General features: G+C 70.7%; 48 protein-coding genes. 27 read left to right on the top strand and 21 right to left on the bottom strand.

Annotated elements, in window-relative coordinates; all coding sequences use genetic code 11:
* Positions 1–124: 124 nt before the first annotated feature.
* Complete coding sequence (locus tag C1I93_RS01515; RefSeq protein ID WP_111241369.1) at positions 125–1,051, top strand: DUF817 domain-containing protein; 927 nt, start codon at positions 125–127, stop codon at positions 1,049–1,051.
* Between the two features lie 14 nt (positions 1,052–1,065).
* On the opposite strand, the gene C1I93_RS01510 is transcribed toward C1I93_RS01515, so the two are convergent.
* On the bottom strand, positions 1,066–1,788 hold the full coding sequence (locus C1I93_RS01510; protein WP_111241380.1) for an anti-sigma factor: 723 nt from the start codon (positions 1,786–1,788) through the stop codon (positions 1,066–1,068).
* Complete coding sequence (gene sigK / locus C1I93_RS01505) at positions 1,785–2,405, bottom strand: ECF RNA polymerase sigma factor SigK (RefSeq protein WP_111241368.1); 621 nt, start codon at positions 2,403–2,405, stop codon at positions 1,785–1,787. The genes C1I93_RS01510 and sigK overlap by 4 nt, the downstream gene beginning before the upstream one ends.
* Before the next feature lie 63 nt (positions 2,406–2,468).
* Here sigK and C1I93_RS01500 point away from each other — a divergent pair, with 63 nt between their 5' ends.
* The 4 genes from C1I93_RS01500 (at position 2,469) to C1I93_RS01485 (ending at position 11,736) form a co-directional block, all read left to right on the top strand.
* The gene (locus C1I93_RS01500; protein ID WP_111241367.1) at positions 2,469–4,376 is read left to right on the top strand and encodes a serine/threonine-protein kinase; all 1,908 of its coding nucleotides are present in this window, start codon (positions 2,469–2,471) and stop codon (positions 4,374–4,376) included.
* 104 nt (positions 4,377–4,480) lie between these two features.
* Positions 4,481–5,269 (top strand): hypothetical protein, encoded by a 789-nt coding sequence (locus C1I93_RS01495; RefSeq protein WP_111241366.1) that lies wholly within the window; start codon positions 4,481–4,483, stop codon positions 5,267–5,269.
* A 15-nt stretch (positions 5,270–5,284) separates the two neighbouring features.
* A complete protein-coding gene (locus C1I93_RS01490) occupies positions 5,285–6,001 on the top strand; it encodes a class F sortase (protein WP_111241365.1) in 717 nt (238 codons plus the stop codon).
* A 272-nt stretch (positions 6,002–6,273) separates the two neighbouring features.
* Complete coding sequence (locus tag C1I93_RS01485; RefSeq protein ID WP_111241364.1) at positions 6,274–11,736, top strand: ATP-binding protein; 5,463 nt, start codon at positions 6,274–6,276, stop codon at positions 11,734–11,736.
* A 97-nt stretch (positions 11,737–11,833) separates the two neighbouring features.
* Here the strand turns inward: C1I93_RS01485 and C1I93_RS01480 are convergent, their stop codons facing one another.
* From C1I93_RS01480 to C1I93_RS01465, 4 genes are read right to left on the bottom strand one after another with little or no spacing between them, the layout of a single operon-like run.
* Positions 11,834–12,709 carry a hypothetical protein gene (locus C1I93_RS01480; RefSeq protein ID WP_111241363.1) on the bottom strand — a complete coding sequence of 292 codons (876 nt, stop codon included), beginning with the start codon at positions 12,707–12,709 and terminating at the stop codon, positions 11,834–11,836.
* Positions 12,706–13,287, bottom strand: coding sequence for an RNA polymerase sigma factor (locus C1I93_RS01475; protein ID WP_111241362.1), 582 nt, complete (start codon positions 13,285–13,287; stop codon positions 12,706–12,708). The genes C1I93_RS01480 and C1I93_RS01475 overlap by 4 nt, the downstream gene beginning before the upstream one ends.
* A 56-nt stretch (positions 13,288–13,343) precedes the next feature.
* Positions 13,344–14,501: a sensor histidine kinase gene (locus C1I93_RS01470; RefSeq protein WP_111241361.1), complete on the bottom strand. Its 1,158-nt coding sequence runs from the start codon at positions 14,499–14,501 to the stop codon at positions 13,344–13,346.
* The gene (locus C1I93_RS01465; RefSeq protein WP_181444960.1) at positions 14,498–15,154 is read right to left on the bottom strand and encodes a response regulator transcription factor; all 657 of its coding nucleotides are present in this window, start codon (positions 15,152–15,154) and stop codon (positions 14,498–14,500) included. Before C1I93_RS01465 ends, C1I93_RS01470 begins: the two co-directional genes overlap by 4 nt.
* A gap of 209 nt (positions 15,155–15,363) precedes the next feature.
* Here C1I93_RS01465 and C1I93_RS01460 point away from each other — a divergent pair, with 209 nt between their 5' ends.
* Genes C1I93_RS01460 through C1I93_RS01445 form a run of 4 tightly spaced genes read left to right on the top strand, consistent with a single transcriptional unit; the run spans position 15,364 to position 18,869 of the window.
* Positions 15,364–15,870: a hypothetical protein gene (locus C1I93_RS01460; RefSeq protein WP_111241359.1), complete on the top strand. Its 507-nt coding sequence runs from the start codon at positions 15,364–15,366 to the stop codon at positions 15,868–15,870.
* Positions 15,867–16,955, top strand: coding sequence for an efflux RND transporter periplasmic adaptor subunit (locus tag C1I93_RS01455; protein ID WP_111241358.1), 1,089 nt, complete (start codon positions 15,867–15,869; stop codon positions 16,953–16,955). Before C1I93_RS01460 ends, C1I93_RS01455 begins: the two co-directional genes overlap by 4 nt.
* 8 nt (positions 16,956–16,963) lie before the next feature.
* Positions 16,964–17,647 carry an ABC transporter ATP-binding protein gene (locus C1I93_RS01450; protein ID WP_212808755.1) on the top strand — a complete coding sequence of 228 codons (684 nt, stop codon included), beginning with the start codon at positions 16,964–16,966 and terminating at the stop codon, positions 17,645–17,647.
* A 1-nt stretch (position 17,648) separates the two neighbouring features.
* Positions 17,649–18,869 (top strand): ABC transporter permease, encoded by a 1,221-nt coding sequence (locus C1I93_RS01445; protein ID WP_111241356.1) that lies wholly within the window; start codon positions 17,649–17,651, stop codon positions 18,867–18,869.
* A 36-nt stretch (positions 18,870–18,905) separates the two neighbouring features.
* Here the strand turns inward: C1I93_RS01445 and C1I93_RS01440 are convergent, their stop codons facing one another.
* From C1I93_RS01440 to C1I93_RS01430, 3 genes are read right to left on the bottom strand one after another with little or no spacing between them, the layout of a single operon-like run.
* Positions 18,906–19,802 (bottom strand): DMT family protein, encoded by an 897-nt coding sequence (locus C1I93_RS01440; RefSeq protein ID WP_111241355.1) that lies wholly within the window; start codon positions 19,800–19,802, stop codon positions 18,906–18,908.
* Positions 19,799–20,476, bottom strand: a complete 678-nt coding sequence (locus C1I93_RS01435; protein ID WP_111241354.1) for a response regulator — start codon at positions 20,474–20,476, stop codon at positions 19,799–19,801. Before C1I93_RS01435 ends, C1I93_RS01440 begins: the two co-directional genes overlap by 4 nt.
* Positions 20,473–21,684: a sensor histidine kinase gene (locus C1I93_RS01430; protein ID WP_146603398.1), complete on the bottom strand. Its 1,212-nt coding sequence runs from the start codon at positions 21,682–21,684 to the stop codon at positions 20,473–20,475. The genes C1I93_RS01435 and C1I93_RS01430 overlap by 4 nt, the downstream gene beginning before the upstream one ends.
* 141 nt (positions 21,685–21,825) lie before the next feature.
* Here C1I93_RS01430 and C1I93_RS01425 point away from each other — a divergent pair, with 141 nt between their 5' ends.
* The 5 genes from C1I93_RS01425 to C1I93_RS01405 all read left to right on the top strand — a co-directional run bounded on the left by C1I93_RS01425 (position 21,826) and on the right by C1I93_RS01405 (position 27,546).
* On the top strand, positions 21,826–22,764 hold the full coding sequence (locus C1I93_RS01425) for an ABC transporter ATP-binding protein (protein WP_111241352.1): 939 nt from the start codon (positions 21,826–21,828) through the stop codon (positions 22,762–22,764).
* Positions 22,761–23,573 (top strand): ABC transporter permease, encoded by an 813-nt coding sequence (locus C1I93_RS01420; RefSeq protein WP_111241351.1) that lies wholly within the window; start codon positions 22,761–22,763, stop codon positions 23,571–23,573. Before C1I93_RS01425 ends, C1I93_RS01420 begins: the two co-directional genes overlap by 4 nt.
* A 68-nt stretch (positions 23,574–23,641) precedes the next feature.
* Positions 23,642–24,472 (top strand): alpha/beta fold hydrolase, encoded by an 831-nt coding sequence (locus tag C1I93_RS01415; protein WP_111241350.1) that lies wholly within the window; start codon positions 23,642–23,644, stop codon positions 24,470–24,472.
* Positions 24,473–24,644: 172 nt separating this feature from the next.
* Complete coding sequence (locus tag C1I93_RS01410; protein ID WP_111241349.1) at positions 24,645–26,429, top strand: N-acetylglutaminylglutamine amidotransferase; 1,785 nt, start codon at positions 24,645–24,647, stop codon at positions 26,427–26,429.
* Positions 26,416–27,546: a carboxylate-amine ligase gene (locus tag C1I93_RS01405; RefSeq protein ID WP_111241348.1), complete on the top strand. Its 1,131-nt coding sequence runs from the start codon at positions 26,416–26,418 to the stop codon at positions 27,544–27,546. The genes C1I93_RS01410 and C1I93_RS01405 overlap by 14 nt, the downstream gene beginning before the upstream one ends.
* A 19-nt stretch (positions 27,547–27,565) precedes the next feature.
* Here the strand turns inward: C1I93_RS01405 and C1I93_RS01400 are convergent, their stop codons facing one another.
* Entirely contained in the window at positions 27,566–29,173 is a 1,608-nt protein-coding gene (locus C1I93_RS01400; RefSeq protein WP_111241347.1) for a serine/threonine protein kinase, read from the bottom strand.
* An 84-nt stretch (positions 29,174–29,257) separates the two neighbouring features.
* On the bottom strand, positions 29,258–29,590 hold the full coding sequence (locus C1I93_RS32200; RefSeq protein WP_223256642.1) for a hypothetical protein: 333 nt from the start codon (positions 29,588–29,590) through the stop codon (positions 29,258–29,260).
* A 274-nt stretch (positions 29,591–29,864) separates the two neighbouring features.
* On the opposite strand from C1I93_RS32200, the gene C1I93_RS01390 reads away from it, so the two are divergent.
* On the top strand, positions 29,865–30,098 hold the full coding sequence (locus tag C1I93_RS01390; RefSeq protein WP_111241379.1) for a GntR family transcriptional regulator: 234 nt from the start codon (positions 29,865–29,867) through the stop codon (positions 30,096–30,098).
* A 394-nt stretch (positions 30,099–30,492) separates the two neighbouring features.
* On the opposite strand, the gene C1I93_RS01385 is transcribed toward C1I93_RS01390, so the two are convergent.
* Positions 30,493–33,219, bottom strand: a complete 2,727-nt coding sequence (locus tag C1I93_RS01385; protein ID WP_223256643.1) for a helix-turn-helix transcriptional regulator — start codon at positions 33,217–33,219, stop codon at positions 30,493–30,495.
* A 104-nt stretch (positions 33,220–33,323) separates the two neighbouring features.
* On the opposite strand from C1I93_RS01385, the gene C1I93_RS01380 reads away from it, so the two are divergent.
* From C1I93_RS01380 to C1I93_RS01360, 5 genes are read left to right on the top strand one after another with little or no spacing between them, the layout of a single operon-like run.
* Positions 33,324–36,071 carry an AAA family ATPase gene (locus C1I93_RS01380; protein WP_111241345.1) on the top strand — a complete coding sequence of 916 codons (2,748 nt, stop codon included), beginning with the start codon at positions 33,324–33,326 and terminating at the stop codon, positions 36,069–36,071.
* A gap of 35 nt (positions 36,072–36,106) precedes the next feature.
* Positions 36,107–36,883 (top strand): MBL fold metallo-hydrolase, encoded by a 777-nt coding sequence (locus C1I93_RS01375; protein WP_111241344.1) that lies wholly within the window; start codon positions 36,107–36,109, stop codon positions 36,881–36,883.
* Positions 36,884–36,929: 46 nt separating this feature from the next.
* Positions 36,930–37,706: an alpha/beta fold hydrolase gene (locus tag C1I93_RS01370; RefSeq protein ID WP_223256644.1), complete on the top strand. Its 777-nt coding sequence runs from the start codon at positions 36,930–36,932 to the stop codon at positions 37,704–37,706.
* Positions 37,703–38,536 carry an alpha/beta fold hydrolase gene (locus C1I93_RS01365; RefSeq protein ID WP_111241342.1) on the top strand — a complete coding sequence of 278 codons (834 nt, stop codon included), beginning with the start codon at positions 37,703–37,705 and terminating at the stop codon, positions 38,534–38,536. The genes C1I93_RS01370 and C1I93_RS01365 overlap by 4 nt, the downstream gene beginning before the upstream one ends.
* Positions 38,533–39,327 (top strand): alpha/beta hydrolase, encoded by a 795-nt coding sequence (locus C1I93_RS01360; protein ID WP_111241341.1) that lies wholly within the window; start codon positions 38,533–38,535, stop codon positions 39,325–39,327. Before C1I93_RS01365 ends, C1I93_RS01360 begins: the two co-directional genes overlap by 4 nt.
* Positions 39,328–39,380: 53 nt before the next feature.
* Here C1I93_RS01360 and C1I93_RS01355 read toward each other — a convergent pair whose 3' ends face one another.
* Positions 39,381–40,910, bottom strand: a complete 1,530-nt coding sequence (locus tag C1I93_RS01355; RefSeq protein ID WP_111241340.1) for a non-reducing end alpha-L-arabinofuranosidase family hydrolase — start codon at positions 40,908–40,910, stop codon at positions 39,381–39,383.
* Positions 40,911–41,355: 445 nt separating this feature from the next.
* On the opposite strand from C1I93_RS01355, the gene C1I93_RS01350 reads away from it, so the two are divergent.
* Positions 41,356–41,886 (top strand): pyridoxamine 5'-phosphate oxidase family protein, encoded by a 531-nt coding sequence (locus C1I93_RS01350; protein WP_111241339.1) that lies wholly within the window; start codon positions 41,356–41,358, stop codon positions 41,884–41,886.
* Positions 41,887–41,937: 51 nt separating this feature from the next.
* Here the strand turns inward: C1I93_RS01350 and C1I93_RS01345 are convergent, their stop codons facing one another.
* From C1I93_RS01345 to C1I93_RS01335, 3 genes are read right to left on the bottom strand one after another with little or no spacing between them, the layout of a single operon-like run.
* Positions 41,938–42,714 (bottom strand): spermidine synthase, encoded by a 777-nt coding sequence (locus C1I93_RS01345; RefSeq protein WP_111241338.1) that lies wholly within the window; start codon positions 42,712–42,714, stop codon positions 41,938–41,940.
* A gap of 11 nt (positions 42,715–42,725) precedes the next feature.
* On the bottom strand, positions 42,726–44,525 hold the full coding sequence (locus tag C1I93_RS01340) for a sensor histidine kinase (RefSeq protein ID WP_212808701.1): 1,800 nt from the start codon (positions 44,523–44,525) through the stop codon (positions 42,726–42,728).
* Positions 44,522–45,229 (bottom strand): response regulator, encoded by a 708-nt coding sequence (locus C1I93_RS01335; RefSeq protein WP_111241337.1) that lies wholly within the window; start codon positions 45,227–45,229, stop codon positions 44,522–44,524. Before C1I93_RS01335 ends, C1I93_RS01340 begins: the two co-directional genes overlap by 4 nt.
* A 91-nt stretch (positions 45,230–45,320) precedes the next feature.
* On the opposite strand from C1I93_RS01335, the gene C1I93_RS01330 reads away from it, so the two are divergent.
* The 3 genes from C1I93_RS01330 to C1I93_RS01320 are packed head-to-tail and all read left to right on the top strand — an operon-like array spanning position 45,321 to position 48,438.
* Complete coding sequence (locus C1I93_RS01330) at positions 45,321–46,526, top strand: efflux RND transporter periplasmic adaptor subunit (RefSeq protein ID WP_212808700.1); 1,206 nt, start codon at positions 45,321–45,323, stop codon at positions 46,524–46,526.
* 35 nt (positions 46,527–46,561) lie between these two features.
* Positions 46,562–47,230 (top strand): ABC transporter ATP-binding protein, encoded by a 669-nt coding sequence (locus tag C1I93_RS01325; protein ID WP_111241376.1) that lies wholly within the window; start codon positions 46,562–46,564, stop codon positions 47,228–47,230.
* The gene (locus C1I93_RS01320) at positions 47,227–48,438 is read left to right on the top strand and encodes an ABC transporter permease (protein WP_111241336.1); all 1,212 of its coding nucleotides are present in this window, start codon (positions 47,227–47,229) and stop codon (positions 48,436–48,438) included. Before C1I93_RS01325 ends, C1I93_RS01320 begins: the two co-directional genes overlap by 4 nt.
* 87 nt (positions 48,439–48,525) lie before the next feature.
* On the opposite strand, the gene C1I93_RS01315 is transcribed toward C1I93_RS01320, so the two are convergent.
* Complete coding sequence (locus C1I93_RS01315) at positions 48,526–49,101, bottom strand: hypothetical protein (protein ID WP_146603397.1); 576 nt, start codon at positions 49,099–49,101, stop codon at positions 48,526–48,528.
* Between the two features lie 326 nt (positions 49,102–49,427).
* On the opposite strand from C1I93_RS01315, the gene C1I93_RS01310 reads away from it, so the two are divergent.
* Positions 49,428–51,314, top strand: a complete 1,887-nt coding sequence (locus tag C1I93_RS01310) for an alpha/beta hydrolase-fold protein (RefSeq protein WP_111241334.1) — start codon at positions 49,428–49,430, stop codon at positions 51,312–51,314.
* A gap of 83 nt (positions 51,315–51,397) precedes the next feature.
* Here C1I93_RS01310 and C1I93_RS01305 read toward each other — a convergent pair whose 3' ends face one another.
* Positions 51,398–51,991 carry a nucleotidyltransferase family protein gene (locus C1I93_RS01305; protein WP_111241333.1) on the bottom strand — a complete coding sequence of 198 codons (594 nt, stop codon included), beginning with the start codon at positions 51,989–51,991 and terminating at the stop codon, positions 51,398–51,400.
* Positions 51,992–52,184: 193 nt separating this feature from the next.
* On the opposite strand from C1I93_RS01305, the gene C1I93_RS01300 reads away from it, so the two are divergent.
* Positions 52,185–53,024 carry a helix-turn-helix transcriptional regulator gene (locus C1I93_RS01300; RefSeq protein ID WP_111241375.1) on the top strand — a complete coding sequence of 280 codons (840 nt, stop codon included), beginning with the start codon at positions 52,185–52,187 and terminating at the stop codon, positions 53,022–53,024.
* Between the two features lie 101 nt (positions 53,025–53,125).
* On the opposite strand, the gene C1I93_RS01295 is transcribed toward C1I93_RS01300, so the two are convergent.
* Positions 53,126–54,487, bottom strand: a complete 1,362-nt coding sequence (locus C1I93_RS01295; protein ID WP_212808699.1) for an MFS transporter — start codon at positions 54,485–54,487, stop codon at positions 53,126–53,128.
* A 32-nt stretch (positions 54,488–54,519) separates the two neighbouring features.
* Complete coding sequence (locus tag C1I93_RS01290; protein ID WP_111241332.1) at positions 54,520–55,464, bottom strand: SDR family oxidoreductase; 945 nt, start codon at positions 55,462–55,464, stop codon at positions 54,520–54,522.
* Between the two features lie 206 nt (positions 55,465–55,670).
* Between C1I93_RS01290 and C1I93_RS01285 the strand changes: the two genes are divergently transcribed.
* Positions 55,671–56,516 carry a helix-turn-helix transcriptional regulator gene (locus C1I93_RS01285; RefSeq protein WP_111241331.1) on the top strand — a complete coding sequence of 282 codons (846 nt, stop codon included), beginning with the start codon at positions 55,671–55,673 and terminating at the stop codon, positions 56,514–56,516.
* A gap of 31 nt (positions 56,517–56,547) precedes the next feature.
* Here C1I93_RS01285 and C1I93_RS01280 read toward each other — a convergent pair.
* A partial coding sequence (locus tag C1I93_RS01280) for a right-handed parallel beta-helix repeat-containing protein (RefSeq protein ID WP_111241330.1) occupies positions 56,548–57,671 on the bottom strand: 1,124 nt, incomplete at its 5' end.

The following is a 57,671-nucleotide window of genomic DNA, read 5'->3' as shown; positions in this document are numbered from 1 at the left end:
CGAAGTCGAGGTAAAGCGCCGCTCGGGTGTGGCTCATGAGAGGCAACCTACAACGCCCCAGGAGGCCGGCCCGAACCCCACCAGGGGCGAGTTGACCTGCACCGACCCGCTAGCGTCAGGGCCGATGGATACCCCTGACGGAGCAGTCTCCCTGACCACCACCGAACGCGCCATCGACGCCCGGTTCCGCGCGGTCCTGGCCCGGCTGCCTCAGCGCGGGCCGGTCGGCTGGCTGACCGAGTTCCTGGTGTTCGGGCTCAAGCAGGCCTGGGCGTGTGTCTTCGGTGCAGCGATGCTGGCGGTCATCCTCGCGGCGCATCTGTGGTATCCGGCGGATGCGCCGCTGGCCCGCAACGACTTCCTGACCGTCGCCGCGATCGCCATCCAGATCGCCATGCTGCTCGGGCGCCTGGAGTCCCTGCGTGAGCTGCGGGTGGTGGTGCTGTTCCATCTGGTCGGCACGATCATGGAGCTGTTCAAGACACACATCGGCTCCTGGACGTACGAACCCGACGGCGTACTCCGGCTCGGCGCGGTGCCGCTGTTCAGCGGGTTCATGTACGCCGCGGTCGGCTCCTACATGGTGCGCGTGAATCGACTCTTCGACCTGCGATTCAGCCGGTATCCGAGGCGCTGGCTGACCGCCGGCGTGGCCGCCGCGATCTACCTCAACTTCTTCACCAACCACTATGTGCAGGACGTCCGGTGGCTGCTCATCGCCATCGTGGCGTTGGTGTTCGGCCGCTGTGTCATGCGGTTCCGCATCTTCCGGCTGCACTGGCGGATGCCGCTGCTGCTGGCCTTCCTCCTCGTCGCCTTCTTCATCTGGCTCGCCGAGAACATCGCCACCTGGTCGAACGCCTGGCTCTACCCCAGCCAGGTGGACGGTTGGCATCCGGTGTCGCTGACGAAACTGGCCTCCTGGTTCCTCCTCATGATCATTTCGGTGGTGCTGGTCACCTGGATCGCACCGCCCCAACCGCCCGAACCGACCCAGCCGCCCGATGATCGCCAGCGACTGGAGTCGGCGGCCCGGACCGACGCCGCCTAGCGAACAGCACCTCGTCACTCCAGCGGCAGCAGCGCGACGACGTCGGTCGGCGCTGGCGACCCGGCTTCGGGTTCATTGGACACACCGAACGCCTGCACGTCGACCAGCGGCCCGACGACCGTCGTCGCGGTCGTGTCGCCACCGGGCAACAGACCGGCCTGTCGAGCCGCTCCGGTCGTCGGGATCAGCCACAGTTGGTAGGCGCGGCCCGTTCCCGGGCTCGGCAGATCCCGCAGCACCACGACCGCCTGATCGCGTTGCGCGGAGGCGACCAGCGTGGCGCTGCCACCACCGTCGATCGTCCCCTGGAACACCCGCGCGTCGGGGGCACCGATCACCTCGGCGATCCGGCGGGTCTGCTCGGCGACCGTCCGGTCCGGCTGGTTACGGTCGACCAGTGCCCAGGTGACCGCGCTGCTGCCAGCCGCCGCGACCGCTGCCACCACCGCGGCGGCCACCCACTGCCGCCAGCCGCCCAGGCGACGGCCCGTCGGGGAGTCGACGCGCTCCTGCGGGGTCCGCGCCGCGAGGGCCAGGGTCCGTTCCCGCAGCCCGGCCGGCAGCGCCGCGTTGTCGGGCACGTCGTCGGCGAGGCGGGCGGCGGTCTCCCGCAGTTCGGCCACCTCCAGGCGACAGGTTTCGCACGCCGCCAGGTGTCGTTCGAACGCTGTCCGCTCCAGGTCGTCGACCGCGTCGAGGGCGTACGCGCCGGCCAGAGTGTGGATGTCGCCGCTCACGCCCGCTCTCCCATCGTCACGCCGAGGCAGTCGCGCATCCGGATCAGCCCGTCCCGCATACGGCTCTTGATCGTCGGTAACGGTGCGTCCAGCCGCTCGGCGACCTGCCGGTAGGTGTAGCCCTCGTAGTAGGCCAACGTCACCGCCTCCCGTTGCAGGTCGGTCAGTCGACCCAGGCAGCGCCGCACCTGCTCGCGGTCCAGTCGGGCACTGACGGCTTCGGCGACCTGGTCATGCGGCACCTGCGCGTCCATCGCCGCGACGCGCTCGGTCCGATCCGTCAGCGCCTGCTCCGCGCGTACCCGATCGACCGCGCGCCGGTGCGTCAAGGTCAGCACCCAGGCGAGGCCGGACCCGCGCTCGGCGTCGAAGCGGGCCGCGGTACGCCACACCTGCACCATGACCTCCTGGGCGACCTCCTCGGCGAGTTGCGGGTTACGCAGCACCCGACTGGCCAGACCGAGCACCTTGCCGATGACGGCGTCGAACAGGCTGGCGAATGCCGCCTGGTCGCCCCGCCCCACCTGCCGCAGCAACTCCTCCACGCTCGGCGCCTGTGGCGAACTCAGGGCCACCGGTCGCCAGCGACGAACCCGATCCTTGCCGGATTCCCCCATCTGCTGTCACCTTTCCGTCCACGCATACCGCTCGCGTCTGGTTCGAGACGGCCCGGGGATCGGATGGCCCCGCACACCCATCCAGTTCGCTACTCGCTACGAATACCGCGCATGATGGAAGATGCGCAGCATATCGGGCGCTATCGGCTGATTCGATGCATCAGCCAGAGCGCGATGGGTCGGATCTGGTTGGCCCGCGACGATCTGCTCGGCCGCGAGGTCGCCCTGAAGGAAGTGCTGTTCCGCGCCAGCCTGTCCGCCGAGGAGAGCGCCGACCTTCGTCGGCGGACCCTGCGGGAGGCGCGGGCAGCGGCCCAGCTGGATCACCCGAATGTGGTCTGGGTCTACGACGTGGTCTCGGTTGTCGACCGGCCATGGATCGTCATGCAGTACGTGCCCTCGCGCTCGTTGCACCGGGTGCTCACCGATGACGGTCCGCTGCCGGTCAAGTCGGTCGCCCGGATCGGGATCGAGCTGGTGGAGGCGCTGCGCGCGGCGCATCGGGCGGGGGTGCTGCACCGCGACGTCACGCCCCGCAACGTACTGCTGGCCGAGGACGGGCGGGCGATGCTGGCCGGCTTCGGGTCCGCGGCGATCGAGGGCGCGGCGGCGGTCAGCCAGTCCTGGGGGATCGGCACCTCACCGCAGTACGTGGCGCCGGAACGGGTCCGCACCGGCGTGTCGTCGCCGGAGGCGGACCTGTGGGCGCTCGGTGCGACGCTGTACGCCGCGGTCGAGGGGCGTCCACCGTACGGCCGGACCGGACTGGTGGAGACGCTGCTGGCCCTGTCCACCGATCCGCCGGACCAGATGCATCGCGCCGGTCCCCTGAAGCGGGTCATCGAAGGGCTACTGGAACGGGAGGTACGCCGGCGTCCGGACGCCGCCCAGGTGGCCCGGAGGTTACGCAAGATCGCCGGCACCGCGCCCGCTCCGACCCGGTCGTTCCACCTGGGCGTACGACCCGACGCTGCCAGCACAGACGCCGCCGACGCGACCTGGGTGGTGCCGACCAGCCGGCCGGACGACCGCACCGAACGGCTTCCCGACACCGGATCTGGCGCGACCACGCAGGTACTGCCCGGTGCAGCCAGCCCGGCCGATCAGCACGACGACACGGCGCTGCTGCCGGCGACACGGGCCGACGGTCGGACCGGCCTGCGCAGTGCAGCGACCCTGGTGGCCGCACTGGTCGCGCTGGCGGCGGCCGGCGGCCTGACCGTGGTCGGTGCGCAACGCGCCCTCGGCGGTCTGCACGGCACGGTCATCGGCACCAGCACCGACGCCGGCCCCGACGCGGACACCGACACCAGCGCGGGCGCGGATGCGGATGCGGATGCGGATGCGGATCCGGGCTCGGACGCGGGCGCGGCTGCCGATGGAGCTTCGCCCGCCGCCACCGGCAGTCCGGCTCCGCTCAGTGCGGCGACCAGCACGGTTCCGGCCGCTGCGTGCCTGACACCGTCACGAGCTGCGGCGCGCGTGGTCTCGTCGGGACGGCCTACGGGCGGCGACCGCGATGCCCTGCCGCCCGGCTGGTCGTGGCACGTCGACGAGGAGGACTTCCACCTCGCGGTGCCACCGGGTTGGTGGCGTTTCTTCGATGGCGACGTGATCTGCCTGGCGGATCCGCGCGGCGATCGGTTTCTCGCTGTCGACCTGGCGGTCAGCCGGCGCAAGATTCCGAGTGACCACTGGCGGGCCGAGGCCGATCGCCTGACTGCGGCTGGCGCGCTGCCCGGCTACACGAAGATCAGCATCGGGCCGCTGATCCGTCCCGGCGGCGCCGCCGAATGGGAGTACACCTGGGACAGCCCGGCCGGGCAACGGCAGCATGCCCGGCGGCTACTGGTCAACGGCACCGGGCCCGGCAAGGCGTACGCGCTGACCTGGGTCACCCCCGACGCCGGCTGGGCCGACGGCGAGGCCGTCTACCGGGTGTTGTCCGACAGCTTCCGGCGCTCCGGCTGAGACGGTTTCCCGGAATCTCCGACCCATCCGAACAAGCACCAGAGACGAATACCGGGTGACGACACCCCGGCACGGTGGCCGGGGTCAGCGATGGGAGACATACCGTGAGACTGTCCCGTACCCTGCTCGCCCTGCCCGCGGTCGCGCTGGTCTTCGCCTTCCCGGGCGCGGCGCACGCCGATGAGAGTGTCCAGGTCAAGCTCCTGGATCTGAACGAGACCGGTGCCACCGGCACCGCCACGCTCACCGCGACCAACGACGGCGACCTGCGGGTGGAGATCAAGTCGCAGGGCATGACGCCGAACTCGCCGCATGCCCAGCACATCCACGGCTCGGTCGACGGCATGGACTTCCACTGCCCCGACAAGTCCGCTGACGCCGACGGCAACGGGTTCGTCAGCACCGAGGAAGGGTTGAAGATGTACGGGGACATCTTCATCTCCCTGACCACCACCGGGGACATGACCAAGGCCAGTGGGCTGGCGGTGGACCGGATGCCCACCGCTGACGGCGACGGCAACCTCACCTACGCGCGCACCATCCCCGCCGCCGAGCTGCCGGCCGGCACCATCGAGCACCTCAAGGACCTGCACATCGTGCAGCACGGGATCGACGCCAACGACAACGGCAAGTACGACATGGAGGCCCTCGGCGAATCGACCTTCGCCAAGTCCGTCGGCGTGAACGGCATCCCGGCCGAGGCCACCGACCCCGCCACCTGCGGCATGGTCAGCGGCGCCGCCGCGGGTTCCGTTCCCGCTGGTGGAGTCGCCACGGGCGACGGCAGCAGCGCCGACTCGGCGAGCCTCGGCCGGTACGCGGCCGGTGGTGCGGCGCTGCTCGGCATCGCCGTGCTCGTCGGCCTGCGTCGTCGACCGGCCCGACAGAGCTGACCCGGAGCCCGAGCGATGACCATCGGCGAACCCGGTGCGCGAGCCGGCCACTACCGGGGGCGAACGCTCCTGGCGGTGGCCGCCACGCTCGCCCTCACCGCAGCCGTCACCATCAACATTGGACGCCTCGTGGCTGACCGACCGGACGCTTCCCCGTCGACGACCGCCACCGCTGCACCGGACAGCGGCACGGCACCCGACGGCGGCATGGCACCCGACGGCGCTGCGCGGACGGACGGTCAGCGGGGTGAACTGACTTCGGGGCCGCTGATGTCCAGCGCAGCTCCGACCAGGGTGTCCATCCCGTCGCTGAAGGTCAGCGCCGAAACCGTGCCGCTCGGCCTGCAAGCCGACGGGACGATGCAGGTGCCCGACTCCGCCACCGACGTCGGCTGGTACACCAGGGCCCCCACGCCCGGCGCCCTCGGGCCCGCCGTACTCGCCGGCCACGTCGACTGGAAGGGCCACGACGGAAGCTTCCACGATCTCGTCGACCTCGAACCCGGTGCCGGCATCACCATCGACCGCGCCGACGGCAGTCGGGCCATGTTCACCGTCATCAAAGTCGAACGGCACCCGAAGGACGACTTTCCGAGCGAGGCCGTCTACGGGCCCACCGACCACGCCGCGCTACGGCTGATCACCTGCGGCGGCGAGTTCGACGGCGCCCGGAACAGCTACCGCGACAACATCATCGTCTACGCCACGCTCGCCCACGCCCATCCGGCCTAGCCACCGACGCGAGCAGGTGCCCGCTGAGCGCTGGTGCACGAGACGCGGCAACCTGTGGCCTCTGCCGGCCCGGACGGCGTGCCGCAACCAGCGCGGCTCACCGGGCTGGGCTGCGACAGCCAAAAGATTTTGTCGGGTTCCTACAATCGCGGCCACGTAGGGTTCGGTGGTTACGGTATGGCGTGGTCGGCCCGTAGGCACAAAGGTGATTGCTGCCGGGGTTGCCAGCCTGAGGCATCGTTCGAGGTAGGTCTAGCGGAGGGGTCGATCGGGTGTTCAGCCGTATCGCCATCGTCAACCGTGGTGAGGCCGCGATGCGGCTCATCCACGCGGTCCGAGAGCTGGCTGCCGAGACCGGGGCGCGGGTCGAGACTGTCGCCCTTTACACCGACGTCGACCGTACCGCCGCTTTCGTCCGCTCCGCGGACATCGCCTACGACCTCGGGCCCGCGTCCCGACGCCCGTACCTCGATCTGAAGGTGCTGGAGCGGGCGCTGGTGGAGACCGGGGCGGACGCCGCCTGGGTCGGTTGGGGCTTCGTCGCCGAGGATCCGGCGTTCGCGGAGCTGTGCGAGAAGGTCGGCGTCACCTTCATCGGGCCGCACGCGGACGCCATGCGGCAACTCGGCGACAAGATCGGCGCGAAGCTGATCGCCGAGGAGGTCGGCGTACCTGTCGCGCCGTGGAGCCGGGGCGCGGTCGAGAGCCTGGACGCCGCGCGGACCGCCGCGGCCGGGATCGGCTACCCGCTGATGCTGAAGGCGACCGCGGGTGGCGGCGGGCGGGGCATCCGCGTGATCAACAATGAGGCCGAGCTGGTCGACGCGTACGAGCGCACCAGCCAGGAGGCGGCACGGGCGTTCGGCAGCGGCATCGTGTTCCTGGAGCGCCTGGTCACCGGTGCCCGGCACGTCGAGGTGCAGGTGATCGCCGACGGTCAGGGCACCGCGTGGGCGCTCGGCGTCCGGGACTGTTCGGTGCAGCGGCGCAACCAGAAGGTCATCGAGGAGTCGTCGTCGCCGGTGCTCGACGCGGACCAGGCCGCCGAGCTGAAGGCGTCCGCCGAGCGGCTGGCCGTCGCGGTCGGTTACCGGGGCGCGGCCACCGTCGAGTTCCTCTACCACCCCGGCGACCGGCTGTTCGCCTTCCTGGAGGTCAACACCCGGTTGCAGGTCGAGCATCCGATCACCGAGGCCACCACGGGATTCGACCTGGTCAAGGCGCAACTGCACGTGGCGTCGGGGGGCCGGCTGGAGGGCTCGCCGCCGCTGGAGCGGGGGCACGCCATCGAGGCCCGGCTGAACGCCGAGGACCCGGACCGCGACTTCGCGCCCTCACCGGGCCGGATCGCCCGGCTGGACCTGCCCGCCGGGCCGGGCATCCGGGTGGACACCGGGGTCAGCGAGGGTGACACCATCCCCGCCGACTTCGACTCCATGATCGCCAAGATCATCGCGTATGGGCGGGATCGCGACGAGGCGCTCGGCCGGCTGCGGCGGGCCATGGCGAACACCACAGTGATCATCGAGGGCGGTGCCACGAACAAGAGCTTCGTGCTCGACCTGCTGGATCAGCCCGAGGTGATCGACGCCAGCGCGGACACCGGCTGGATCGACCGGGTCCGGGGCGAGGGCCGGCTGGTCGGGCACCGGCACTCCGCCGTCGCGCTGGCGGCCGCCGCCATCGAGGCGTACGAGGAAGAGGAGCGCGTCGAGCGGCAGCGGCTGCTGGCGACGGCGGCCGGTGGTCGGCCGCAGGTGCGGCACGCCAGCGGCCGGCCGTTGGACCTCAAGCTGCGCGGGGTCGGCTACCGCACCCGGGTGGCCCGGATCGGCGCGCACCGGTTCCGGGTCGGCATCGAGGCGGGCAGCGCGGTGCGTACCGCCGATGTCGAACTCGACCGTTTCGACAGGCACACCGGTCAGATCGTGGTCAACGGCACCCGGTACCGGCTGCTCACCGGCACCCACGGGCCGGTCCACCTGATCGAGGTGGACGGGGTCACCCACCGGGTCAGCCGTGACGAGGGCGGCGTGCTCCGCTCGCCGATGCCCGCGCTGGTGGTCGCCACCCCGCTGGAGGTCGGCACCGAGGTCGAGGCGGGCGCACCGGTGCTGGTGCTGGAGGCCATGAAGATGGAGACGGTGCTGCGGGCACCGTTCAAGGCACGGCTGCGGGAATGTTCCGTCTCGGTGGGCAGCCAGGTGGAGGCCGGCGCGGCGCTGCTGCGGCTGGAGCCGCTCAGCGACGAGGCCGACGAGGCGGCCGAGGCACCGACCACCGCCGTCGAACTGGACCTGCCCGCCGCGGCCAGCGCGGCCCCGGCGGCCCAGCAGGTCCGCCGCTGCCAGGAGGATCTGCGCGGGCTGCTGCTCGGCTTCGACGTCGACCCGCACGACGACCGCCGGGTGCTCGACGACTACCTCGCCGCGCGGCAGGCCGCGACCGAGGACGGGCATCGGCCGCTGGCCGAGGAGATCGACCTGGTCAACGCGTTCGCCGACCTCGCCGAGCTGAGCCGCAACCGGCCCAGCGGTGAGGACGGCGGGGCCCACCTGCACAGCGCCCGCGAGTACTTCCACACCTACCTGCAGAGCCTCGACGTCGAGCGGGCCGGGCTGCCGGACGCGTTCCAGGCCCGGCTCTCCCGGGCGCTCGGCCACTACGGCGTCACCGACCTGGAACGCTCCCCCGAGCTGGAAGCCGCCGTCTTCCGGATCTTCCTCGCCCAGCAGCGCGGTGCCACCGACGCCTCGGTCATCGCCACGCTGCTCCGGTCCTGGCTGCGCGAACCGCCGCCGGAGCAGGCGCTCCGGGAGCCGGCCGGGCTCGCGCTGGAGCGGCTGGTGGCCGCGACGCAGGTCCGCTTCCCGGTGGTCGCCGACCTGGCGCGGGGCGTGGTGTTCGCCTGGTTCGCCCAGCCGCTGCTGCGCCGCAACCGGGCCCGGGTCTACGCCGAGGTACGCGGTCACCTGCGGCACCTGGACACGCACCCGGACTCCCCGGACCGCGCCGACCGGATCGCGGCGATGGTACGCAGCACCGAGCCACTGGTCCGGCTGCTCGGCCAGCGGCTCGTCCGGGACCACCTGGACAACGCGGTGATGCTTGAGGTGCTGACCCGGCGGTACTACGGCAACAAGCGGCTGACCGGCGTACGCACCCGCGCCGTCGCCGGCTGCACCTTCGTGGTCGCCGACCGGGCCGACTCCAGCGTCGTCTCCGCCGCGGTGAACTTCGACGCGCTCGGTGGCGCGCTGCGGGGGCTCGCCGAGTTGGCGGGCGACGGCGACGCCATCGACGCCGACATCTACCTGGCCTGGGAGAACCAGCCGGAGGACTTCGACGCGACGGCCGCCACGCTACTCGACGTGATCAACGCGCATCCGCTGCCGCGCCAGGTGCACCGGCTCACCACCACCGTCGCCGGGCGCGGCGGGGCGGTGATGCACCACCACTTCACGTTCCGTCCGGCCAGCACCGGGATGGTCGAGGAGCGGCTGATCCGTGGCCTGCACCCGTACATCGCGCAGCGGATGCAGCTGGAGCGGCTGCACAAGTTCGACCTGACCCGGCTGCCGTCGGCGGACGAGGAGGTCTACCTCTTCCAGTGCGTGGCCCGGGAGAACCCCTCCGACGAGCGTCTCGTCGCGTTCGCGCAGGTGCGTGACCTGACCGAGCTGCGGGAGCAGGATGGCCGGTTGGTCGCCCTGCCGACGACCGAGGACGCCGTCGCCGCCTGCCTCGACTCGATCCGCCGCGCCCAGTCGCGACGGCCGTCGAAGACCCGCTTCCCCACCAACCGGATCGTGATCTACGTCTGGCCGCCGAGCGAACTCACCCGCGCCGAGATGGAGATGATCGCCGGTCGGGTCCGGCCGACGACGATCGGTGCCGGCCTGGAGGAGATCCTCTTCATCGCCCGGCAGCGCAACCGGGCCACCGGAGAGCTGACGAAGGTGGGCGTACGGATCTCCTTCGACGCCACCGGCGAGGCCGAGCTGACCATCGGTGAGCCGCCGGTGGACGCGGTGGAGCCGCTCGACGACTACCGGCTCAAGGTGCTGCGCGCGAGCAGCCGCAACACGGTCTACCCGTACGAGCTGACCCGGCTGCTCGGTGACTTCGTCGAGCACGACCTGGACGAGAACCACGTGCTGGTGCCGGTCGACCGGCCGAAGGGGCGCAACCGGGCGGCGATCGTCGCCGGTGTGGTCACCACAGTGACCTCGCGACACCCGGAGGGCATCAGCCGGGTCGTGCTGCTCGGCGATCCCACGAAGTCGCTGGGTGCCCTCTCCGAACCGGAGTGCCGGCGGGTGATCGCCGCGCTGGACCTGGCCGAGCGGATGCGGGTGCCGCTGGAGTGGTACGCGCTCTCCGCCGGGGCCCGGATCTCGATGACGTCGGGCACCGAGAACATGGACTGGGTGGCGGCGGCGCTCAAGCGGATCGTCGAGTTCACCCAGGACGGCGGTGAGATCAACATCGTGGTGGCGGGCATCAACGTCGGTGCGCAGCCGTACTGGAACGCCGAGGCGACGATGCTCATGCACACCAAGGGCATCCTGGTGATGACGCCGGACTCGGCGATGGTGCTCACCGGCAAGCAGTCGCTCGACTTCTCCGGTGGGGTGTCCGCCGAGGACAACTTCGGCATCGGCGGCTACGACCGGGTGATGGGCCCGAACGGGCAGGCGCAGTACTGGGCGCCGGACCTGCCGGCCGCCCGGGACGTGCTGATGTCGCACTACGACCACACGTACGTCGTACCGGGTGAGGCGGGGCCGCGCCGGACCACCACCATCGACCCTGTCGACCGCGACATCTCCGACTTCCCGCACACCGTGGCCGGCAGCGACTTCGCCACCGTCGGCGAGATCTTCTCCAGCACCGCCAACCCGGAGCGCAAGAAGCCGTTCGACATCCGGACGGTGATGCGGGCGCTCGCCGACCAGGACCACCCGGTGCTGGAACGTTGGGCGGGCATGGCCGACGCGGAGACCGCAGTGGTGCAGGACGTGCATCTCGGCGGCATCCCGGTGTGCCTGCTGGGCATCGAGTCCCGCTCGGTCCCCCGGCGCGGTTTCCCGCCCACCGACGGCCCGGACACCTACACCGCCGGCACGCTCTTCCCGCGCTCGTCGAAGAAGGCCGCGCGGGCGATCAACGCGGCCAGCGGCAACCGCCCGCTGGTGGTGCTGGCGAACCTCTCCGGCTTCGACGGCTCACCCGAGTCGATGCGCAAGCTGCAACTGGAGTACGGCGCGGAGATCGGCCGGGCCATCGTGAACTTCCGCGGGCCCATCGTGTTCTGTGTGATCTCGCGGTACCACGGTGGTGCGTTCGTGGTCTTCTCGAAGGCGCTGAACCCGAACATGACGGTGCTGGCGTTGGAGGGCTCGTTCGCGTCGGTGCTCGGTGGCGCTCCGGCCGCCGCCGTGGTCTTCGCCGGCGAGGTCAAGTCCCGCACCGCGGCCGATTCCCGGGTACGCGACCTGGAGGCCCGGGTCGCCGCCGCCAGCGGTGCCGACCGGGCCACGCTCACCGCCGAACTCGACGAACTGCGCTCGTCGGTGCACGCGGAGAAGCTCGGCGAGGTGGCCGCGGAGTTCGACCGGGTGCACAACATCCAGCGCGCGGTCGAGGTCGGCTCGGTCGACGCCGTCATCCGCGCCGCCGAACTCCGTCCCCGAGTGATCGAGTCCATCCAAGCCCCTCGCACCTCGTCCTGACCCACTGGTTGATCATGAAGTTATTGCCCTGGAAATCGCCTTCCTAGGGCAATAACTTCATGATCAGCGCGGGTGGTGGGGTGTGCGGTCCGGCACCTCAGCGTTGCCAGGGCTCTGCCGGGCGGCAGTCGGCGGCGGGCTTGCCGTAGACCACCTCGCCCGCCGGCGTGGTGTAACAGTGGGCGAGCTGGTCCTCGGCCTGGAACAGCGGACGCCTGTCGATCTCCGTGCCCTCGGCGTCGTAGCTGGCCAGCTCCGGATTGTCTGCTGCGGTGAGTCGGGCGTCGGTCGTCAGCAGACCGAACGCACCGTCGGAGAGCCGCGCGGTGGTGGTCCGGCCGTCGCCGTGGTCGAGCACCAGTCGGGCGACCCGGGCGCTGACCCGGCCGCTGACCGCGACGTCCCCGCCGTCGGCCTCGGTCGTGGTCAACAGCAGCCGCTGCACCGGCCCCGGCAGCCAGCCGCCGCGCGGCCAGCGGTCCTGGGCGACGCTGCCGCCCACCGCCGTGTCGCCGGGCGCCTGCACCCCCAGCACCCGGGAGTCACAGGTCGCGTAGCCGGCGTCGTTCATGAACAACACCAGCGTGCGATCATCCGCATCGATCGACACCGCGAGATCGTCTATGGTCAGCCGGAACCGCTGCCCACCCCGCACCGAGCCGGTGCCGCTTTCCCTGGCGAACCAACTCAGGCACCGCTCGGCCGCGTCGCGCGAAGTCGGTGACGCCTCGGCGACCCCCATGGCCACCAGACGTACCCCCGGTCCCGATTCAGTCGGCCGGTCCGGACGGTCCCACACCCCGGCCACCACGCCAGCGGTCGCGAGCGACAGCGCCAACCCGGCCACGGCGATCCTCCGCCGTCCCGCGCGGGCCGGACGGTGCCCGGTCGCGCGCAACAGTCGGGCCCGCATCGCGTACGCCGCACGCGGCGGCAGGTCCCGCTCCGCCGGCGGTTCAAGCATGTCGTTCATCGTTTCGCCTCCTGAATCTTCTCGGACAGCAGGCCGGCCAGGCGACTGCGGGCACGACTCACCCTCGATCGCACCGCCACCTCGCTGATTCCCCACACCGATGCCGCATCCGCGTACGACACGCCCGACCACAGGCACAACGCCACCGCCTCCCGCTCGGCCGGCGGAAGCTGACGTACGGCCGCGAGCAGAGCGGCCATCTGCCGCTCGTCGTCCAACCGGGCGACGACCTCGTCGGCGAGATCGCCGTCGGCGTGTTCCGCTGCCGGTACCCGTCGCAGCAGCGCCAGCCACCGGCGGGCCGACCGCCACTCCGAGCGCACCGTGTTCGTCGCGACGACAAGCAGCCACGGCAATGCCGAACCCGCCACCAGGTGGGCTTTCCGGCGCCGCCGCCACGCGACGAGGAAGGTCGTCTGGGTGACGTCCTCCGCCGTCGACCAGGAGCCGGTCAACCGGAAGGCGTGGTTGTAGATCGCACGCGAGTAGCGGTCGAAGAGCCGTCCAAAAGCCGTCTCGTCACCGGCGGTGATCGAAGACCACAGCTCCTCGTCGGACGGCCGTACCTGATGCGTCACAACCAACTATGGCCGGCACCGCCATCGGTGTTGCGGCGCCGACCCGCACCGAGACGTCAGGCTGGCGGCAGGGTGACGGTGACGGTCAGGCCGCCGCCGGGGCGCGGGGCGGCCTCGGCGGTGCCGCCGTGGGCCCGCGCCACCGCCCGTACGATCGACAGGCCCAGCCCGAAGCCGCGGGCCCCGGCCAGTCGCTCCCGGCTCAACCGCCGGAACGGCTGGAACATCGTCTCGATGTCGTAGCCCGGCACCACCGGGCCGGTGTTGACCACCACGAGCGTCGGGCGTCCGGCCGCCATCGCGGTCCGCACCTCCACCCAGCCGTCGGCCGGCACGTTGTGCCGTAACGCGTTCTCCACCAGGTTGAACGTCAACCGTTCCAGCAGCACCGGGTCGCCCTGCGTCGGGGCCGGATCCAGCGATCGGCGCACCGCGATGCCGGGTGACGCCGCCCCGGCCTGGTCGATCACGTACGCGGCGATCTCGGCCAGGTCCACCTCGGCGCGTTCGGTCAGCTCGTTCTCCGAGTCGGCGAGCGTGAGCAGGCCGTCGATGAGCCGCTCGTGCCGCTCGTTCACCGACAGCAGCGCCTCGCCGAGGCGGCGCAGCTCGGCCGGGGCGTCCGGCCGGCTCACCGCCAACTCCACAAGCGCCCGGTTGATGGTCAGCGGGGTCCGCAGCTCGTGCGACGCGTTCGCCACGAAGCGCCGTTGCCCGTCGAAGGAACGGTCCAGCCGCTCCAGCATCTGGTCGAAGGTGTCGGCGAGTTCGCGTACCTCGTCGCGGGGGCCGGTCAACGCGATCCGCTCGTGCAGTCCGCGCCCGGCGGAGTCGGCGCTGGCGATCCGGCGGGCCGTTCCGGTGATCTGGTGCAGGGGTTGCAGCGCCCGGCCGGCGATCAACCAACCGATCGCGACGGCCGCCGCCGAAACCACCACAAGCGCGATGCCGCCCTGGGTGAGCAGAGACTCCAGCGCGTCCCGCTTCGCCTCGCTCTGCACGTCCTGGATCAGCGCCCGGAACCGCTCGAAGTCCTGCTCGCTGGGGTACGTGCGGGTGGGTAGCGTGCCCCGGTCCAGGAACTCGGTCCGGAACGGCTGTGGCGTCCGCTGGTCCACCAGCACGTACGTGACGCCGAGCAGGACGATGCCGGCGAGCAGGAAGAGACCGCCGTAGACCAGGGTGAGCCGGCCGCGAAGGCTGAGCCGTTTCATCGGATCCGGTACCCCACTCCCGGCACGGTCTCCACCACCTGCGGGTCACCGAGTTTGCGGCGCAGCTTCATCATGGTGACCCGGACGACGTTGGTGAACGGGTCGATGTGCTCGTCCCAGGCCCGCTCCAGCAGGTCCTCGGCGGAGACCACCGCGCCGTCCGCGCGCAGCAACTCGACGAGCACCGCGAACTCCTTACGGGTCAACGGCACGAGCCGGCCGTCGCGGTGGACCTCACGCCGGGCCGGTTGGACCACGATCCCGGCCCGGCGCAGCGTCGGTGGCGCCACCGGGCCGGCCCGCCGGGTCAGCGCGTGCACCCGGGCAGCCAGTTCCACCAGCGCGAACGGCTTCACCAGGTAGTCGTCGGCGCCCAGCGCGAGACCGGCCACCCGGTCGCGGACCGCCGCCGCCGCGGTGAGCATCAGCACCCGGGTCTCGCCACCCGCGTCGACGATCGCCCGGCACACCTCGTCGCCGTGCACCACCGGCAGGTCCCGGTCGAGAACCACCACCTCGTACGTGTTGACGCCCAGCCGTTCCAGGGCGGCGTCACCGTCGTACGCCACGTCGACCGCGAACGCCTCCCGGCGCAGCCACTCCGCGATGGCGTCCGCCAACACGTCCTCGTCCTCCACCACCAGCACTCGCACCGGCCAATAGTGCCGCGACCGGCGGTAACGCCGCCGTAAACGGATTCGGTTACGCCCGCGATACGCGGTCTCGGCTGAACTGTCCGGGTGTCCGGCGGATGCGCCGGGCACGCGTCCCGGCGCACAGCCGCCGGGCGAACCGTTCGGCGAAGGTCGCCGGACGCTGGGAAGGGACACCGACGATGCGACGGAGAACACTCTTGCTCCCCGTGCTGCTGGCGTTCGCGCTGGCCGGGTGCGCCGGCCAGGACGACAGCGGGACTCAGGTGGCGACAGCCGGTGGGGGCGGGGCCGCAGCCTCCGCCTCGGCGAGCGGCAGCACCGGCGGCAGCGAAGAGGAACAGCGGCTCGAATTCGCCCGCTGCATGCGGGAGAACGGTGTGGACATGCCTGATCCGGGGGGTGACGGCGGGTCGAGGTTCCAGTTCAACGGTGACGTGGACCGCAGCAAGCTCCAAGCGGCGATGGAGAAGTGTCGCGAGTTGATGCCCAACGGCGGCCAGCCGCCGCAGCTCGACGCGCAGCAGCTCGAACAGATGCGGGCGATGGCCAAGTGCATGCGGGAGAACGGCGTAGCCGACTTCCCGGACCCGGCGGCGGACGGCCGGATCCAGATCGATCGGGACGCCTTCCGGTTCGACATGGATGACCCGACGTTCCAGGCGGCGATGGAGAAGTGCCGGCAGTACGCGCCGCAGTTCGGGGGCGGCCGGTGACCCCGCCCCACCGCCGTACCCGTCTGGGAGCCGTCGCCGGCGGCGTGGCGCTGCTGCTCGTCGCCGTCGCCGGCGTGGCCGCCGCGATCGGCTTCGGCGGTGGCGCGGAGGATGACGCGGCCGAGGCCGACAAGGTGTCGTCCGCCAGCGCCACCGTCACCAAGCAGACGCTCGCCGACGCGGAGACCGTCGACGGGGAACTCGGGTACGGCCCCAGCCGGACCGCCGCCAGCCGGCTGTCCGGCACGATCACCGCGCTGCCCGACGCCGGCGCCACGGTCCGGCGCGGGAAGGCGCTCTACACCGTCGACGGTGATCCGGTGGTGCTGCTCTACGGAAAGGTGCCCGCGTACCGGACTCTCCAGCCCGGCGTCGAGGGTGCGGACGTCGCGCAGTTGGAGCGGAACCTGAAGGCGCTCGGCTACACCGGCTTCACCGTGGACGACGAGTACACCTGGGCCACCGCCGACGCGGTCCAGGCCTGGCAGGACGACCTCGGGGTGGCCGAGACCGGCCGGGTCGAGCTGGGCCAGATCGTGTACGCCGACTCCGCGGTCCGGGTCGAGGGGCATCAGCTCGACGTCGGGGCGGCCGTGCAGCCCGGCCAGGCCGTGCTCACGTACACCGGCACCGATCGGTTGGTCACCACCGAACTCGACGTCGACGATCAGCGGCTGGCCAAGCGGGGTGAGTCGGTCGAGATCACGCTGCCCGACAACAAGCGGGTCGAGGGGAAGATCAGCACCGTCGAGACGGTCGTCAAGAGCACGTCGGCGGGTACGTCCGGGGACTCCGGCACCGAGACGAAGATCGAGGTGGTGGTCAGCGTCGAGGACCAGAAGGCCCTGGCCGACTTCGACCGGGCCTCGGCCGAGCTGACCTTCACCGTCAGCGAACGCCCCGACGTGCTGACCGTCCCGGTCGCCGCGCTGCTGGCCCTGGCCGAGGGTGGCTACGGGCTGGAGATCGTCGAGGGCGGTTCCCGCCGGATCGTCGCGGTCACCACCGGGCTGTTCGCCAACGGCCGGGTCGAGGTCACCGGCGACGGCATCACCGAGGGTACGACCGTCGGGATGCCCCGGTGACCGCGGACGTGATCGTGCTCGACCAGGTCGGCAAGCGGTACGCCGGCGGGGTGGTCGCCCTCGCCGACGTGTCGCTGCGCATCGCCTCCGGTGAGCTGGTGGCGATCGTCGGGCCGTCCGGCTCCGGCAAGTCGACGATGCTGAACCTGATCGGCACGCTGGACCGGCCCAGCTCGGGCACCGTCCTGATCGACGGGCACGACGTGGCGCGGCTGACCGACCGGCAACTCTCCGCGCTGCGGGCCAGCCGGATCGGTTTCGTGTTCCAGCAGTTCCACCTGGCACCCGGCGTACCGGTGCTGGACAACGTGGCGGACGGGCTGCTCTACTCCGGCGTACCCCGACGGGAGCGGCGGCGGCGCGCGGAGGCCGCGCTGCACCGCGTCGGTCTCGGGCACCGGCTCGGGCACCGGCCGCACGAACTCTCCGGCGGTGAGCGGCAGCGGGTCGCGGTGGCCCGCGCGGTGGTCGGCGAGCCGGCCGTGCTGCTGGCCGACGAGCCGACCGGAAACCTCGACACCAGCTCCGGTACGGCCGTGCTCGACCTGCTGCACGACCTCAACCGGGCCGGGACCACCGTCGTGGTGATCACGCACGATCGGGAGATCGCCGCCGGCCTGCCCCGCCAGGTGCAGATGCGCGACGGGCGGCTGCGCGCCGACTCCCGGCCGGTGTCGAGCGGGGTGAGCTGAGATGGCGGTGCTCTCCCCGGACCGGTCCCCCCGGCTCGTCCCGGCCCGGATGCCCGCGGCCGACGTGGTCCGCGTCGGCGGGGTGGGGTTGCGGACCCGGCCGCTGCGGGCGTTCCTCTCCGCACTGGGCATCGCCATCGGCATCGCCGCGATGGTCTCCGTGGTCGGGATCTCCTCGTCGTCGCGGGCCGAACTGGACCGCACCCTCGCCGCGCTCGGCACCAACCTGCTCACCGTGTCGCCGGGCCGGACCCTCTTCAACGGCGACGCGCAACTGCCGTCCGAGGCGGTCGCGATGATCAGCCGGATCGGGCCGGTGACCCACGCGACCGCCACCGGCCAGGTCGACGGCAACGTCTACCGGACCGACCGCGTCCCGGCGGCGGAGAGCGGCGGCATCGCCGTCCGGGCGGCACAGCTCGGCCTGCTGGATACGGTCGGGGTCGAGGTGGTGAGCGGCACCTGGCTGAACCCGGCCACCGCCCGGTACCCGGCCGTGGTGCTCGGCGCGACCGCTGCCGAGCGGCTCGGGCTGCCGACCGCCGGCCCGGACGTGCAGGTGTGGCTCGGTGGCCGCTGGTTCACCGTGGTGGGCGTCCTCGCCCCGGCGCCGCTCGCGCCGGAGCTGGACAGCTCGGCGCTGATCGGTTGGGAGGTCGCCGCCAGCCACCTGGGCTTCGACGGCCACCCGACCACCGTCTACACCCGCAGTGAAGCCGACCAGGTCGAGGCGGTCCGCGCGGTGCTCGGCGCGACGGCCAACCCGGAGGCACCGAACGAGGTGGACGTCTCCCGCCCGTCGGACGCCCTGGCCGCCGCCCAGGCCACCGACGAGACGTTCACCGCGCTGCTGCTCGGCCTCGGTGCGGTGGCGCTGCTCGTCGGTGGGGTCGGGGTGGCCAACACGATGGTCATCTCGGTCCTGGAGCGGCGCGCCGAGATCGGTCTGCGCCGCTCGCTCGGCGCCACCCGGGGGCAGATCCGCACCCAGTTCCTCGCCGAGTCGCTGCTGCTGTCGGCGCTCGGCGGGATCGGCGGGGTGCTGCTCGGCATCCTGGTCACCGGCGGGTACGCGCTGTCCCAGGGCTGGCCGACGGTGGTGCCGGCCTGGGCGACCCTCGGCGGTGTCGCCGCGACCCTGGTGATCGGTGGTTTCGCCGGCCTCTATCCGGCGATCCGCGCCTCTCGGCTGGCACCCACTGAGGCACTCGCCACGGTGTGACGGCACGGCACGACACAGCGGACGGCCCCCGGTGCCTCACCTGGCATCCGGGGGCCTTCTGCTGCCCGCACGCGCACGCGATCGCCGCGCCACCAGTGGCACGCGGCGCGGTCCGGGCAGCGTGGGTGCCGGTTCGGCGGCCACCGTCAGCAGGGCGATGCCGCTGCCGGCGAGCACGGCGCAGGCGGCAGCGAGCACGGCCCCGAGCAGCCCGAAGCGGAATCCCTCGCCGAGCAGGATGATGCCGATTCCGGCTGCGGCGGCGGGATTCGTCAACGTGCTGGTGGCCAGGGCGGCACCGAAGCGACGGCGGTAGGACACCTGGGTGAAGAGCACCCCGGCGAGCGCGAGCGCGGCAGTGGCCGTGGCGGCGGTCAGGGCCACCGGGGCGAGGAGGTTGCCGGTGCTCAGTTCGAGGGTGACGGTCTGGGTCAGGGCGGACGCGACGCCGAAGCTGATGCCTGCGGCACCGGCCGCCCACAGGTTCGAAGCGGCGGGCCGGCGGCTGACGACGGTTAGTGTCAACAGCAGCACGGCGGTGCCGACGAGCAGGACGGGAAGTTGGTCCGCGCGCAGTGTGGTGGCGTGGCCGGCATCGATGAGGGCGAGCAGGCCGCCCAGTCCGACACAGGTCAGGCCGAGCCCTCGCCACTGCGGGCCGGTGACCGGCCGGTTGCGCTCGATCGCGACGATGACGACGGCGAGCACCAGGGTGAGCAGCCCGAAGGGCTGCACCAGCAGCAGTGGGCCGTACCGCAGGGCGGCGACGTGCAGCGCCGCGCCAGCCCCGTTGAGCAGCAGGGCGTACCACCAGGACGGGTTCCGGGCGAGGGCGGTGAGCGGGTGGGGTGCCAGCCGACGTTGCAGCAGTGCCGCGACGGCGTACGCGACCGACGACGCCACGCAGAGCCCGATGGCGACTGTGAAGTTCACCGGATCGCTTCACCCGGTCGGACCAGCCGGCTCTGGTAGGCGATGACGACGAGTTGGGCACGGTCGCGGGCGTCGAGCTTGTTCATGGCCCGGTTGACGTGGGTCTTGACCGTGAGTGGCGAGAGGAACAGCCGCTCGGCGATGTCTTCGTTGGACAGCCCGTGCGCGACCAGGATGACGATCTCACGCTCCCGGTCGGTGAGGGAGCCCAGGGCGGCCGGGGCGGGTTGCTCGTCCGCCTCGATGGTGGCGAGGAAGTGGCCGATCAGACCCCGGGTGGCCTGCGGTGACAGCAGCGCGTCGCCGGCGGCTACGACGCGGATGGCCCGCAGCAGTTCGGCCGGTTCGACGCCCTTGCCGAGAAAGCCGCTCGCACCGGCCCGCAACGCCCGTACGACGTTCTCGTCCATCTCGAAGGTGGTGAGTACGAGCACCCGTACGCCGGCGAGGTCCTCCTCGGCCACGATGCGCCGGGTGGCTTCTATGCCGTCCATCCCCGGCATGCGGATGTCCATGAGCACGACGTCGGCGCGGGTGCTGCGGGCGCAGGCCAGCGCCTCCCGCCCGTCGGACGCCTCCCCGACCACCTGCATGCCGGGCTCGGACTCGATGATCATCTTGAAGCCGGCCCGGATGAGGGCCTGGTCATCGGCGAGCACTATCCGGATGGTCATGGACGCCTCTCGGCCGGTTCCTGGTCGTCGGCCGGCAGGGGAAGCACGGCACGGACGACGAACTGGTTGTCGGCTCGGCGGCCCACGCTGATGGCACCGCCGGCCGCGGCGGCCCGTTCGCGCATGCCGATGATCCCGTAACCGCCGATGTCGGCGGACCGGTGCTCGGCGGGGGCCGGGTTCGTGATCTCGATGATGATCTCGTCCGGGGCGTAGGTGATGCTGAGGGTGGCGCCGCCGGTCCCGTGTTTGTGCGCGTTGGTGAGGGCTTCCTGCACGATCCGGTAGGCCGCCAGGTCGGCCACGGCCGGCAGCTCCCGGGCCGTGCCGTGCTGCTGGCGCTGGACCGTCAGGCCGACCGAGGCCAGCATCTCCAGCAGGTCCTCGATTCCCGCCAGGCCACGCGTCGGTTCGGTGGACACGTCGTCGGGCTGGCGCAGCACACCGACCACGGACGCCAGTTCCTTGATGACCGTGTCGGCGGCGCGGCGGATGTGTGCCAGGGCCGGTCCCGCCTTCTCGGGCTGGTCGTTCAGGACGTGGGCGGCGGCACCCGCCTGGACGTTGATCACGGCGATGTGATGGGCGACGACGTCGTGCAACTCGCGGGCGATCCGGATACGTTCCTCGGCCACCCGCCGCCGGGCTTCTTCCTCGCGGGTCTGCTCGGCACGGTGGGCACGTGCCTCGATCTCGGCGACATAGGCCCGGCGGTTACGGGTGGCGTCGCCGAAAGCGATGGCCATGCCGACCCAGGCCACCGTCCCGAGCGCTTCCGGTGCCCACCAACCGTCGCCGAGCGTCATCACCCGCACCAGATAGAGAGCCAACGCGACAGCCGTCCCGACGAGCCAGGCTGACCGACGGTGGGCCCGGGAGGCCATGGTGTAGGTGGCGATGACCAGCGCAACCATCAGGATCGGCTGCTCGTGGCCCAGCACGAGGAAGACGATCGTGCCTGCCGTCACCACCAGCAGAGCCGGCATGGGGCGGCGCCGCCGGCCTGCGATCGCCAGCGCCGCCACCACTGTCGCGGCGAGTGCCACCGAAAGGTGGGGGCGCTCGCCACGCCCGGGGTGGGTGAACCCGGAGAGTATGACCCCGAGGTAGATGGCGGCGAGGCTGGCGGCGAAGGCGCCGTCCACCACCTGCGGGTGTCTCCGGGCAGCCGTGACGGCCCGGTGCCGCACTGTGCTCCCCGATATCACGAGGTCGACGTTACGCTGCCCGCCTACCCGGAAACGTCCTCTCGTGGCAGTAGCCCGGGACCGGCCAGGTACTCCGCACGCGGTATGGGCGCGCTGCGCGCAGACGATGTGGCCACCCTTGCCGGAACGCACGATTGACGCATGATCGAGGTAGAAAATCTGACCAAGCGGTACGGCGACAAAACAGCCGTCGACGCGCTGACGTTCACCGTCAAGCCGGGTATCGTCACCGGCTTTCTCGGCCCCAACGGCGCGGGCAAATCGACGACCATGCGCATGATTCTCGGGCTTGACCGGCCGACCGCAGGCACCGCCACCATCAACGGTCAGAGATACGCCGACCTGACGGCGCCGCTGCGCAAAGTGGGTGCCCTCCTCGATGCCAAGGCCGTGCATCCCGGCCGGTCCGCCTACCATCACCTGACCGCGATGGCCGCCACCACAGGTGTGCCCCGGGCCCGGGTCGACGAGGTGATCGACCTGGTGGGCCTGCATGGCGTCATCCGCAAGCGGGCCGGCGGGTTCTCGCTGGGCATGGGTCAGCGCCTGGGCATCGCCTCCGCGTTGCTGGCAGACCCCGAGGTGCTGATCCTGGATGAGCCGGTGAACGGGCTCGACCCGGAGGGCATCCTGTGGATCCGGACCCTCATGCAGGATCTGGCCACCCAGGGCCGCACCGTGTTCGTGTCGTCACACCTCATGAGCGAAATGGCGCTGACCGCGGAACACCTCATCGTCATCGGGCGCGGCAAGCTGATCGCTGACGTGTCGGTGGGGGAATTCATCGCGCAGGCATCGCCCGACACCATCCGGATTCGCTCCAGCCGGGCCGCGGAACTGCACCGGATGATCGCCGGACCCGAAACGACTATTCGTACCGTCGAACGCGACGTGCTGGAGGTTTCCGGCGTCACGGCCGAGCAGATCGGCGACACGGCCGCCGCGCACGGAATACCGCTGTACGAACTCACCCACAAACGCCCCTCGCTCGAGGAAGCCTTCATGGAACTGACCCGAGACGCGGTCGAATACCAGGCCACCGCCACGATCGCGGAAGCGACAGGAGCCCTAGCGCGATGACCACCGCCGTCAGCATGCCCGACCTGCGCGTCACCCCGCGACGCGTCATCCGTGCAGAGTGGATCAAGTTCTGGTCCCTGCGATCATCGATCATCACGCTCGGCGTCGGCGTCCTCTTCCTCGTCGGCATCGGCCTGCTCGCCACCTCGACCTTCGATAGCGGCGGTCCCACCATCGGTGACGGTCCCGGCGGTCCGGGGGGAGGGCCCGTCGGCCCGGTCGAGATCAGCCTGGCCGGCACCAACTTCGCTCAGCTCGCCTTCGGCACCCTCGGAGTGCTCTTCATGGCCAGCGAGTACGCCACCGGCATGATCCGGTCGTCGCTGGCCGCGGTCCCCAAGCGGCTGCCCGTCCTGTGGGCCAAGATCGCCGTCTTCGCCGCAGTGGTGTTCGTGGTCAGCCTGGCCGCCACCGTCATCGCCTTCACCGCCGGCCAGGCGATCCTCGGCGACAGCGGCGCGTCCTGGTCGGATCCCGGTGTCACCCGCGCGGTCATCGGCTCCGCCGTCACCGTGACCGGCGCAGGGCTGCTGGGCCTCGGCCTCGGCGCGCTGCTGCGGTCCACCCCGGCCGCCATCAGCAGCCTGTTCGGCCTCATGTTCCTGCTCAGCGGGGTCGCCGCCCTGCTCCTGCCGGACTCCTGGGGCGACGTGGTGGAGTTTCTCCCGACCAACGCGGCAAACTCGTTCACCGCGGTCAGTGCCGAATCGGGAGCACTCGCCCCGGCAGCGGGACTCGCGGTGTTCGCCGCGTACCTCCTCGCGATCCTGGTCGCGGCAGCCTGGCGGCTGAAGCGCTCCGACGCGTAGGAGCGGTTGCTTCTGCTGCCGGCAGACGAATCCGGTGCCGTGCGCCCACGCCGATTACCGTCGGCGTCATGCGTGAGGTGAAAACGACCGACGGACGGGTGCTGGCGGTCGAGGAGTGGGGTGTGCCCGCCGGCATCCCGGTCGTGTCGGTCTGCGGCAGCCCGATGAGCCGCCTGGCCCGGTATCCGGATCCGGCACTCTTCGAACGGCTCGACGTCCGGCTGATCACCTACGACCGTCCCGGCTTCGGCAACTCCACCCCGATGCCGGGACGGCGTGTCGTCGACGGCGCCTACGACATCGCGGCCATCGCCGACGAGCTGGGCCTGAACCGCTTCGGGATCATCGGGGTGTCCGGCGGCGGACCGCACGCGCTCGCGTTCGTGGCGCGGTTCCCGGACCGGGTCACCCGGGCGGCGGTGCTTGCCGGTCTCGCGCCACGCGACGCCCCCGGTCTGGACTGGACGGCCGGGATGGGTGACGGCAACCGCCGCAGCGCGGCGGTGGCGTTGGAGGGTCGCGCCGCCATCGCGGCGTACCTCGGCGGGTTGGGGCAGGGTGGTCCGGCGCTGCTGCCCGCCAACGACCAGGCCGTCCTGGCGCGCCCCGAGATCAGCGCCATGGTCGGCGCGGCGTTCGCCGAGGCGATCCGGCCGGGCCTCGATGGTTGGGTCGACGACCTGCACGCCCTCTTCGGCCTGCCGTGGGGGTTCGATCCGGCGGCCATCTCCCGGCCGGTGCGGCTCTGGCACGGCGCGCTCGACCAGGCCGTCCCGGCCGGGCACGGCAGGTGGCTGGCCGAGCGCATCCCGGCCGCCGAGTGGGAGATACAAGACGACGCCGGGCACGCGGGGCACTTCGCCGCGACGCCCGCGATCCTCGACTGGCTGGTGTCATAACGCCTGACCTGCACGGCGATCAGCCAAGGCAATCCTCTTTGTCGATCTAGCCATGGTGTCCCGCCAACCGGCATACGGTCAGGTCAGGTCGGACCCGCCGAGTGGGAACACGTGGGCCCCATCGGTCGTACGGCGAAGGGATGCCCGGTGTCAGGTCAGGTGACGAGCCACGATGTGCGGAATCGGTGGTGAGGCAAGGTTCGACGGCACCACGCCCGACGCCGACGCGGTGACCCGGATGAGCGAGGCGATGCGGTCCCGGGGCCCGGACGGCTCGGGCCTGTGGAGCGACGGCTGGGTGACCCTCGGGCACCGCCGGTTGACCATCATCGACCTCTCCGAAGCCGGCGGCCAGCCGATGGTGCGCGCCGATCTCGGGCTCGCCCTGGTCTTCAACGGCTGCATCTACAACTATCCCGAGCTGCGCGAGCAGTTGCGGGCCGCCGGCCACACCTTTTACTCCACAAGCGACACCGAAGTGATCCTGGTGGCGTACGCGCAGTGGGGGGAGAGCTTCGTCGACCACCTGGTCGGCATGTTCGCCATCGGCCTGGTCGACCGGGCCCGGCGACGGCTCGTGCTGGCCCGCGACCGGCTCGGCATCAAGCCCCTCTATCTCGCCGAGACGGCGGGTCGGCTGCGGTTCGCCTCGACGCTGCCGGCGCTGCTGGCCGCCGGTGAGGTGGACACCGGCGTCGACCCGGTGGCGCTGCACCACTACCTGTCCTGGCACTCGATCGTGCCCGCGCCCCACACCATCCTGCGCGGCGTGCGGAAGCTGCCGCCGTCCACCGTACGGGTGGTGGAGGCGGACGGGCGAAGCCGGGAACGTGTCTACTGGCGGCCCGACTACGTCCGCGACCCCGCCCACACCGGCTGGGACGCCCAGGACTGGCAGGCCGCGATCGGTGACGCGCTGCGCACCGCTGTGGCGCGACGGCTGGTCGCCGACGTGCCGGTCGGTGTCCTGCTCTCCGGCGGGCTCGACTCCAGCCTGATCGTGGCGCTGCTCGCCGAGGCGGGGCAGGACCGCCTGCGTACCTTCAGCATCGGCTTCGACAGCCGGGGCGACGAGACCGGCGACGAGTTCCACTACTCGGATCTGGTGGCTCGCGCGTACGGCACCGACCATGAGCGCATCCAGCTCTCCGACGAGGACCTGGTGCCGGCCGTACGCCGGACCGTCGAGGCGATGACCGAACCGATGGGCAGCCATGACGTGGTCGCCTTCCACCTGCTCTCCGAGCAGGTGGCCCGGCACGTCAAGGTGGCGCAGTCCGGGCAGGGCGCCGACGAGGTGTTCGCCGGGTACGGCTATCACCAGTCGCTCGCCGAGGTGCCCCGGGAGCAGGCCGCCCGGGCCTTCACCGAGGCGTTCTTCGACTACGACCACGCCGCGCTGAGTCGGGTCGTCGGCCCCGCGTACGCCCTGGCTGCCGATGCCAGCGGTGACCTGGTCGACGCGGAACTGACCGCGCCCGGCGCGGACACCGCCCTGGATGCCGTGCTGCGCCTGGACAGCCACCGGATGCTCCCCGACGACCCGGTCAAGCGGGTCGACAGCATGAGCATGGCCTGGGGACTGGAGGTGCGTACGCCCTTCCTCGACCAGGATCTGGTCGCGCTCGCCGCCGCCTGCCCACCAGAGCACAAGACCGCGCAGGGCGGCAAGGGGGTGCTCAAGGAGGTGGCCCGGCAGGTGCTGCCCGCCGAGGTGATCGACAGGCCGAAGGGCTACTTTCCGGTGCCGGCACTGCGCAACGTGGACGGTGCCGTCCGTGACCTGGTGGCGGAGGCGCTCCGCGCGCCGGCCGCCCGCCGCCGTGGGCTGTTCCGGCCGGAGTACGTCGACCGGCTGCTCGCCGACCCGTCGGCGGCGCAGGCGGTGGCCGGCAGCAACAAACTGTGGCAACTCGGTCTGCTCGAACTGTGGTTGCAGACCCATGGCGTCCACTGACCTGGCCGGCGCGCCGGTGCGCCGCCCGCTCACCCTCGGGGTGGAGGAGGAGTTCCTGCTGCTGGACCCGGAGACCGGGGAGAGCCTGCCCGTCGCCGAGCAGGTGCGCCAGAGCCTCTCCGGCACCGCCCGGGAGCAGAGCCGGCAGGAGTTCCGGCACAGCATGATCGAGATGGTCACTCCCGTCTGCACCGACCTGACGCAGTTACGTACGCAGCTCGTCGCCCTGCGCCAGGCCGCCGCCGAGGCGGCCCGGGCGGCCGGGGCCCGGCTGGTGGCGGTGGGCGCCACCCCGGTCCGCGAGGCGCACCTGTCGGTGCCGGACGAGCAGCGGTACCACGCGATGTCGCGCCGTTTCGGTCCGGTGGCGCACGATCCGGCGGTGTGCGGCTGCCACGTGCACGTCGGCGTGCCCGACCGGGAACTGGCCGTGCAGGTCTGCAACCAGCTGCGTCCCTGGCTGCCGGTGGTGCAGGCGCTCACCGCCAACTCGCCGCTGTACGACGGGCGTGACACCGGGCACGGCAGTTGGCGGTCCCTGCAACTGGAACGCTGGCCGAGCATCGGACCCACACCGCACTTCGAGTCGGTCGCCGACTACGACGCCACCGTGCAGGAGCTGATCACGGCCGGGATCATGCTCGATGCCGCGATGACCTACTGGTACGCCCGCCCGTCCACCAGCTATCCCACGGTCGAGATCCGGGTAGGTGACGTCTGCCCGACGGTGGACGACACGGTCCTCGTCGCCGCGCTGGTGCGGGCGCTCGTCGACGCGATGATCGACCGGGTCCGCAGCGGAGTGCCGCCGCCGCGGATCCGCAGCTGCCTGGTCGCGGCCGCGCACTGGCGGGCGGCCCACGACGGCCTCGACGGTGACCTCGTCGACCTGCACCACGGTGGCGCCAGGCCGGCCTGGGAACTCGTCGACGACCTGCTGGCCACCGTCGAGCCGGCGCTGACCCGGCACGACGATCTCGACCTGGTGCGAGGGCAGGTCGACCGGCTGCGCCGCGAGGGCACCGGAGCGACCCGACAGCGCCGGATCATGGCCGGCGCCGATGGAGACGTACGCGCCGTGCTGAGCCACCTGATCGCCCAGACCGTCGCCGGGTGAGCGCGCGGCCTCGACGCGCTCAGACCGCGCCCCGGTCGACCATGCTGAAGGTGGTGCCGACCGGGGCGTCGCCGAGGTGCTCCACGTAGATTTTCTTCCGGCTCGGGCTCCACTCCACCACGCCGTACTTCTCGTTGTGGATGGAGTACGAGGTGCGCCCCTTGTCGTCCTTGCCCTGGCGGGCGAGCCCGAACATGGTGGCGCCGGTCGGATAGCACTCGGCCCCCACCAGGAACGCGTACCCCTCCGAATCGAGCTTGACGCCGAGGCAGGGTTGGTGCGCGACGTCCGGGTTCAGCGACTTGATCATGTAGTCGACACCCACCGGTTCGAGCACGAAGAGGGCATCCGGCCCAGTGCCGTCGCCGACGTGCACCTCACCGTCGAACGGCAGAGAGAGGTCCCGGTCGATCTCCACCAAATGCAGCAGGATCTTTCGCTGCCCGGCCAGCATGGCCCGGGTAGGGTCGACCCCGGCGGACGGAGAACTGCTCGCCGGACCCGTTGCGGGCGCCGACCCGTCAGTCGCCGGCTGGCCGGTCGACGTACCGGCCGCCGTCGAACCGGTGGGATCCGGACCGGCAGTGCCGCCCAACAGTTTCGGGCCGAACACGAAGCCCGGCACCAGCACCGCGATCACCGCGGCGGTCGCGCCCAACCCGGCCAACCAGCGCCGACGGGTACTAACCAGCCCCGAGGTGGTCGACCGCCCACCCTGGTCGTCGGGGACCCCCGCCGCCGGCGTCACGCCCGACGACGGGCCAGGTGTGGCGGCGCTCGGCGTGGGCGTCGCGGTCAGCGCGCCCGCGTTCGCCGCGGTCAGCAGTCCGTCCAGCAGTTCCCGGGCGTTCGGCCGGGCGGCAGGGTCCTTCTCCAGCGCCCGAGCGACCAACTCGCGGAGCGGCCCGGTGAGCCCGCTCAGGTCCGGCGGCTGGGTGAGGATCCGCATCGCGGTGGCGGTCGCGGAATCGCCCCCGAAGGGGTTACGGCCGGTCGCGGCGTGGGCGACCACGGCACCCCAGGCGAAGATGTCCACCGCCGGCCCCACCGGCTGGCCGGACACCGCGTCGAGGCGCTCCGGCGCCATGTACGCAACCGTGCCGACCATCTGGTTGGTCCGGGTGTGCTCGCTCGTCGCCTCGAACGCCCGGGCGATGCCGAAGTCGATGACCTTGACGCCACCCGGCGCGACCAGGACGTTCGCCGGCTTCAGATCCCTGTGGATCACCCCGGCCCCGTGGATGGCGGTGAGTGCCGTGGCCACCCCGACCGCGATGCTGTGCAGCCCTCCGGCCCCCAGCGGCCCCCGTTCCCGGATCACCTGGGCCAGGCTGGGACCCTCGACGTACTCCACCACCAGGTACGACGGCTCATGGTCCGGGTCGGCGTCCAGCACCTCGGCCGTGCAGAAGGGTGGCACCTGACGAGCCCGGTTCACCTCACTGCGGAAGCGGGCCCGAAACTCGCGGTCGTGCGACAGCTCCGGCCGGACGACCTTGATCGCCACCCACCGTCCCTGCGCCGACCGGGCCAGGAAGACGCTGCCCATGCCCCCTTCGCCGAGCCGGCCGACGATCTGGTAGCCACCGAGTCGACTGGGGTCGCCGGGACGCAACGGATTGCTCACGCCGGATCCTCGCAGCCCGCGACCACTGCGCGAACCGTACCGCCCATCACGCTCCCCTTAGGCCACTCGAACACCGTCGGCAGCCTATCGCCTGCCCACCCCACCCCGTCGATCTCGTCCGTACGGGTCGCCGGCCCGCCGGGCCGAGGAGGGTGACCCGGTCGGGAACTTCCGGACCCCGGCTGCCCAGACGAAGAGTTCGCGCCGTTGCACCGCGTCACCCCGGGCATCCAACTGGTATCCCTCGATCCACATCCACCCGTCGTACGTCCGCCGGGGCAGCACCCGGATCAGCCGCAGCAGCATCGGCCGGCGGAACTGGACGCTCGCCTCCCGGGTCAGGTGCAGCAGATCTCCCGCTCTCAGTTCGGCGGCCCCTCTCAGTTCGGCGGCCACGGACCACACACCCGCCGCCACGCCAGGATCCGCGCTCGTGCCACGGCAACCCTCGGGCACCAACCGTCGGGATGGCACCTGCCGCACCGTTGCAGCCGGTGATAGTCAAGCACTCGACAGGACAATTCCACCAAGAACGGCACTCGGGTGACTTCCCGCTCCACACCCGCCCCCTCCCGAGGTTTACCAAGCCCCACTGAAGGTAGTCCAACCCGTTCAGCCTGTACAGCACGTCCTGCACATGCTGCCCGTATCGCACGCGTTGGCAGTCCTGATCGTCCTTAAGGTCCCGCACATGGTTGACGAGATGTCCCCGGTGGCGTTCTACGTCCAGCTCGCAGACCTCCTCGCAAAGCAGATCGAGGAGGGCAAACTCAAGCCGCGCCAACCACTCCCGAGCGAGTCGACCTTGCAGGAGGAGTACGGGGTGGCCCGAGGCACCGTCCGCGCCGCAATGCGACTACTGCGGGAGCGGGGCCTGGTCGTCACCTTTACGGGACGCGGTACGTACGTCGCCGAGAAGCCCTGAGCCGCTCCCGCCGCAGGTGTGAGGCAGCAACTTCACCGAAGTTGTCGGCAGGGCACGGGTGTGAGGCAGCAACGTCCCCGAAGTTGCTGCCTCGGCGCGGGCCCGGCCGGCCGGGGCACGTGGGGAGCCGGGACTATCGAGCTGAGAGCGCAAACGGAACGGACGGGCCAGCCCGCAAAGCGACCACCACACAGGTGAACACCTGGTCGGCAATGCGGCCTGGCCTGCTCAGTGCCGCTGTCGCTGCCAGCGACACTGACAGAACTAGAATTTTCGGTTTGCGATCGTTTGCCGTTCGATCTGCGAGCGTTCGGCTTCCGATCGGCGACGGGATGGCGTTCGATTCGCGGCGGCTTCGAGCGCGGTTGCGGGCATGGTGCCGGACGTCGGAAGGTCAGAGCACCCGGCCGAGTTGTCGGCGCGACTCCACCCCGAGTTTCCGGAACACCTTGCGCAGGTGGTAATCGACGGTGCTGGTGCTGATGAAGAGCCGCTCGGCGATCTCGGGGTTGGTCAGCCCGTCGCGGGCCAGTGCGGCGATCGCGGCCTCCTGCGGAGTCAGGTCGCCGGCGGTCTCCGGGTTGCGTTTGCGGGCGGTCTCGCCGGTGGCGAGCAGCTCCTGGCGGGTCCGCTCGGCGAAGGCGGGTGCGCCCAACTCCTCGAACATCGCCAGTGCGGTACGCAGTGGGTCACGGGCGTCCCGGCGCCGCCGCTGCCGCCGCAGCCATTCGCCGTAGAGCAGGTAGGCGCGGGCGAGGTCACCGACCGCGGCGGTGTCGCCAAGCGTCGCGATCGCGGACCGGAAAAGGTCCTCCGCCGCCGAGTCGGGCGCGAGCAGCGCGCGGGACCGGTCGAGCAGGCCCAACGCCCACGGGCTGCCGCTGGTCGTCGCCCGCTCGATGAGCAACTCCAGCGCCTGCCCGGCGCGGTCCCGGTCCTCGGCGTAGACAGCCGCTTCGATCAGGTCAGGTAGCACCCGGGCGTACGCACCCGCGTAGTCGTCCTCGATCAGTGCGGCGGCGGTGGTGGCCGCTGCCGCGTAGTTGCCCCGGGCCAGGTCGAGGATGATCGACCCGAGGTCCGTGAGGCAGACGCTGGCGCCCATCCCGAGCCAGGTCGCGGCCTGCCGGGCGCGACCGATGTGTTCCGGCGCATCGTCCAGGGCCCGCCAGCCGACCTGCTCCGGGCTGCGGAACACCTCCCACATGTACGGCGTGCTCGCCACCGCGCTACGCAGCTGGTGCACCTCGAGCAGCAGTTCGTCGGCGGCCTCCAGCCGGCCCAGGGTGGTCTCGTGAGTGGCCAGCGCGAACAGCGCGATCTCCAGCACCTGGAGGGCACCGGTACGCCGGGCCACCGCCGCGGTCCGGTGCAGGATCGCCTCGCGGGTCCGGTCCGCCCAGATCCGGGTGCACAGGGTGACCCCGGTGAGGTAGTGGGTGAGCAGCACGGTGTCGGAGACCTCACCGGTGGCGAGCCAGGTCGTCGCGCGGCGGATCAGCGGCACCGCGTCGGGGACACTGACCACGGACATCGCGAAGGCGTCCAGGACCAGATCGGTGAGGGTCTCGCCCCGGCCGGGCCGCCGAGTCACCGTTTCGGCGATCCGCCGCAGGTCGGTGCCCTCGATCAGATATTCCGAGGCCAGCGAGCCGTCGATGGCACCGAGCAGGGCGGTACGCGCCAGTTCCGGGCGGTCGCCACGGAACGCCTCGTACGCGGCCAGGCAGGTGGCCGGCACCTGGGCCATGCCGCGCTCGGCACCGAGGGCGACGATCGTCCGAGCACGCAGCATCAGACGGTTTCCCTGGCCGGTGGCGTCCAGCAGGTCCGGGTCGATGGCGTCCAGCAACATCTGCGCCTGGGTCGGTGCGCCCGAGGTGAAGGCGGCGTCGGCGGCAGCGAGCAGCCGCCCGGCGCGGGCCCGTTCGTCGGGCGTGAGTTCGGCGGCGCGGGTGAGGAAGGTGGCCCGTGCGGCGTACCCGCCTCGGTTCGCGGCCCGCCCGGCGGCCAGGACGAGATCGGCGGCGACCTCCTCGTCCGGCTGGAGCGCGGCGGAGGCCCGGTGCCACGCCCTCCGGTCGGCGTCGGCGGTGCGGGTGGTCGCCACCGCCAGCGCCTGATGCGCCCGCCGGCGTTCGGAACTCGTCGCGCCACCGTAGACGGCCGACCGGACGAGCGGGTGCCGGAACCGGATCTCCGCGGCCAGGGTGACGAGTTTGGCGCGCTCGGCCTCGTCGGCGGCTTCCGGTCGGACACCGAGGTCGGCGGCAGCTGCGGTGACGTACCCGATGTCGCCCTGCGGTTCGGCCGCCGCCACCAGCAACCAACGCTGGGTCGCCGACGCGAACCGGCGCACCTGCTGGAGGTAGTGCGCTTCGAGCCGGTTGCCGACCGGCAGCGGCTCGGGCAACAGCAGCGCACCGGCCAACTGGTTGCCGGTGAGCGAGGCGGAGAGGTCGGTGATGGCGAGCGGGTTGCCCCGGGTCGCCGTGACGATCTGCCCGGCCACCTTCGGGTCGAGGACCCCACTGACCACCGAACGCAGCAGTTCCAGGGCGTCCGGCTGGGGCAGCCCCTCGACCATCAGCACCGGCAGCCCCTCCAGCACGGCCACGTCGTCGGTGCCGGTGCGGACGGTGAAGACCAGGCCGATGCCCTCGGCGTGCACCCGACGGGCCACGAAGGCGAGCACGTTCAGCGACTCGCGGTCCAACCACTGGGTGTCGTCCACGCAGCACAGCACCGGGCCACGGACGGCGGTCCGGGCGAGCAGCGACAACACGGCGAGGCTCACCAGGAACCGGTCGGCGGCCAGGCCGTCGGTGAGGCCGAAGGCCACCGACAGCGCCTGCCGCTGCGTGGCCGGCAACCCGTCGAGATCGTTGACGTACGCGACGAGCAGGCGATGCAGGGCGGCGAACGGAAACTCCGCCTCCGCCTCGACCCCGGCGACCCGCAACACCTGCAGGTCCGTGCCGGCCTCGGCGACCGCGTCGAGCAGCGCCGTCTTGCCGATCCCGGCCTCACCGCGCAACACGATCACCTGACTCATCCCGGCCCGGACCCGGTCCAGCAGGGTCTCCAGCGCGGCACGTTCGGTGGCTCGTCCCAGCAGCACGGCCAGCAGACTACGCGATACGTGAGTCGCGCTACGCATTCCGCGGTGACGACTACGTGACTCGGCGGACGCGAGCGCCTTTTCCCGGCACATAACTTCAGCGCATGACCGAGGTGGATGCCCGTCGGCACGGCATGCACGGCCGAGACGACGAACTGGCGATCATCACACAGCTTCTCGCTGAGGCGCGTAACCGCCGTGGCGCGGCCCTGGTGGTCCGGGGCCACCCCGGCATCGGCAAGACCATGCTGCTCACCGCCGCGCAGCGGGCAGCGAGCGAAGCCGAGATGGCGGTGCTCGTGATGAATGGCGTCGAAGCCGAGTCGGCGCTGCCCTTCGCCGGCCTGCACCAGCTCCTCGCCCCGCTGCTGGGCAACATGCACACGCTGACCCCGCGACTACAGCGCACACTGCGCGGCGCGTTCGGTCAGGAGGACGCCCCGGCGGATCTGTTCACTGTCGGGCTGGCCGTGCTGGAACTGCTCGGCGACCGGGCGGCCCGCACTCCGCTGCTGATCGTGGCCGAGGACGCGCACTGGCTCGACCCGGAGACGTTGAATGTGCTGGTGTTCGTGGCTCGCCGGCTGACGGTGGAGCCGATCGCGGCGCTGATGGCGGTCCGCGCCCAGCACGCCGGGGTACTCGCCGGCACCGGCCTCGGCCAGTTGTCACTCGCCGAACTGGATGACGGCGCCGCGCAGCGGCTACTGACCGAACACGCCCCGGGTCTGGCTCCCCGGCTGCGTGAGCGGGTGCTCGCTGAAGCGGCCGGTAATCCCCTCGCGCTGGTGGAGCTGCCGCGCCTGCTCTCGCCCGGTGCGGAGCCGCCCGAGTTGCTGCCGCTCAACGAACGCCTCGAATCGGCGTTCGCGGACCGCTACGCGCAACTGCCGGAAGCGACTCGCGCACTGGTGGCGGCGTTCTCCGCGGACGCCGGTTGTCCGCTACCCAGGTTGCTGGCGGCAGCGCAGACGCTGACCGGCACACCGATCGCCGCCGAGGTGATCCAGCCGGCCATCGACGCGGGCCTGCTCCAGGTTCAGGGCCGCCGGTTGCGGTTCCGGCATCCCCTGGTCCGTTCGGCGGTGTACGCCGCAGTCCACGACATCGCCCGGATGGCCATCCACACCGCGTTGGCCGAACAGCTCGCCGACGAACCGGACCGGCGGGCCTGGCATCGCAGCGCCGCGGCGCTGGGCCCGGACGAGCAGGTCAGTGGTGAGCTGGAAGCCGCCGCCGCGCGTGCTCTCGAACGGGGTGCACTCGGTGTCGCGGTCACTGGCCTGGACCGGGCCGCGGATCTGACCGGCAGCCCGGTACGGCGTTCGTCGTTGCTGCTGCGCGCCGCCGAGTTGGCTTCCCAACTGCACGACCGCCAGCTCGTGGTGCAGTTGCTCACCAAGGTCGATCTGGACGGGGGCGGTCCCGCCGACCGGGCCCGGTTGGCGCTGGTCCGGGACATCGTGGAGCCCGGCGATGTGGGCGACACCGGCCGCTTGGACCTGCTCTGCGACCTCGCGCTGGAGGCCCAGGCGGAGGGTCACCCCGACCTGGCCGCCATGCTCTGCTGGCGAGCCGCGTCCCGCTGTTGGTGGGCGGGCCTGCCGTCGGAGGCGGGCGCGCGGATCACCGGGGTGCTGGGCAAGCTCGGCTTCGCCGCCGACGAGCCGGCGGCGCTCGCCATCGCCGCGTACGCCCAGCCGGACGTGCACGGACCCGACGTGCTGCGCCAGCTTCCCAGCCTGATCCCGGACCGCAGCGACATCGACGCCATGCGGTTCCTCGGCGGGGCGGCGCTCATTCTCGGTGACTTCGTCACCGCCTCGTCGTTCATGGCCACCGCCGCCGCCGGATACCGGGCACAGGGCCGCGCCGCGCTGCTGGCCCGCACGCTCTCGTCGAGCGGCTTCATCCGGCTGTGGTTGGGACGGTGGCCGGCGGTCCGGGCCGACCTGGCGGAGGCCGGTGCGCTGGCCGAGGAGACCGGCGACCACTTCTGGACCGTCGCCGCCCGGGCCGCCGGGGCGCTGCTGGAGGCGATGTACGGCAACCACGAGACGGCGTCCCGGCTGGCCGACTCGGTGCTGTCCAGTCCGCTCGTGGTCGGGGTCCGGTTCGTCGCCGAGGCCGCGCAGCACGCTCGCGGGCTGGCCGCGAACGCCGCCGGCCGACACGATGAGGCAGTTGATCTGCTGTTGCGGGTCTTCGACCCGCAGGACGACTGTTTCCATCCGGACATGTCCGGATGGGCGCTGCCGGATCTCGCCGACGCCGCGGTCCGGTCGGGTCGCCACGGCGAGGTACGGGAGATCCTGACCCGGGCCAGGGAACGGGCGGCCAGGTTCCCCTCGCCGATGCTGCACCGCTGCCTCGCGTACGCCGAGGCCCTGCTCGCCGCCGAGCAGGACGCGGCGCAGGCGTACGCGAAAGCCCTGGCCATGGATCTGACGGCGTGGCCGGTGCACCGTGCCCGGCTGCACCTGGCACATGGTTCCTGGTTGCGACGCAACCGGCGGATCCTGGAGTCGCGGGCGCCGCTGCGCGCGGCGCGGGACGGCTTCGACTCGCTCGGCGCGGCGGTCTGGGCCCGCCTCGCCCGGGAGGAGTTGCGCGCTGCCGGTGAGGAGAGCGCGGGGCGGGCCGCCTCGTCCGGTGAGCAACTGACGTCGCAGGAGTTGCAGACGGCGATGCTCGCCGCGGCGGGCCTGACCAATCGGGAGATCGCCCAGCGGTTGTTCATATCGCATCGCACGGTCAGCTCACACCTGTACCGGCTCTTCCCGAAGCTGGGCATCAGCGGTCGGGCTCAGCTGCGCGCGGCCCTGGAGGCGCTGCCGCAGTCAACTGACTGATGCACCGCTGCCGGCAGCCGTGCAGGGTCGGGTACATGAAGGACGTACGAGTGACCCATATCGGCGGTCCGACGGCCCTGATCGAGGTGTCCGGATGGCGGATCCTCACCGACCCGACCTTCGACCCGCCGGGCCGGCGCTATTCGTTCGGATGGGGCACCAGTTCGCGGAAGAGAACCGGGCCAGCGCGGCGACCGGAAGAGATCGGGCCGGTGGACGCGATCCTGCTCAGTCACGACCACCACGCCGACAATCTGGACGATCGGGGACGTGAGCTGCTGGCCGAGGCACCGGTGGTGATCACCACGCGGGCTGGGGCCCGTCGTCTCGGTGGCCAGGTCCGAGGGTTGCGGGCCTGGGAGGAGACGGTGTTGGAAGGCGACGACCGCCCAGCGATCACCGTTACCGCGACACCGTGCCGGCACGGTCCGGCGCTGAGTCGGCCCATCGTCGGGCAGGTGATCGGGTTCGCGCTGGCCTGGGCGGGCCAGCAGCACGGGGTCCTCTGGATCACCGGTGACACGGTGCTCTACCCGGGCGTCCGCCAGGTGCCACGCCGGATGACCGTGGACACCGTCCTGCTGCACCTGGGCGCGGTGCGGTTCCCGATCAGCGGCGGACTGCATTACAGCCTCACCGCCGCCGATGCCGTGGAACTCTGCCGCCTGGTCCGGCCCCGAACCATCATCCCGGTGCACTACGAAGGCTGGTCGCATTTCAGTCAGGGCCGCCAGGCGGTCGAGCGCGCGTTCGCCGCCACCCCGGACGGGCTCGGCGAGCGCCTGCACTGGCTGCCGCTGTCGGCACCGTAAACCTACTGATACCGCTACCGTCGTCGGATCGAGGAGCGTGATGAGCATGCCAACTCGACGGAACCTCATCGCCGGCTCGGCGGCGATCGCGACCGGCGCCCTCATCGGGGCACCGGCCGCCGCATCCACCCGCAGTAAGCCGACAGTCGTCCTGGTCCACGGCGCGTTCGCCGACGCCTCAGGATGGAACGATGTCGCCCGGATCCTGCTGCACGACGGCTACCGGGTGCTCGCACCGCCCAACCCGCTACGCAGCGTTTCCGGCGACTCGGCCTACCTGGCGAGCATCCTGGCCACGCTGCCCGGACCGCTGGTGCTGGTCGGGCACTCGTACGGCGGCATGGTGATCACCAACGCCGCGCTCGGCAACCCCAACGTCAAGGCCCTGGTGTACGTGGCCGCGTTCGCCCCCGACAGCGGCGAGACGCTGCAACAACTCCAGCTCAAGTACCCGGGCACCAAGCTCGGTGAGGCCGCCCTGGACTTCCGGCAGCATCCCGGGGGTGTGGACGGTTACGTCAAGCCGGAGGTGTTCCGGGAGGTCTTCGCTGGCGACCTGCCTCGCTCGACCACCGACCTGATGGCCGCCACCCAGCGTCCCGGCGACACCACCACCCTGGGCGAGCCGTCCGGCCCACCCGCCTGGCGAACGGTCCCCTCCTTCTACCTGGTCGCGCGGGACGACAACCTGATCCCGGCCGCCGCGCAGCGGTTCATGGCCAGCCGTGCCCGCGCACACACCGTCGAGGTGCGGGCCTCGCACGTCGCCATGATCTCCCAGCCCCGCGTCACCGCTGAACTGATCCGGAAGGCAGCTCGATGAGCTTCGTGACCACCGCCGACGGAACGCAGATCTTCTACAAGGACTGGGGCAGCGGACGCCCGGTCGTGCTCAGCCACGGCTGGCCGCTGAACTCCGACAGCTGGGAGGCGCAGCAACTGTTCCTGGCAAACAACGGGTACCGGGTGATCGCACACGACCGGCGCGGACACGGCCGGTCGACGCAGACCTGGCACGGCAACGAGATGGACACGTACGCCGACGATCTGCACGCCCTCATCGAGCAGCTGGAGCTGCGGGACGTCACGGTTGTCGGTTTCTCCACCGGCGGCGGCGAGATCACCCGCTACATCGGCCGGCACGGCACCGCCCGGGTCGCGCAGGCGGTGCTGGTCTCCGCCGTGCCGCCGCTCATGGTGCGCGGCGACGACAACCCGAACGGCGTACCGGTCGAGGTGTTCTACGGGCTGCGGGCCGGGTCCCTGGCAGACCGCTCGCAGCTCTACCGCGATCTCGCCGACGGGCCGTTCTTCGGCAACAACCGCCCCGGTGTGCAGATCTCCGAGGGTGTCCGGCGCGCTTTCTGGCTCCAGTCGATGGCGGCGGGGCATCGCAACGCGTACGAGTCGATCGCCGCCTTCTCGGCCACCGACTTCCGGGACGACCTCGCGAAGTTCGACGTGCCGACGCTTGTCATTCACGGCGACGACGACCAGGTCGTGCCCTTCGAGGTCGGCGGCAAGGCGTCGGCGGCTCTGGTCAAGGGCGCCCAGCTCATCGTCTACCCGGGCGCACCGCACGGCATCACCGACACCCACAAGGAGCAGCTCGGCAACGACCTGCTCACGTTCCTGAAGGAGTACGACGCATGAGCACGATCGTCCTCATCCACGGCCTGTGGGTCACTCCACGCAGCTGGGAGCAGTGGATCCCGTACTACGAGGCCCAGGGACACACCGTCGTCGCTCCCGCCTATCCGAGTTTCGAGGTGGAGGTGGAGGCGCTGCGCGCCGACCCGACGCCGATCGCCACGGTGACGGTCCCGGAGACTCTGGCCCACCTGGAGAAGGTCATCAACGCGTTGCCGGAGAAGCCGATCCTGATCGGTCACTCGTTCGGCGGCACCCTCACTCAACTGCTGCTCGACCGGGGCCACGGCGCCGCCGGCGTGGTCATCGGCTCGGCCCCGCCGGAGGGCATCCGGGTCACTCCGCCGTCGCAGATCAAGTCCCTCTTCCCGATCCTCAACAACCCGGCGAAGCGGCACCAGGCAGCCGGGTTCACCCCGGAGCAGTGGCACTACGCGTTCTGCAACACGCTGTCGGAGGAGGAGTCGCGAGCCGCGTACGACAGGTACGCGATCCCTGCGCCCGGCAGCTGGGTCTGGGCGTACGGGCTGATCGCCAACTTCAAGCCGGGCAAGCAGGAGACCTGGGTCGACTTCCACAACAACGAGCGGGCGCCGTTGCTGTTCATCGGTGGCGGCGCGGACCACATCATGCCGCCGTCGGTGAACAAGTCCAACGCCAACCACTACAAGGCGCCGGACACCATCACCGAGTATCACGAGTTCCCGGGACGGTCGCACTGGACCTGCGCCGAGCCGGGCTGGGAGGCGGTCGCGGACAAGGCGCTCGGCTGGGCGCTGCAACACGCGCGTTGACAGATTCGGGCGGGCTCGGCGTGTGCCGAGCCCGCCCCAATCCAGTTACCTCGTCAGCGTTGCAGGGTGAGCAGGCCCGGCCGGTACGGCAGCAGGCCGTAGTCACCGCCGGAGTTCGGCGCGCGACCCTGGTACAGCAGTTGCAGGTTGCACGGGTCCACGGTCATGGTCTGGTCGGCGTTGGTCCGGATCAACTCACCGTGGCTGATGTCGTTGGTCCAGGTCGCGCCGCTGTTGGCCTTGCCCGCGAACGGGTTGCTCTCGGTCGCGGCCTGCGGCGTCCACGTCCCACCCAGGCTGGTGGCGGTGAACGACCGGAAGTAACGACCCTGCGCACCGATCGCCTCGACCAGCATCAGGTACCGGTTCTGACCCGCGAGCTTGTACACCTGAACCGCCTCGAACAGGTTGTTCGTGGTGTCGGTCATGATCGTGGTGTAGTTCGAACCGAAGCTGCCCGGGAAGTTACCGATCGGCATGCTGGCCCGGTAGATCCGACCGTTGTCACCGGCGAAGAACAGGTACATGTTCTGGTCGTCACCGATCAACGCCTGATCGATCGGCCCGGTGCCGGAACCGGAGATGCTCCCGCTGAACAACGTCTGATGCGCCGACCAACTGTTCACGTTCGTCGGATCCGTCGAGGTCCGGTACGAGAACGCCGGCCCACCCCACTGGTACGCCAACACCCAGATGTTGCGCGGCGCGAAGTAGAACAACGACGGCGCCACCGCCGAGAACGGCATCTGGTTCTGACTCGCCGAACCCATCTGCGACCAGTTGTCGAACAGACCGAAGTTCATCGACCCCCACGACGTACCCGTGTCATGCGTGGTGGCGTAGACCAGATGCCGACCGTTGTACGGCGCATGCGTGAAGTCCTTCAGCGACACCCACCCCGACCTCGGCTGCGCCAACGCACCGCTCGACGACCACCGGTACGACGACGGAAGATCACAGTTGCCCGACGGCGGCGGCGTGGTCGGCCCCGGGGTGGGGTTGGTGCCGTCGACCCGGACGAGCTGCCACTGCTGGTTGGCGCCGTTCCAGTCGTCGTACTGGACGATGTTGCCGCCGTCGGCGGTCGAGGCGCTCTGCACCTCCAGCACCTTGTTGCTGTTGCGGTTGATCAGCCGCACGTAACCGCCGTCGGAGTCGGCCAGGCGGAACTGCTGGTTGGTGCCGTTGCCGTCACTCCACTGCACGATCGACGCGCCGTTGGCGGTGGAGAAGTTGTAGACGTCAAGCACCTTGCCGGAATGCCGCGACTTGACCCGGTAGTAGCCACCACCGGAGTCCACGAACTGCCACTGCTGCTGGTTGCCGTTGTTACGCGTCCACTGGGTGATCCGCGCCCCATCGTTGGTGGCCAGGTTGTAGACGTCCAACGCCTTGCCACTGTTGCGGTTCACCAACACGTACCACGCGTTGGTGTCGACGGTCGCCGCTGCCGCGGGGGTCGACACCACGGCCGCGCCGGCGACACCGGCCAGCACCGCCGTCACGCCGGCGGCGACCACGCGCGGCAACCACCTCCGCCGCCGTGGCGGCGCGAGAGGTGGGGACGTATCCAGAGCAGACATGATCCTCCTTCAGTGACCAAGGCCCGAGCGGTTCAGTTGAGGACGGCCGGACCGGGACGCATGCGTCAGACACCCGCAGTGGCGAGTGTTAGCGCTAACATCGACGTCCGAGTGCCCTGACGAACGCACAACTCAAGATCCGACGAACCAGGCTTGCCCGGCGAGCCACCGGCGTCTTCACTCCTTGAGCATCGACTGTGGGCGATAACATGCCGTTCGTCAAGTCGTAACTTTCTCGGAATCTTCGAGCCCTGGTGTGGAGCGCTAACATCGGCGATCGCTGTTGGATGCTCCGCCCGGCGCCCACCGCGCACCTCGTCGTGGGTGGAAGTTCCCGAGGCGCGCGACGCAACATGACAAGAGGTGTCAGGTTTTCGGTGGAGCATGGTGGGGCCGCGTCCCTCGCGGACGTGCAGCGACCCACTGACAGCTGAGGACGATCACATTGCGCGAAACGCCCGAGGAACTCGCCGAGCTTCAGGCTCTGCTCGACTCCTCCCTGTCCCGCTCCACCGCCCACCTTCGCTCGATCGTCGGGGAACGCACTCTGACCGCGGTGCAGCTCACCCAGGTGCTGACCGGCATGTGCACCCTCGCCCTGTCCACCGTGACGGCGAAGGGCGAGCCACGGATCAGCGGCGCGGACGGGCACTTCCTGCACGGCAGGTGGCATTTCGGCACCGCACCCGGTGCCGCCAAGGCCCGCCACCTCGCCGCCCGCCCGGCCGCCAGCGTCGCCCACATGCGGGGCGAGGACCTCGGTGTGTTCACTCACGGCACCGTCGAGATCCTCAACCCCAGCGGCGGCGAACCGGCCGCCGACTGGCCGGACCTGCTCGCCTACTTCCAGGGCTTCTACGGCGCTGACGCCTTCGACTGGGACAACGAGGTGGTCTACTACCGGCTGCAGCCGCACTGGATGACCGTCTACGCGGCCCCACTTCAGGATGCCGAACAGCCCGACGCCCTCCGCTGACGGGGACGCTGACGGTGACGGTGACGGTGACGGTGACGGTGAGAATCCGGCTCAAGGCTCGGTGCGGGGCCGGGCACCGGCGATGAACGTGTCGAGCGCCGGCCCGTGCAGCACACCGCCGGGCACCGGGTCGCGCCGCGCCCGCGCCGCCAGGCGCGCCACCGGCAGCCGGTGCGGTCGCGGCGTCGCGGCGAGCACCATGTTGCCGTACCGCCGGCCGCGCAGCATCCGCCGGTCGGCGACCACGCACACGTCGGCGAAGACCGCCCGCAGAGTGGCCGCCTGCACCCGGGTCAGCACCAGGGGTGGCAGGTCGGTCACGTTGACCAGGTAGATGCCGTCCGGTCGCAGCACCCGGGCCACCTCGGCGGCGAACGTCACGGTGGTCACGTGCGGCGGCATCCGGGCCGCCCGGTAGATGTCGGCGAGCACCAGGTCGTACCCGCTGGCAGGGGCCGTGACGACTGCCTCCCGCGCGTCGGCGACCCGGACCTCGACGCCGGCCGGCGTGGCCGGCAGGTCGCGCGCCACCAGGTCGACCACTGCCGGGTTCCGCTCGACGACCACCTGCACCGAGCCGGGACGGGTCGCGGCGACGTAACGCGGCAGGGTCAGCGCGCCGCCGCCGAGGTGCAGCACGTCCAGGGGAGCACCGGCCGGCGCGGCGAGATCGGCCACGGCGGCCATCCGGCGGACGTACTCGAAGTGCAGGTACGTGGGATCGGCGAGGTCGACGTAGGACTGCTCGACGCCGCCGGCGAGGAGCGTACGCCCGGTGGGCCGGGCCGGGTCGACGGCCAGTTCGAGCCGGTCGTCGGATGCCTCCATGACCAGGCAGGCTAGCCCAACTGGATGGTGAACAGGCTGCCCTGGCCGGGGGTGCTCTGCACGGTCAGGGTGCCGCCGTGCGCGGTGACCAGTTGCTGGGCGATCGCCAGGCCCAGGCCGCTGCCGCCGGTCGCCCGGTTGCGTGACTCGTCCGCCCGCCAGAACCTGTCGAAGATCTTCGACAGGTTCTCGGCCGCGATTCCGACACCGGTGTCCCGTACGGTGATGATGTTGTTGTGCGCGGTGACGGTGACCGACCCGCCGGACGGGGTGTAGCGGATCCCGTTGGAGACCAGGTTGCCGACGATCTGCCGGAGCCGCACCGCGTCGGCCGACAGCACCGGATCGTCGTGGACCTGCATGGTCAGGTCGACGCCGGCCGCGTGTGCCGTGCCCCGGTGGCTGTCGACGACCTGGGTGAGCACGTCGCGCACGTACGTCGGCTCGGGATGGATGCGCAGCGTGCCCGCGTCCGCGGCGGCCAGGTCGGACAGGTCGTCGATGATGTGTTGCAGCAGCACCGCCTCCTCGTGCAGCAGTTCGAGCAGCTGGTTGTCGGTCGGGGTGAGATCGTCCTGGGCCGCCTCCAGCCAGCTGCGGATGTTCGTCAGCGGGGTACGCAGTTCGTGCGCCACGTCGTTGACCATGGCCCGTCGCTGCGCCTCGGCCCGGTCGCGGCGCTGGGTCGAGTCGTTGAGGGCGCGGGCCAGCCTGCCGATCTCGTCCGGGGCGGAGACCGGCGCGGGGCGTTGCCGGTCGACGGCGTCGGTGAGCGTCTGCAACGGGCGGACCAGCCGGCGACCGACGAGCACCGTGACGATGATGGTGGCGACCAGCACCGCGCCGGTCACCGTGACGATGCGGATGGTGTTCGCGCCGGAGAGGGTGAACGTGGTCTGGTCGGCGCCGGTGTCCGGGGCGGTGATGAACAGCAGCACGGCCGGGGCCACGTACGGTTGCAGCAACGTCCGCCGCGACTTCTCCACGCAGCTGTTGATCCGAGCCGCGCCCGCCGCGTCCACCCGAGCGCCAAGGGCATCCTGCGGAACCACTCGCTCGTCCCGTCCCTTCGGCGGTAGCGCGACCGGGTACGCGGTGAAGTCCGGCAGGACCTCCAGGCGCTGGGTCTTCTCGTCGAGGTTGAGGCAGCGGCCCGCCAACCGGCTCAGCGACCGCAGTGCCTTCGGCTCGGATCCGGTTCTCGGCGACTCGAACGCCAGATCCGAGCTGCATCGCGAGGCCAGGTTGTTCGGGTCCGGTGTGGTCACGATGATCTCGAATCGACCGTCGGGTTGCTCCTTGATCTCCCCGTCGGCTCCGGATCGGATGCAGGACAACTGCTTTTCGGCCAGTTCGCGCAGCTTGGCGCTCTCGGCCGCCGACACCCGGAACGGGCCGACCGCCCGGCGGTCGATGCGGTCCGTTCCGCCGGTGAGACCGAGATCCAGATTCAACGGATCCACCACTGCCGCCGGCCGGGCGGTATGCAACGACGGGCCCGAGTGGGTGTCGGCGATGACTGCCCGGTCCTCGGTCATCAGGGTGATCCGGCGGTCCAGTTCGGCGGCGCGTTCCTCGATCAGCGGCCGCACCCCGGACCAGTCGGGGTGGGCGGCGGCGTAGCCGACGAGCATGTCGTACACGCTTCTGTTCTCGGCCAGTGAGCGACCCTGCTCCTGGCTGATCGCCCGGGTCGCGGTCCGGGTGGCCAGCCACGCGGTGGCCGCGATGGCGGCGACCGCGATCAGCACCGAGGTGACGAGCAGCCGGGTCACCAGGCTGTGCCGGATCGGTACCCGCCGGCCGCTCACCGGGGCGTCGCCGCGACGGTGGCGAGCTTGTAGCCGACGCCGAAGACGGTGACCAACCGGGTGGGTCGCTGGGGATCGGGTTCGATCTTGCGGCGCAGGTTCATCACGTGCACGTCGATGGTCCGTTCGGTCGAGCTGCGGTCGATGCCCCGGGTGTGGTGCAGCAGCTGGGCCCGGGTGAAGACCCGGTTGGGCTGCTCGGCCATGGCCGCCAGGATGGCGAACTCGCCACGGGTGCACTCGACCCGGGCACCGTCCACTGTCACCTGATGCGCGGCCGTGTCGATCTCGATCGGCCCGATCCGCCGCAACCCGGCACCGACCGGCACCGACGTGCCGCGACCCACCCGCCGCAGCAGGGTACGGACCCGGGCCATCAGCTCCCGGGGACTGTACGGCTTGGTCAGGTAGTCGTCGGCGCCGAGTTCCAGGCCGGTCAGCAGATCGTCCTCGCTGGCCCGGGCGGTGAGCATCAGCACCAGCACGTCCGACTCCCGACGCAGCGCCTGGCACACCGCCAGGCCGTCGAGCACCGGCATCATCACGTCCAGCACCAGCAGGTCGGGCCGGATCCGCCGGGCTGTCTCCAGCGCCGCCCGGCCGTCGTGCACCACCACCGCGCCGTGGCCCTCGGCGATCAGGTAGCGGCGTACCACCTCGGCCTGGCGGGGATCGTCGTCGGCGACCAGAACCTGCGCACACATGGCGGCGATGATAGGTCTGGATTCCCCACCACCCCGGGTCCGGCCGCGATATCTGACAGGTTCCTAACGAACCGTGGCCAGTCTCGTCGGCATGTATCCGAAGCTTGACGACTCGACCGAGATCATCCCTCGCGTGCCCGACCGGCCGGCACGGCGGCGTGGTGCGCTCCGGTGGCTCGTCGCGGGCCTGGTGTTGGGGAGCCTGGCGTTGGTCGGCTCCGGGATCGCGGTGACCCGGCACCGGGCCGCCGCCGAACCGGCAACGGGTGCGACGGACCCCGTAGCGACCGCGACTATCGAGCGTCGCGACCTCTCCACCACCAGGAAGCTCGCCGGCACCATCGGGTTCGGCACGGCCCGTCCGTTGGCCGGGCACCTGGACGCGACGGTGACCTGGTTGCCGCAGGCCGGCGAGACCATCAAGCGGGGTGGGCAACTGTTCCGGGCCGACGACCGGCCGGTGGTGCTCTTCTACGGCAGCATGCCGATGTACCGGGAAATCGCCGGACCGAACCTGGTCGGCCGGGACGTGCGGATCGTCGCGGACAACCTGCGTACGCTCGGCTACGCCATCGGCCCGCAACCGTCGCCCGGCGAGTGGGTCACGCCGCCGGCTGCGGAAGCCACCGACGGCGACGCCGAGGCCGCCGACCCGAAACCCCAGCGGGTACGCAGCGGCGAGGGCGTGCTAACCGCGAGCCTGATCACGGCGATCAAACGCTGGCAGACCGATCTCGGCGTGCCGGCGACCGGCACCATCCCGGTGGGACACGTCGAGATCGCCAGCGGGGCGGTCCGGGTGGACTCGATCACCGGCGCACCTGGTGGCTCGGCCAACGAGCCCCTGCTGACGGTGACTGCGGTCCGCAAAGTGATCACAGTAGGTGCCGAACTCGCCGACGCCGCCACGATCAAGCGGGGCGACCGGGTCACCGTGGAACTGCCCGACGAGCGTACGGTCCCCGCCCGTGTCGTCACCGTCGGTCGTGATCTGGTCGCGACCGAGAACGGCGTCACCAGCAGCCCACAAATGCTGACCGTGACGGTGGCCGTGGACAAGCCGAAGGCCATCGCCAACCTCGACTCCGGTGAGGTGCAGGTGCAGTTCACCGGACGTACCGCCACTGACGTGCTGGTCGCGCCGGTCGAGGCGCTGGTGGCGTTGCGCGAGGGCGGCTACGCGGTGCAGACCGCCAACGGACTGGTCGCGGTAAGCACCGGCATGTTCGCCGACGGCTGGGTCGAGATCACCGGCGAGGGGCTGACCGAGGGCGTCGCGCTGGTGGTGCCCGCGTGACCGGGCGACAGGTGCTCTCGGTACGCGACGCGTCGATGGTCTATCCGGGCGGGGTGACCGCGCTGGCCAGGGTGAGCCTGGACGTCGCCGCCGGAGAGCTGGTGGCCATCGTCGGGCCGTCCGGATCGGGCAAGTCGACCCTGCTCAACATCATCGGTACGTTGGACCGCCCCACCTCGGGCAGCGTCCACATCGCGGGTCAGGACGTCGCGACGCTCGGCGACCGGCAGTTGTCGGCGCTGCGGGCTCAAGAGATCGGTTTCGTGTTCCAGCAGTTCCACCTCGCCGACGGGTTGAGCGCTGTCGACAACGTCAGCACCGGCCTGCTCTACGCCGGGGTGCCGCGCCGGCAGCGGCGGGAACACGCCATGCGCGCCCTGGCCCGGGTCGGCCTGGCGCACCGCACCGAGCACCGCCCACAGCAGCTCTCCGGTGGCGAGAAACAGCGGGTCGCGATCGCCCGCGCCCTGGCCAACCGGCCCTCGCTGGTGCTGGCCGACGAACCCACAGGCGCGCTGGACACCGCCACCGGGCAGTCCGTGCTGCGCCTGCTGCGCCGGCTCAACGAGGAGGGCACCACCATCGTGCTGATCACCCACGACCGGGACATCGCCGCGGCACTGCCCCGCCGGATCGAGATCCGCGACGGGCGGCTGATCAGCGACGACGCGCCAGCGGCCCACACCGTGGTGGCGGACCGGTGAGCGGGCAGTTCGATCGGGCGCGGCCGGTCCGGTTGGCCGTACCGGATCTGCTCGCGCTCGGGCTGACCGGCCTGCGGACCCGCCCGCTGCGGGCGGTGTTGTCGGCGCTGGGCATCGCGATCGGCATCGCCACCATGATCGTGGTGACCGGTATCCCGGCGTCCAGCCAGGCCGCGCTGCTGACCGAGTTGACCGCGCTCGGCACGAACAGCCTTCAGGCGATGGCGGTGGACCGCGATCCCCCCACCAAGCTGCCGGAATCGGCGGTGGGGATGGTCCGGCGCATCGGTCCGGTCACGGCGGTCAGCGCGGTCGCCAACACCCACACCGTGGTACGCCGAAACGACCGCGTCGCCCCCACGGACGGTTCCGGCCTCACCGTGCTGGCCAGCCAGCTGGACCTGCTGCCCACCATCAACGCACGGGTCCGCGTCGGCAGTTGGCTGAACCCGGCCACGGCGAACTTTCCCACGGTGGTGCTCGGTTCCGTCGCCGCCACCCGGCTCGGCATCACCGACCTGCCCACCGGCCAGCCCGCACCCCAGGTGATGATCTCCGATCGCCGGTTCACCGTGGTCGGCATCCTGGCGCAGACTCCACTGTCGCCGGACATCGACAGGTCGGTGCTGGTCGGCTGGGCGGCGGCCCGCAGCGAGCTGCGCTTCGACGGCCACCCGACGGTGATCTACCTGCGGTGTGAGGAGTCGCAGCTGGAGACGGTCCGAGGGGTGCTGGCGGAGACGATCTTCCCGGAACGGCCCGGTCAGGTGGTGGTGAGCCGCCCCTCGGACGCGTTGGCCGCCAAGCGGGCCACCGAGGGCAGCTTCGCCGTCCTCTTCCTGGCCCTGGCCGGGGTGGCCCTGCTGGTCGGTGGCATCGGGGTGGCCAACACCATGGTCGTCTCGGTGCTGGAGCGGCGTGCCGAGATCGGCCTGCGGCGGGCACTCGGCGCCACCCGTGGGCAGATCCGCAGCCAGTTCCTGACCGAGTCGGTGGTGCTGGCGGTGCTCGGTGGGCTGGTCGGCACGGCGCTGGGCCTGCTCGCCACCATCGGGTACGCGACCTGGCAGGGCTGGCCGTTGGTGATACCCGCCGAGTCGGCGGTCCTCGGGGTGGGTGGGGCCGTCGTGATCGGCGTGCTCGCCGGTGTCTATCCGTGCGTACGCGCGGCGCGGCTGCCCCCGACGCAGGCCCTCGCCGCCGGCTGAGGTCCCCGCCTCCGGCTGGCGGAGGCCGGTACGAAACGAGTGCGGCGGCCGGGTTCTCCGGCCGCCGCACTCGCTGTTCGCCCTGCGTCACTTCGACGCGGCAGCCACCTTGCGCTCGCACTCGGGCGCGAGGTCCAGGCCCATGCTGATCGAGCGGGAGTCGTTCTGGTCGCCGCCGAAGGCGATGCTGATGCCGTCCTCGCTCACCTCGACGTACTTGACGCCTTTCTCCTTGAGGCACTTCACCACGTCGAGGGCGAAGTCCCGGGCCTCCGGGTTGGCCGGGTCCTTCTCCCACGGCGGCAGCGGATAGAACTGCGGCTCGCAGATCCGGTTCGCCGCCTCGTACTTCTCCGCCTCCTTCGCGTTGCCCGGCCGTGGCTTGCCGATGGGGCCCTGCTCCGGTTTGGGGCCGAACCCCTGCTCCTGCATGCACTTGTGGTACGGCCCGAGCATTGCCAGAAACTCCTCTTGCGTGGTGTCGAGCCGCTCGCGCGGCCGTTGTTCCGTCGGCTGCGCCGAGCCGGTGCGTTTCGGCTCGGGAGTGGCCAAGGTGGCCACCTGCGGGGCACTCTGCTCCGTCTTCGTCTCCTCGCCCGCCCCGCAGGCCGAGAGCGCGACAAGCGCCACGGCACACATCAACAGCGCCCGACTCCTCCGCATGACGATCTGCCCTTCCCTCAGGTGTGCCCGGGCCGCTCCCGGACCGCTTCGATCCCGGCCAGTCGGCCGGTCGGAGCCAGCCTGGCGAGCGGAAGTGAGGAACATGTCAGGTTGGGCCGGTGGGTGCCCGGGGCGGGTCAGCGGTGCACCCGCCGTCGTCGGTGGTGGCGCTCGGCGGCGCCCCTGAGCAGGAGCGACCCGACTGCGCAACAGCCCCGCAACACTCTTGACATCGATAGTCACACCCCGCCACACTGGCCACGCTAATTCGATTTAGCAGAGTTAAGTCCCAAGAGCGCTAGTGACTACAGAGGAGTAGTGCTCGGATGAGGAAAGCGATCGGAAGGCGCAGGCTCGGGCAGGCCGTCTCGATGCTCGCGATCATGTCACTCGGTGCGGGTGTCATCTCCGCTCCGGCTACTGCGGGGGGCAAGCACAAGCCCGCGACCAAGCAGGGCGCGACCGTCACCGCGGATCGCAATTCACCCACCGGATACACGGTCACGTTCGTCTACCACAACCCCAACGCCACCCAGGTCCGCCTGGCCGGCGACCTGACGCTGCTCGACGTCAACACCGGCACCACCCGGTACCAGCCGGAGCAGTGGCAGCCGGGTCGGTACCACTCCGGCGGCACCGAGTTCCTCAGGGACATGACCAAGGACGCGCAGGGGAACTGGTCGGTCTCGCTCCCGCTGCACGCCGGCGGGATCAGCTACTGGTACCGGGTCTGGGACCCGGCCCAGGGCTGGGAGAACAAGCGCATCTGGGACCCCGCCTCGACGAACCCCCGGCCCCCGGGCGAGTCCTCGTTCCGGGTCCGCAACAACGACGTGCTCGACGCCGTGTACGTGCCGTACGCCGACAAGCAGAACGACCCGGTGCTGAAGGAACGCGCCGAGTACGAGCTGCCGATCAAGGACCGGTCGAAGCGGGGCACCGTCACGTACATCCCCTACACCACGATCCTCGGCGACAGCGGCCACTACCTCGGTGTCTACCTGCCGGCCGGCTACGACCCCAACCGGGCGGAGCCGTACAAGGTGGCGTACCTCGCGCACGGCATCTTCGGTGACGAGACCGACTTCATGGTCCCGGCGAACGTGCCGAACATCCTGGACAACATGACGGCCAAGGGCGAGATCGAGCCCACCGTCGTGGTCACCATGGGCAACCACTTCACCGGCACCGGCCTCGGCTTCGCCTCGTACAACCAGACCAACGCCGCGAACAACCTGGTCCAGACGATCCTGCCGCTGATCGAGCAGCGGTACCACGTCGCCACCACCCGCGACGGCCGGGCCTACGCCGGATTCTCGTACGGCGGCATGACCGGTGCCCACGTCATCCGGGGCTACCCGACCACGTTCGCGTTCTACGGACACTTCTCCGGCAACCCGTCGCTGTCCACCCAGGACTACGACAACGTCGCCGCCGCGGTCGGGGACGACGACCTCTTCGTCTTCCTCGGCAACGGGGTCTTCGAGGGCAACCTCAACGTCCAGAACGGCATTGCGGACAACTTCCGGGCCCGTGGCTACTCCGCCGCGACCACCCAGGTCCCCGGCGCGCACGACGGGATGACGGCGAGCCAGCTCTTCACGATCTTCGCCCGGGACCACCTGTGGACGGGCGTCGACTCGGTGACGGTGGCACCCGCGAAGGTGGACCTGACCAAGGGCTGGAACTGGACCAAGCAGTTCAGCGCCAAGGTGTCCACGAACGAGGGCGTCAGCCCGGCGGTGACGTGGTCGGTCCAGGGCGCGACCTCGGCGGACACCACCATCTCCGCGGACGGTCTGCTCTCGGTCGCCACCAAGGAGAAGGCGTCGTCGCTCACCGTCGTGGCGACGTCGGTGGTCGACCCGACCAAGTCGGGATCCGCCACCGTCACCCTGCGGGCCCCGGGCACGGCCAAGACCGTGGTCAAGGCGAAGGCCGCACCTGCCTCGGTCGCCCGGGGCGGCACCTTCACCCTCGACGTCGACGTGCGGGCGCAGCACCAGCACAAGAAGGCGCCGAAGGTGACAGGGGAAATCGCCGTCACCTTCGCCGGCACCACGACTGTGGTTCCGCTCGCCAACGGCTCGGCAGTCGTCAAGCTGCCGACCGCCGGCCTGAAGGCCGGGAACTACCCGGTCCACGTCGCCTACTCCGGTGACTCGACCTACGCTCCGGCCGCCGCCGTACACCAGCAGCTGCGGGTGCGGTAACCAGCGGACATGGTGGGCCGGCGACCTCCCGTCGCCCGGCCCACCATGCGGTATTCCTCGATGAGCTAGAGCAGCTCGCGGGGTCACCGTTCGTCGATGTCGTACCCGGCGGCCACGTCACCGCACTCGACCACCGTGACGTCGGCGGCGTGCCGCCGTAGGTATGCCCGGGCTCCCTGATCGCCGCGTACGGTCGTGGCGATCTCAGCCCAATGGTCACGACCCAGCACCACCGGATGGCCCGGCGCGCCGTCGTAGCCGGCGCGGGTCAGGCAGCCGGCGTGCGCCTGCGTCAGCAGCCGTGCCACCGCCGTCGCGGAAACCCCCGGCATGTCGACCAGGTGCACGCACACGGCCGAGACCTGCGGTACGCGGGTGGCCGTGGCGATGCCGAGCCGCAGCGACGAGGCCATGCCCTCGGGCCAGTCCGGATTCTCGACCACCTGCACACCGGCCAGGTCGACCACGGCCCGCGTGTGGCGGGCTCCGGCACCGAGCACGGCGATGATCGGGTCGCAGCCCCCGTCGCGAAGCACCCGGAGTGCCTGCCCGAGAAACTCGGGTGCCTTGGGGCCGCCGTAGCGGCGGCCCGCCCCGGCGGCCAGGACCAGCCCGGCGACCCGCTCCCTCGCCACGCCGGGAGGACTCACCTCGATCTGCCGATCTCGCTGGCACATGCCATTTTCTGTGCCCCCCCTCTGCCGATGTTCCGCAGACCTCGCAATCGATGGTTCATCCGAAGCGCGGCGGCAACCACGGTCTGTCGATCACAGGTTCCGTGAGGTCGATCGAGATGGGGGGACCGACGATGCCTGGTTACCGTTTTCCAGGGGCGGTAGAAACGAGCCAGTGCGCGAGAGGGAGAGCGTCGTGATCGATCGCAGCGGGCTGGCGGAGTTCCTCCGCAGTCGGCGGGAGGCACTGCAACCAGAGGACGTCGGTCTGCCGCGCGGGCAGCGTCGCCGGACCAGCGGGCTACGGCGCGAGGAGGTCGCCTCGCTGTGCCACATGTCGGCCGACTACTACTCCCGGCTGGAGCGGGAACGCGGCCCTCAGCCGTCGCACCGGATGCTCGCCTCGATCGCCCAGGGCCTGCACCTGTCGATCGACGAGCGGGACCACCTGTTCCGCCTGGCCGGTCAGAATCCGCCGCCCAGAGGCCCCGCCACCGACCACATCAGTCCCGGCCTGCTGCGGGTGCTCGACCGCCTGGACGACACCCCCGCCCAGATCATGACCGAACTGAGCGAGACCCTGCGACAGTCTCCGCTGGGCGTCGCGCTCACCGGAGACCTCACGCGCTACTCCGGCCCGGCCCGCAGCATGCCCTACCGGTGGTTCACCGACCCCACCAGCCGGCAGATCTACGCGCCCGAGGAGCATGCCTACCTGACCCGGATGTACGGCTCCATGCTGCGCGAACTGGTCACCCTCCGAGGCCCCGACTCCCGGGCGGCGCAGCTGACCGAGTTGCTGCTGGCCCGTAGTGAGGAGTTCCGACGGGTGTGGGACGACCACGAGATCGGGATCCGACCGCACGAGGTCAAGCGCTTCGTCCACCCCGAGGTCGGCACGCTGGAGCTGAACTGCCAACGGCTGGTCGATCCGGGCCACGCCCACGTACTGATGGTCTTCACCGCCACTCCCGGCAGCGAGAGTTACGACAAGCTCCAGATGCTGTCCGTCATCGGCACCCAGAAGCTCTGCTGAGAACGCCTACCCGGCCGGCACCATGCACGCGACAGGCGCGTTCCGGTCCACGCCCCCCTGCGCGAGCACGTCGCGGAGGGAGGCGGCGTCCGCGTGGTTGCTCAGCCGTGGACGTGGCTATGGTTCCGCCCCGATGAGCTGCTGCTGTCGCTGCTCCCGGCGATGTCGCTCAGGACTGTCGACGCGGCGAGTTCGTCACGTGCGGCGAGCTGATCGAATCCGTCGATGGCGGGATAGGCGTAGGGACCCAGGGTCGCGATGAGGAGCGCGCCGACGACCAGGACGCCCATCAGGACCGGAATGACAGGGTCGTAGGAGCCCCACGTGTCGTATCCCAGGCCGAGCAGCAGCGGCCCGAAGGCGCTGCCGAGCAGGAATGCGGCTTGGACCGGGCCGAGGATCCGGCCGAAGTTTCGGGTGCCGAGGTAGCGGGTGATGAGCACGGCGAGCAGGTCGCCCTCGATGCCGAAGGCGACACCGATGAAGGCGACCGCGACGGCTGCGCTGGTGAAGGGCGGATGCAGGAAGAACAGGCCGGCGATGGGGGCGAGCATCACGATCGGCCCGACGATGGCGCCATGCACCCGGTCGATGATGAAACCACCGACCACCCGCCCGACCAGTGAGGAGAGACCGAAGATGACAAGCAGCGAAGCTGCCTGGGCGTCGCTCAGCCCGCGATCGGTCATCATCGGCACAAGGTGCACCTGAAGGCCGATGACCACGATTCCGACCAGGCCGAGCCCGAGGGTGATGCGCCAGAACTGCCGGGTGCGGACCGCTTCCTGGATGGTCAGGCCCGGGAGTTCGAGGCTGACGTCACGGCCCGCTACCTGCGTTTCCTTGACCAGGCGTCCGTTGATGTGCCGTTCCGCGCGGGCGCGGACGAACACGGTGATCATCGTGACCGCCACGACGGCGGAGATCAGTGCCATGCCGACATAGGCCAACCGCCACCCGACGCTGTCGATGAGCGCACCCGCCAGCACCGGGGCCAGGGCCGTGCCCAGGCCGATGATGCCGGTCACGATCCCGATGGCGAGGGCGCGGTTGTTGTCGAACCAGCTCACGACGGCTCTGGTGGCCGGGACTATGGTTCCGCCGCCGAAGAATCCCACGAAGAAGCAGGGAATGAAGTAGATCGGTGCGATCGGTGGTACCAGCGCGATCAGCGCCATTGAGGACGCGAACAGCACGAAACTCGGCACGAGGATGTATCGCGCGGCGAAACGGTCCACCACCTGCGCCACGATGAGCATGCCGAGAGCCATCCCGACGGCAGCGACCGAGTAGGCACCGGTGACGGTGGTGCGGCTGAAGCCGGTGTCCTCGGCTATCGGCAGCACGAAGAGTCCGATGGTGGCCAGGTACACCTGGGGACCGACGGCGGCGGCGATGCCAGCACCGACCACCACCCACCACGGGCTCCGGGTCTTAGACGTGCGCAGGGCGTCCGTACTCATGAGGCTCCTCGGCTGGTTGCGCGGCTGTCGGCTCAGGCCGTGACGAACGCGGTCTTGGTGAGTTGCTCGGAGACCCGCCAGATCCGCGCGGCCTCCTCGACGCTCCGCAGCGGCGGATACAACTGCTGCTCAGCCGGCGGGCCTCCCAGGTTCCCCGGGCCACTGGGCCCGTAAAGGACACCGGGCTTGGCGCCAGGGTCGGTGGCCGCCATCAACGCGGGCAGCTTCGCGGTCTCGACCGTGCCCAGCAAGATGCCCCGAGCGGACAGGGCCTGGATCAGGCGGTACTGCGGGATGGCCTGGCCACGACCGAGCTCCGGCCGAGCCGCCAACAGGCTGGTGGGAGCGATACCCGGGTGGGAGAGATTGCTGGTGATCCCCCACCCGTGCGTCCGGCTACGGCGCTCCAACTCCAGGCCGAACAACCCGAACGCGATCTTCGACTGACTGTAGGCACGCATGACGTGGTACGAACGATCCCAGTTCAGGTCGTCCCAGTTGATCCTGCCCCGACGCGCGGCGATGCTGAGCTGCGACGTCACTCGGGCACGACCCGCGGACAGCAGCGGCAGCAGCCGGGCCACCAACGCGAAGTGCCCCAGGTGGTTGGTGCCGAACTGCAACTCGAACCCGTCAACGGTGCTCTGCCGGGTCGGCGGTCGCATCACACCCGCGTTGTTGATCAGAACATGGATCGGGCGACCCTCTTCTCGCAGGGTGTCACCCAGCGCCGCGACCGACTCCAACGAGGAGAGGTCCAGGCTGCGCAGCGACACCTTCGCCGCGGGAGCAGCCTGCCGGATCGTCGAGATCGCTGTCTTGCCCTTGGCCGGGTTACGCACCGGAAGGATCACCTCGGCACCGGCCGCGGCCAACCGCGTGGCCGTTCCCAGGCCCATCCCGTCACTCGCCCCGGTGACCACAGCCAACTTCCCGGACAGGTCGGGAACCCTGATGTCGATCGGCTTACGTGCCATCTGTCTGCTCCTGCTCGATACCGTCATTGGTTACGGCACCGAGATTCGTGCACAACGAGAGGAGCAACCAGGGTCTGTCAGTCCGTGCCTCCCGTACGCGATCATGGCTCGCCCGCACCGCCGCAGAGGGGGATCGACAATCCGTGGATGCCGACGGGCATCCACGGTAGAACGGGGACAGAAGTACAGCACTGGAGGAAACGGACATGATCGATCGGGCCGGACTGGCCGAGTTCCTGCGTCACCGGCGGGAGTCGCTACAGCCCGAGGACGTCGGCATGCCTCGGGGACAACGCCGCAGGACCGCTGGGCTTCGCCGCGAAGAGGTCGCTACCCTCTGCCACATCTCCACCGACTACTACAGCCGCCTCGAGCAGGAACGTGGGCCGCATCCTTCCGAACGTCTGATCGCCGCCATCGCCCAGGGCCTGCACCTGTCCCTCGACGAACGCGACCACCTGTTCCGCCTCGCGGGCCACCACCCGCCGCCCCGAGGCTCGGACAGCGAGCACATCGGTCCCGGGCTGCTGCGCATCTTCGATCGACTCACCGACAGCCCCGCCGAGATCGTCACGGAACTCGGCGAGACGCTGCGGCAGACCCCGATGGGCGTCGCGCTCACCGGCGACACCAGCCGATATTCCGGCCCTGCCCGCAGCTTGCCTTACCGCTGGTTCACCGATCCGGCCGCTCGAGCCAGATACCACCCAGAGGACCATGAGCACATGTCCCGCGTCTTCGCCTCCGGGGCGCGTAACCTGGCCACCCTTCGCGGACCCGGGTCGAAGGCCGCCCGCCTCGCGCAGCGTCTGCTTACCGAGAGTCGCGAGTTCGCCGATCTGTGGCACGAACACGAAGTCGGGGTGCGCTTCGACGATGGCAAACGCTTCATGCATCCGGAACTAGGTGTCCTGGCGCTCGACTGCCAGACACTCCTCGACCCGGGGCAGTCACACCGGCTGCTCGTCTACACCGCCGTGCCCGGAAGCGAGAGCTACCACAAGTTGGAGTTGCTGGCCGGCATCGGTGCAGAGCAGCCGATGCCGGCGTAACCACTACGGTGACGCCGGCATCGGCCGCTAGTTACGGGGTGACCACTCGGCCGCCGAAGGTCACGACGAGCCGACCGTCGGAGGCGAAGGACCAGCCCAGAGCCCCGGTGTACGAGGAGCACCGGGATCCGTTGGTGCCGGACCAGAACTGGTTCGAGCTGTCGGAGTTGCCGATGATCCGGTCGTTCGAGCCACCGTTGCACGAGGTGTTGTTCCGGAACACCGAGGAACCACCGTCGAAGTTGAAGTTACGCTCGGCGTTACCGATGTTGGCGTTGTTCGACACCGTCATCGTGCCCAGGTTGCGGTTGTACGTGAACCCGTGCTTGCCGTTGTTGTAGGCGATGTTGCCCCGGATGGTGTGGTTCACCGCGATGTCCTCGCCACCGAGCTTGAAGCCGTTGCGGTCGCCGTTGCCGGCCTGACCGCCGTTGCTCAGGGTGCCGTTGTTGTACGCCAGGGACGACTCGATGGTCACCGCGCCGATGGCCCCGGTGTCGCTCTTGGTGTAGAGGTCGTACCCGTCGTCGATGTTGTTGTGGGCCACGGTGTAGCGGAAGACGTTGCCGGAGCCGACGGTGAGCTTCGGGGCGAAACCGTCGGCGTCCTCACCGTCGGAGTCGACGTTGTCGTGCGACACCGTGCTGAGCACCAGGTTGTTTGCCGGCCACTGGTCCCGGGGCGCGTTGGCGATCAGCCGCGAGAGCTGCAGCCCCGAGTCCCGGTTGTGGCGGGTCACCACCCGCTCCACGATGTTGTTGTTGCCGGCGAGCAGGATGCCGTTGTCGCCGGCCCGCTCGACGACGATGCCGCGCACGTGCCACCACGACCCGCCCATTTCGAGCCCCCGGTTCGCCGGGTCCTCACTCTGGGCCGAGAAGTTCAGGATCGGGGTCTCACCCGCGTACGCGAAGATGTTCTTGCGGGCGCTCGACGTGCCGTTGTTGCTCTGGGCGATGGTGATGGTCTGCGAGTAGCGGTAGGTGCCGCCGCGCAGGAAGATCGTGCCGCCAGCCGGGATCCTGGTGATCGCGGAGGTGAGCGTCGTCGGGTTCGCCAGCGTGCCGGCCGCGCTGTCGGTGCCGGTCGGCGCCACGTACAGTGTGCCGCTCGACGGCGGGGGCGGGGTCGTCGGCGAGGTGGTCGGTGGCGGGG

This window comes from Micromonospora endophytica (assembly GCF_003236305.1).
In the GTDB taxonomy this organism is placed as follows: domain Bacteria; phylum Actinomycetota; class Actinomycetes; order Mycobacteriales; family Micromonosporaceae; genus Micromonospora; species Micromonospora endophytica.
This window is presented reverse-complemented; position numbering and strand designations above follow the sequence as displayed.

Coding starts and splice junctions, on each gene's coding strand:
- C1I93_RS01515 (WP_111241369.1), top strand. CDS start 125: ATGGATACCCCTGACGGAGCAGTCTCCCTGACCACCACCGAACGCGCC.
- sigK (WP_111241368.1), bottom strand. CDS start 2,405: ATGGGGGAATCCGGCAAGGATCGGGTTCGTCGCTGGCGACCGGTGGCC.
- C1I93_RS01500 (WP_111241367.1), top strand. CDS start 2,469: ATGGCCCCGCACACCCATCCAGTTCGCTACTCGCTACGAATACCGCGC.
- C1I93_RS01490 (WP_111241365.1), top strand. CDS start 5,285: ATGACCATCGGCGAACCCGGTGCGCGAGCCGGCCACTACCGGGGGCGA.
- C1I93_RS01480 (WP_111241363.1), bottom strand. CDS start 12,709: ATGAACGACATGCTTGAACCGCCGGCGGAGCGGGACCTGCCGCCGCGT.
- C1I93_RS01470 (WP_111241361.1), bottom strand. CDS start 14,501: ATGAAACGGCTCAGCCTTCGCGGCCGGCTCACCCTGGTCTACGGCGGT.
- C1I93_RS01445 (WP_111241356.1), top strand. CDS start 17,649: ATGGCGGTGCTCTCCCCGGACCGGTCCCCCCGGCTCGTCCCGGCCCGG.
- C1I93_RS01435 (WP_111241354.1), bottom strand. CDS start 20,476: ATGACCATCCGGATAGTGCTCGCCGATGACCAGGCCCTCATCCGGGCC.
- C1I93_RS01425 (WP_111241352.1), top strand. CDS start 21,826: ATGATCGAGGTAGAAAATCTGACCAAGCGGTACGGCGACAAAACAGCC.
- C1I93_RS01420 (WP_111241351.1), top strand. CDS start 22,761: ATGACCACCGCCGTCAGCATGCCCGACCTGCGCGTCACCCCGCGACGC.
- C1I93_RS01415 (WP_111241350.1), top strand. CDS start 23,642: ATGCGTGAGGTGAAAACGACCGACGGACGGGTGCTGGCGGTCGAGGAG.
- C1I93_RS01410 (WP_111241349.1), top strand. CDS start 24,645: ATGTGCGGAATCGGTGGTGAGGCAAGGTTCGACGGCACCACGCCCGAC.
- C1I93_RS01405 (WP_111241348.1), top strand. CDS start 26,416: ATGGCGTCCACTGACCTGGCCGGCGCGCCGGTGCGCCGCCCGCTCACC.
- C1I93_RS01390 (WP_111241379.1), top strand. CDS start 29,865: ATGGTTGACGAGATGTCCCCGGTGGCGTTCTACGTCCAGCTCGCAGAC.
- C1I93_RS01380 (WP_111241345.1), top strand. CDS start 33,324: ATGACCGAGGTGGATGCCCGTCGGCACGGCATGCACGGCCGAGACGAC.
- C1I93_RS01375 (WP_111241344.1), top strand. CDS start 36,107: ATGAAGGACGTACGAGTGACCCATATCGGCGGTCCGACGGCCCTGATC.
- C1I93_RS01370 (WP_223256644.1), top strand. CDS start 36,930: ATGCCAACTCGACGGAACCTCATCGCCGGCTCGGCGGCGATCGCGACC.
- C1I93_RS01365 (WP_111241342.1), top strand. CDS start 37,703: ATGAGCTTCGTGACCACCGCCGACGGAACGCAGATCTTCTACAAGGAC.
- C1I93_RS01360 (WP_111241341.1), top strand. CDS start 38,533: ATGAGCACGATCGTCCTCATCCACGGCCTGTGGGTCACTCCACGCAGC.
- C1I93_RS01355 (WP_111241340.1), bottom strand. CDS start 40,910: ATGTCTGCTCTGGATACGTCCCCACCTCTCGCGCCGCCACGGCGGCGG.
- C1I93_RS01345 (WP_111241338.1), bottom strand. CDS start 42,714: ATGGAGGCATCCGACGACCGGCTCGAACTGGCCGTCGACCCGGCCCGG.
- C1I93_RS01335 (WP_111241337.1), bottom strand. CDS start 45,229: ATGTGTGCGCAGGTTCTGGTCGCCGACGACGATCCCCGCCAGGCCGAG.
- C1I93_RS01330 (WP_212808700.1), top strand. CDS start 45,321: ATGTATCCGAAGCTTGACGACTCGACCGAGATCATCCCTCGCGTGCCC.
- C1I93_RS01325 (WP_111241376.1), top strand. CDS start 46,562: ATGGTCTATCCGGGCGGGGTGACCGCGCTGGCCAGGGTGAGCCTGGAC.
- C1I93_RS01315 (WP_146603397.1), bottom strand. CDS start 49,101: ATGCGGAGGAGTCGGGCGCTGTTGATGTGTGCCGTGGCGCTTGTCGCG.
- C1I93_RS01310 (WP_111241334.1), top strand. CDS start 49,428: ATGAGGAAAGCGATCGGAAGGCGCAGGCTCGGGCAGGCCGTCTCGATG.
- C1I93_RS01305 (WP_111241333.1), bottom strand. CDS start 51,991: ATGTGCCAGCGAGATCGGCAGATCGAGGTGAGTCCTCCCGGCGTGGCG.
- C1I93_RS01295 (WP_212808699.1), bottom strand. CDS start 54,487: ATGAGTACGGACGCCCTGCGCACGTCTAAGACCCGGAGCCCGTGGTGG.
- C1I93_RS01290 (WP_111241332.1), bottom strand. CDS start 55,464: ATGGCACGTAAGCCGATCGACATCAGGGTTCCCGACCTGTCCGGGAAG.
- C1I93_RS01285 (WP_111241331.1), top strand. CDS start 55,671: ATGATCGATCGGGCCGGACTGGCCGAGTTCCTGCGTCACCGGCGGGAG.